Source organism: Ruegeria sp. F5 (assembly GCF_056533845.1).
Genome location: NZ_JBQFOU010000004.1, coordinates 1 through 54,172, shown reverse-complemented (window position 1 = coordinate 54,172; position 54,172 = coordinate 1). Strand labels below are relative to the sequence as shown.

The 54,172-nt window shown below is 60.7% G+C and carries 62 protein-coding genes, 1 tRNA gene and 1 pseudogene (1 of these 64 cut by a window edge); 29 read left to right on the top strand and 35 right to left on the bottom strand.

Features of this window, described 5'->3' with window-relative positions:
• The 4 genes from ACR0K1_RS07550 to ribD all read left to right on the top strand — a co-directional run.
• Positions 1-262 carry the 3' portion of a hypothetical protein gene (locus ACR0K1_RS07550; protein ID WP_480849606.1) on the top strand. The gene continues 143 nt to the left of window position 1, outside the view, so only the last 262 of its 405 coding nucleotides appear in the window; the start codon falls outside the window, past its left edge; its stop codon occupies positions 260-262.
• 21 nt (positions 263-283) lie between these two features.
• Positions 284-697 carry a secondary thiamine-phosphate synthase enzyme YjbQ gene (locus ACR0K1_RS07545; RefSeq protein WP_480849604.1) on the top strand — a complete coding sequence of 138 codons (414 nt, stop codon included), beginning with the start codon at positions 284-286 and terminating at the stop codon, positions 695-697.
• 120 nt (positions 698-817) lie between these two features.
• Positions 818-1,288 (top strand): transcriptional regulator NrdR, encoded by a 471-nt coding sequence (nrdR, locus tag ACR0K1_RS07540; protein ID WP_039525240.1) that lies wholly within the window; start codon positions 818-820, stop codon positions 1,286-1,288.
• The gene (gene ribD / locus ACR0K1_RS07535) at positions 1,285-2,382 is read left to right on the top strand and encodes a bifunctional diaminohydroxyphosphoribosylaminopyrimidine deaminase/5-amino-6-(5-phosphoribosylamino)uracil reductase RibD (RefSeq protein WP_480849602.1); all 1,098 of its coding nucleotides are present in this window, start codon (positions 1,285-1,287) and stop codon (positions 2,380-2,382) included. Before nrdR ends, ribD begins: the two co-directional genes overlap by 4 nt.
• Positions 2,383-2,386: 4 nt before the next feature.
• On the opposite strand, the gene ACR0K1_RS07530 is transcribed toward ribD, so the two are convergent.
• The 3 genes from ACR0K1_RS07530 to ACR0K1_RS07520 form a co-directional block, all read right to left on the bottom strand.
• Positions 2,387-4,381: a capsular polysaccharide biosynthesis protein gene (locus ACR0K1_RS07530; RefSeq protein ID WP_480849599.1), complete on the bottom strand. Its 1,995-nt coding sequence runs from the start codon at positions 4,379-4,381 to the stop codon at positions 2,387-2,389.
• A 3-nt stretch (positions 4,382-4,384) separates the two neighbouring features.
• On the bottom strand, positions 4,385-5,518 hold the full coding sequence (locus ACR0K1_RS07525) for a polysaccharide biosynthesis/export family protein (RefSeq protein ID WP_480849597.1): 1,134 nt from the start codon (positions 5,516-5,518) through the stop codon (positions 4,385-4,387).
• 93 nt (positions 5,519-5,611) lie between these two features.
• A complete protein-coding gene (locus ACR0K1_RS07520; protein WP_480849595.1) occupies positions 5,612-6,910 on the bottom strand; it encodes a capsule biosynthesis protein in 1,299 nt (432 codons plus the stop codon).
• Between the two features lie 135 nt (positions 6,911-7,045).
• Here ACR0K1_RS07520 and ACR0K1_RS07515 point away from each other — a divergent pair, with 135 nt between their 5' ends.
• Positions 7,046-7,633 (top strand): riboflavin synthase, encoded by a 588-nt coding sequence (locus tag ACR0K1_RS07515; RefSeq protein WP_480849593.1) that lies wholly within the window; start codon positions 7,046-7,048, stop codon positions 7,631-7,633.
• A gap of 3 nt (positions 7,634-7,636) precedes the next feature.
• On the opposite strand, the gene ACR0K1_RS07510 is transcribed toward ACR0K1_RS07515, so the two are convergent.
• Positions 7,637-8,692, bottom strand: a complete 1,056-nt coding sequence (locus ACR0K1_RS07510) for a phosphatase PAP2 family protein (protein WP_480849591.1) — start codon at positions 8,690-8,692, stop codon at positions 7,637-7,639.
• Positions 8,693-8,952: 260 nt separating this feature from the next.
• Between ACR0K1_RS07510 and ribB the strand changes: the two genes are divergently transcribed.
• From ribB to ACR0K1_RS07490, 4 genes are read left to right on the top strand one after another with little or no spacing between them, the layout of a single operon-like run.
• Positions 8,953-10,074: a 3,4-dihydroxy-2-butanone-4-phosphate synthase gene (gene ribB, locus ACR0K1_RS07505; protein ID WP_480849589.1), complete on the top strand. Its 1,122-nt coding sequence runs from the start codon at positions 8,953-8,955 to the stop codon at positions 10,072-10,074.
• Between the two features lie 2 nt (positions 10,075-10,076).
• Entirely contained in the window at positions 10,077-10,628 is a 552-nt protein-coding gene (locus tag ACR0K1_RS07500; RefSeq protein ID WP_480849587.1) for a 6,7-dimethyl-8-ribityllumazine synthase, read from the top strand.
• Complete coding sequence (gene nusB / locus ACR0K1_RS07495) at positions 10,625-11,107, top strand: transcription antitermination factor NusB (protein WP_480610020.1); 483 nt, start codon at positions 10,625-10,627, stop codon at positions 11,105-11,107. Before ACR0K1_RS07500 ends, nusB begins: the two co-directional genes overlap by 4 nt.
• A gap of 54 nt (positions 11,108-11,161) precedes the next feature.
• Positions 11,162-11,467, top strand: a complete 306-nt coding sequence (locus ACR0K1_RS07490; RefSeq protein ID WP_480849584.1) for a hypothetical protein — start codon at positions 11,162-11,164, stop codon at positions 11,465-11,467.
• A 226-nt stretch (positions 11,468-11,693) separates the two neighbouring features.
• On the opposite strand, the gene ACR0K1_RS07485 is transcribed toward ACR0K1_RS07490, so the two are convergent.
• Together ACR0K1_RS07485 and ACR0K1_RS07480 are read right to left on the bottom strand one after the other, a co-directional pair.
• Positions 11,694-12,119: an SRPBCC family protein gene (locus ACR0K1_RS07485; RefSeq protein ID WP_480849582.1), complete on the bottom strand. Its 426-nt coding sequence runs from the start codon at positions 12,117-12,119 to the stop codon at positions 11,694-11,696.
• Complete coding sequence (locus ACR0K1_RS07480) at positions 12,116-12,436, bottom strand: ArsR/SmtB family transcription factor (RefSeq protein WP_480849580.1); 321 nt, start codon at positions 12,434-12,436, stop codon at positions 12,116-12,118. Before ACR0K1_RS07480 ends, ACR0K1_RS07485 begins: the two co-directional genes overlap by 4 nt.
• A gap of 114 nt (positions 12,437-12,550) precedes the next feature.
• Here ACR0K1_RS07480 and ACR0K1_RS07475 point away from each other — a divergent pair, with 114 nt between their 5' ends.
• A complete protein-coding gene (locus tag ACR0K1_RS07475; protein WP_480610027.1) occupies positions 12,551-12,982 on the top strand; it encodes an MmcB family DNA repair protein in 432 nt (143 codons plus the stop codon).
• Between the two features lie 6 nt (positions 12,983-12,988).
• Here the strand turns inward: ACR0K1_RS07475 and ACR0K1_RS07470 are convergent, their stop codons facing one another.
• Positions 12,989-13,177 carry a DUF6324 family protein gene (locus ACR0K1_RS07470; protein ID WP_480610029.1) on the bottom strand — a complete coding sequence of 63 codons (189 nt, stop codon included), beginning with the start codon at positions 13,175-13,177 and terminating at the stop codon, positions 12,989-12,991.
• A 77-nt stretch (positions 13,178-13,254) separates the two neighbouring features.
• Here ACR0K1_RS07470 and ACR0K1_RS07465 point away from each other — a divergent pair, with 77 nt between their 5' ends.
• Both ACR0K1_RS07465 and ACR0K1_RS07460 read left to right on the top strand, forming a co-directional pair.
• Complete coding sequence (locus tag ACR0K1_RS07465; protein ID WP_480849577.1) at positions 13,255-13,737, top strand: N-acetyltransferase family protein; 483 nt, start codon at positions 13,255-13,257, stop codon at positions 13,735-13,737.
• Positions 13,738-13,785: 48 nt separating this feature from the next.
• Positions 13,786-13,862: transfer RNA gene (locus ACR0K1_RS07460), tRNA-His, on the top strand.
• 70 nt (positions 13,863-13,932) lie between these two features.
• On the opposite strand, the gene ACR0K1_RS07455 is transcribed toward ACR0K1_RS07460, so the two are convergent.
• The 11 genes from ACR0K1_RS07455 to secG form a co-directional block, all read right to left on the bottom strand.
• Positions 13,933-14,739, bottom strand: a complete 807-nt coding sequence (locus tag ACR0K1_RS07455; RefSeq protein WP_480610031.1) for an ABC transporter permease — start codon at positions 14,737-14,739, stop codon at positions 13,933-13,935.
• On the bottom strand, positions 14,736-15,623 hold the full coding sequence (locus ACR0K1_RS07450; protein WP_480610033.1) for an ABC transporter permease: 888 nt from the start codon (positions 15,621-15,623) through the stop codon (positions 14,736-14,738). The genes ACR0K1_RS07455 and ACR0K1_RS07450 overlap by 4 nt, the downstream gene beginning before the upstream one ends.
• 81 nt (positions 15,624-15,704) lie before the next feature.
• A complete protein-coding gene (locus ACR0K1_RS07445; protein ID WP_480849574.1) occupies positions 15,705-16,454 on the bottom strand; it encodes a transporter substrate-binding domain-containing protein in 750 nt (249 codons plus the stop codon).
• A 31-nt stretch (positions 16,455-16,485) separates the two neighbouring features.
• Complete coding sequence (locus ACR0K1_RS07440; protein ID WP_480610037.1) at positions 16,486-17,262, bottom strand: ABC transporter ATP-binding protein; 777 nt, start codon at positions 17,260-17,262, stop codon at positions 16,486-16,488.
• Positions 17,263-17,393: 131 nt separating this feature from the next.
• Positions 17,394-18,140, bottom strand: coding sequence for a phosphate/phosphite/phosphonate ABC transporter substrate-binding protein (locus ACR0K1_RS07435; RefSeq protein WP_480849572.1), 747 nt, complete (start codon positions 18,138-18,140; stop codon positions 17,394-17,396).
• Positions 18,137-18,574: a tellurite resistance TerB family protein gene (locus tag ACR0K1_RS07430; RefSeq protein WP_480849570.1), complete on the bottom strand. Its 438-nt coding sequence runs from the start codon at positions 18,572-18,574 to the stop codon at positions 18,137-18,139. The genes ACR0K1_RS07435 and ACR0K1_RS07430 overlap by 4 nt, the downstream gene beginning before the upstream one ends.
• Positions 18,575-18,594: 20 nt before the next feature.
• Positions 18,595-19,044: a tellurite resistance TerB family protein gene (locus tag ACR0K1_RS07425; RefSeq protein ID WP_480610043.1), complete on the bottom strand. Its 450-nt coding sequence runs from the start codon at positions 19,042-19,044 to the stop codon at positions 18,595-18,597.
• 41 nt (positions 19,045-19,085) lie between these two features.
• A complete protein-coding gene (locus ACR0K1_RS07420; protein ID WP_480849567.1) occupies positions 19,086-19,379 on the bottom strand; it encodes a DUF1330 domain-containing protein in 294 nt (97 codons plus the stop codon).
• Positions 19,380-19,445: 66 nt separating this feature from the next.
• On the bottom strand, positions 19,446-20,222 hold the full coding sequence (locus tag ACR0K1_RS07415; RefSeq protein WP_480849565.1) for an isocitrate lyase/PEP mutase family protein: 777 nt from the start codon (positions 20,220-20,222) through the stop codon (positions 19,446-19,448).
• A gap of 102 nt (positions 20,223-20,324) precedes the next feature.
• The gene (locus ACR0K1_RS07410; RefSeq protein ID WP_480849563.1) at positions 20,325-21,968 is read right to left on the bottom strand and encodes a CTP synthase; all 1,644 of its coding nucleotides are present in this window, start codon (positions 21,966-21,968) and stop codon (positions 20,325-20,327) included.
• A 160-nt stretch (positions 21,969-22,128) separates the two neighbouring features.
• Entirely contained in the window at positions 22,129-22,497 is a 369-nt protein-coding gene (secG, locus tag ACR0K1_RS07405) for a preprotein translocase subunit SecG (protein ID WP_480849561.1), read from the bottom strand.
• A gap of 150 nt (positions 22,498-22,647) precedes the next feature.
• Here secG and nthA point away from each other — a divergent pair, with 150 nt between their 5' ends.
• From nthA to ACR0K1_RS07380, 5 genes are all read left to right on the top strand, one after another.
• Complete coding sequence (gene nthA / locus ACR0K1_RS07400) at positions 22,648-23,262, top strand: nitrile hydratase subunit alpha (RefSeq protein WP_480849559.1); 615 nt, start codon at positions 22,648-22,650, stop codon at positions 23,260-23,262.
• A complete protein-coding gene (gene nthB / locus ACR0K1_RS07395) occupies positions 23,259-23,936 on the top strand; it encodes a nitrile hydratase subunit beta (protein WP_480849557.1) in 678 nt (225 codons plus the stop codon). The genes nthA and nthB overlap by 4 nt, the downstream gene beginning before the upstream one ends.
• Complete coding sequence (locus ACR0K1_RS07390) at positions 23,933-24,268, top strand: nitrile hydratase accessory protein (protein WP_480849555.1); 336 nt, start codon at positions 23,933-23,935, stop codon at positions 24,266-24,268. The genes nthB and ACR0K1_RS07390 overlap by 4 nt, the downstream gene beginning before the upstream one ends.
• Positions 24,269-24,583: 315 nt before the next feature.
• A complete protein-coding gene (locus ACR0K1_RS07385; RefSeq protein WP_480849553.1) occupies positions 24,584-25,879 on the top strand; it encodes an adenylosuccinate synthase in 1,296 nt (431 codons plus the stop codon).
• On the top strand, positions 25,879-26,115 hold the full coding sequence (locus tag ACR0K1_RS07380) for a DUF2842 domain-containing protein (RefSeq protein WP_480849551.1): 237 nt from the start codon (positions 25,879-25,881) through the stop codon (positions 26,113-26,115). The genes ACR0K1_RS07385 and ACR0K1_RS07380 overlap by 1 nt, the downstream gene beginning before the upstream one ends.
• 80 nt (positions 26,116-26,195) lie before the next feature.
• Here ACR0K1_RS07380 and ACR0K1_RS07375 read toward each other — a convergent pair whose 3' ends face one another.
• Positions 26,196-27,800, bottom strand: a complete 1,605-nt coding sequence (locus ACR0K1_RS07375; protein WP_480849549.1) for a prolipoprotein diacylglyceryl transferase — start codon at positions 27,798-27,800, stop codon at positions 26,196-26,198.
• A gap of 102 nt (positions 27,801-27,902) precedes the next feature.
• Here ACR0K1_RS07375 and ACR0K1_RS07370 point away from each other — a divergent pair, with 102 nt between their 5' ends.
• Entirely contained in the window at positions 27,903-28,631 is a 729-nt protein-coding gene (locus tag ACR0K1_RS07370) for a thiamine diphosphokinase (protein ID WP_480849547.1), read from the top strand.
• Here ACR0K1_RS07370 and ACR0K1_RS07365 read toward each other — a convergent pair.
• Genes ACR0K1_RS07365 through ACR0K1_RS07350 form a run of 4 tightly spaced genes read right to left on the bottom strand, consistent with a single transcriptional unit; the run spans position 28,576 to position 32,043 of the window.
• A complete protein-coding gene (locus ACR0K1_RS07365) occupies positions 28,576-29,490 on the bottom strand; it encodes a DMT family transporter (protein ID WP_480849544.1) in 915 nt (304 codons plus the stop codon). The genes ACR0K1_RS07370 and ACR0K1_RS07365 overlap by 56 nt on opposite strands.
• Positions 29,491-29,528: 38 nt before the next feature.
• The gene (locus tag ACR0K1_RS07360) at positions 29,529-29,945 is read right to left on the bottom strand and encodes a GFA family protein (RefSeq protein ID WP_480849542.1); all 417 of its coding nucleotides are present in this window, start codon (positions 29,943-29,945) and stop codon (positions 29,529-29,531) included.
• A gap of 21 nt (positions 29,946-29,966) precedes the next feature.
• On the bottom strand, positions 29,967-31,340 hold the full coding sequence (locus ACR0K1_RS07355; RefSeq protein ID WP_480849540.1) for an L-serine ammonia-lyase: 1,374 nt from the start codon (positions 31,338-31,340) through the stop codon (positions 29,967-29,969).
• 1 nt (position 31,341) lies between these two features.
• On the bottom strand, positions 31,342-32,043 hold the full coding sequence (locus ACR0K1_RS07350) for a glutathione S-transferase family protein (protein ID WP_480849538.1): 702 nt from the start codon (positions 32,041-32,043) through the stop codon (positions 31,342-31,344).
• A gap of 168 nt (positions 32,044-32,211) precedes the next feature.
• Here ACR0K1_RS07350 and rpiA point away from each other — a divergent pair, with 168 nt between their 5' ends.
• From rpiA to ACR0K1_RS07320, 6 genes are all read left to right on the top strand, one after another.
• Positions 32,212-33,000 carry a ribose-5-phosphate isomerase RpiA gene (rpiA, locus tag ACR0K1_RS07345; RefSeq protein ID WP_480849536.1) on the top strand — a complete coding sequence of 263 codons (789 nt, stop codon included), beginning with the start codon at positions 32,212-32,214 and terminating at the stop codon, positions 32,998-33,000.
• Positions 33,001-33,121: 121 nt separating this feature from the next.
• Positions 33,122-34,480 carry a glutathione-disulfide reductase gene (gene gor / locus ACR0K1_RS07340; protein ID WP_480849534.1) on the top strand — a complete coding sequence of 453 codons (1,359 nt, stop codon included), beginning with the start codon at positions 33,122-33,124 and terminating at the stop codon, positions 34,478-34,480.
• Positions 34,481-34,552: 72 nt separating this feature from the next.
• On the top strand, positions 34,553-35,695 hold the full coding sequence (gene hflK / locus ACR0K1_RS07335; RefSeq protein WP_480850072.1) for an FtsH protease activity modulator HflK: 1,143 nt from the start codon (positions 34,553-34,555) through the stop codon (positions 35,693-35,695).
• On the top strand, positions 35,695-36,591 hold the full coding sequence (hflC, locus tag ACR0K1_RS07330) for a protease modulator HflC (protein WP_480610074.1): 897 nt from the start codon (positions 35,695-35,697) through the stop codon (positions 36,589-36,591). Before hflK ends, hflC begins: the two co-directional genes overlap by 1 nt.
• Positions 36,591-36,785 (top strand): DUF2065 domain-containing protein, encoded by a 195-nt coding sequence (locus ACR0K1_RS07325; RefSeq protein ID WP_480849531.1) that lies wholly within the window; start codon positions 36,591-36,593, stop codon positions 36,783-36,785. The genes hflC and ACR0K1_RS07325 overlap by 1 nt, the downstream gene beginning before the upstream one ends.
• A gap of 181 nt (positions 36,786-36,966) precedes the next feature.
• A complete protein-coding gene (locus ACR0K1_RS07320; RefSeq protein ID WP_480850070.1) occupies positions 36,967-38,406 on the top strand; it encodes a Do family serine endopeptidase in 1,440 nt (479 codons plus the stop codon).
• A 92-nt stretch (positions 38,407-38,498) separates the two neighbouring features.
• On the opposite strand, the gene ACR0K1_RS07315 is transcribed toward ACR0K1_RS07320, so the two are convergent.
• The 8 genes from ACR0K1_RS07315 to ACR0K1_RS07280 all read right to left on the bottom strand — a co-directional run bounded on the left by ACR0K1_RS07315 (position 38,499) and on the right by ACR0K1_RS07280 (position 47,634).
• Entirely contained in the window at positions 38,499-38,903 is a 405-nt protein-coding gene (locus ACR0K1_RS07315) for an OsmC family protein (RefSeq protein ID WP_480610078.1), read from the bottom strand.
• A 107-nt stretch (positions 38,904-39,010) separates the two neighbouring features.
• Positions 39,011-42,028 carry a trypsin-like peptidase domain-containing protein gene (locus tag ACR0K1_RS07310; protein WP_480849529.1) on the bottom strand — a complete coding sequence of 1,006 codons (3,018 nt, stop codon included), beginning with the start codon at positions 42,026-42,028 and terminating at the stop codon, positions 39,011-39,013.
• Between the two features lie 88 nt (positions 42,029-42,116).
• Complete coding sequence (locus tag ACR0K1_RS07305; RefSeq protein WP_480849527.1) at positions 42,117-43,136, bottom strand: hypothetical protein; 1,020 nt, start codon at positions 43,134-43,136, stop codon at positions 42,117-42,119.
• Between the two features lie 257 nt (positions 43,137-43,393).
• Entirely contained in the window at positions 43,394-44,062 is a 669-nt protein-coding gene (locus ACR0K1_RS07300) for a Crp/Fnr family transcriptional regulator (protein WP_480610084.1), read from the bottom strand.
• Between the two features lie 126 nt (positions 44,063-44,188).
• Positions 44,189-44,794 (bottom strand): inner membrane-spanning protein YciB, encoded by a 606-nt coding sequence (locus ACR0K1_RS07295; RefSeq protein ID WP_480849524.1) that lies wholly within the window; start codon positions 44,792-44,794, stop codon positions 44,189-44,191.
• 17 nt (positions 44,795-44,811) lie between these two features.
• Entirely contained in the window at positions 44,812-45,714 is a 903-nt protein-coding gene (locus ACR0K1_RS07290) for an EamA family transporter (RefSeq protein WP_480849522.1), read from the bottom strand.
• 86 nt (positions 45,715-45,800) lie between these two features.
• Positions 45,801-46,940: a signal recognition particle-docking protein FtsY gene (ftsY, locus tag ACR0K1_RS07285; protein WP_480849520.1), complete on the bottom strand. Its 1,140-nt coding sequence runs from the start codon at positions 46,938-46,940 to the stop codon at positions 45,801-45,803.
• Positions 46,941-46,998: 58 nt separating this feature from the next.
• The gene (locus ACR0K1_RS07280; protein WP_480849518.1) at positions 46,999-47,634 is read right to left on the bottom strand and encodes a lysoplasmalogenase family protein; all 636 of its coding nucleotides are present in this window, start codon (positions 47,632-47,634) and stop codon (positions 46,999-47,001) included.
• A gap of 143 nt (positions 47,635-47,777) precedes the next feature.
• Here ACR0K1_RS07280 and ACR0K1_RS07275 point away from each other — a divergent pair, with 143 nt between their 5' ends.
• Positions 47,778-48,173, top strand: coding sequence for a hypothetical protein (locus tag ACR0K1_RS07275; protein WP_480849516.1), 396 nt, complete (start codon positions 47,778-47,780; stop codon positions 48,171-48,173).
• 4 nt (positions 48,174-48,177) lie between these two features.
• Here the strand turns inward: ACR0K1_RS07275 and ACR0K1_RS07270 are convergent, their stop codons facing one another.
• Complete coding sequence (locus ACR0K1_RS07270) at positions 48,178-48,819, bottom strand: glutathione S-transferase family protein (RefSeq protein WP_480849514.1); 642 nt, start codon at positions 48,817-48,819, stop codon at positions 48,178-48,180.
• A gap of 3 nt (positions 48,820-48,822) precedes the next feature.
• Positions 48,823-50,307 (bottom strand): exodeoxyribonuclease VII large subunit, encoded by a 1,485-nt coding sequence (gene xseA, locus ACR0K1_RS07265; protein ID WP_480849512.1) that lies wholly within the window; start codon positions 50,305-50,307, stop codon positions 48,823-48,825.
• Between the two features lie 76 nt (positions 50,308-50,383).
• On the opposite strand from xseA, the gene purD reads away from it, so the two are divergent.
• Positions 50,384-51,646 carry a phosphoribosylamine--glycine ligase gene (purD, locus tag ACR0K1_RS07260; protein WP_480849510.1) on the top strand — a complete coding sequence of 421 codons (1,263 nt, stop codon included), beginning with the start codon at positions 50,384-50,386 and terminating at the stop codon, positions 51,644-51,646.
• Between the two features lie 81 nt (positions 51,647-51,727).
• Here the strand turns inward: purD and ACR0K1_RS07255 are convergent, their stop codons facing one another.
• Entirely contained in the window at positions 51,728-52,612 is an 885-nt protein-coding gene (locus ACR0K1_RS07255) for an FG-GAP repeat domain-containing protein (protein WP_480849508.1), read from the bottom strand.
• Positions 52,612-52,935 (bottom strand): 2Fe-2S iron-sulfur cluster-binding protein, encoded by a 324-nt coding sequence (locus ACR0K1_RS07250; RefSeq protein WP_480849506.1) that lies wholly within the window; start codon positions 52,933-52,935, stop codon positions 52,612-52,614. The genes ACR0K1_RS07255 and ACR0K1_RS07250 overlap by 1 nt, the downstream gene beginning before the upstream one ends.
• A 127-nt stretch (positions 52,936-53,062) precedes the next feature.
• Between ACR0K1_RS07250 and ACR0K1_RS07245 the strand changes: the two genes are divergently transcribed.
• The 3 genes and pseudogenes from ACR0K1_RS07245 to ACR0K1_RS07235 form a co-directional block, all read left to right on the top strand.
• A complete protein-coding gene (locus ACR0K1_RS07245) occupies positions 53,063-53,434 on the top strand; it encodes an OB-fold nucleic acid binding domain-containing protein (RefSeq protein WP_480849504.1) in 372 nt (123 codons plus the stop codon).
• A gap of 183 nt (positions 53,435-53,617) precedes the next feature.
• The gene (locus ACR0K1_RS07240) at positions 53,618-54,043 is read left to right on the top strand and encodes a hypothetical protein (protein WP_480849502.1); all 426 of its coding nucleotides are present in this window, start codon (positions 53,618-53,620) and stop codon (positions 54,041-54,043) included.
• Positions 54,044-54,070: 27 nt separating this feature from the next.
• Positions 54,071-54,172 (top strand): annotated as a pseudogene (locus ACR0K1_RS07235) (IS5/IS1182 family transposase); the annotation flags it as partial.

Below are 54,172 nucleotides of genomic sequence, written 5' to 3'. Positions count from 1 at the left end.
TGTAGACGGGTATTGGTGTGCCGCATCGGATTATGCCCGCCGAACACTGGGGGCCGGGTGGCAGCAACCGATCTATGTGGTGCGCGGTTACGGACCAAGCGAGGCGACCGGGCGCAGAACCGCAGTTCAGTTTTCGCTGCAGAAACCAAGCGGTGTCACACCACCTCAGTCCGGCATCGTTACAAGCAGCTTCGTTCCGGGTACAAGTGTGTCGGTGCAGGGGGCGAATGCCAGATGCAGCGTTAACATTCTGAATGACTGACACACTGACGAACCGGGATGAATGCAGACCGAATTTACCATCCGGACACAAGGGCCGGGCCTTTATGAGTTCACGTCCGAGGTGCACCGCTGGCTGAGGCAGGCAGCGGGGGACGGGGTGTTGACGCTGTTTGTGCGCCACACTTCTTGTTCCCTGCTGATACAGGAAAACGCGGACCCTGAAGTGCAGACCGATTTGCGCGCCTTTTTCGAAAGGCTCGTTCCCCCGTCGGATCATCCCAGCATGGCGTATTTGCGCCACACCTATGAAGGGCCCGACGATATGCCTGCGCATATCAAGGCGGCCCTTCTACCTGTTTCGCTGACCATTCCAGTCTCGCAGGGGCGACCGGTTCTGGGCACGTGGCAGGGGATTTACCTGTTCGAACATCGCTCGGCCCCGCATCAGCGCCGTGTCGCGGCCCATCTGAGCTGACCCATTATTTAGCGGCTGAAAATTCCGACTACCCAAACTCTAGCGGCTGCCCTATAGTTGTGGATAAGTAAGCCAAAGCGCTTACAAAAAGAGGCCGAACAAGGGACGAGGAGACGGCGGATGCGCTGCCCGTTTTGCGGAAACATCGACACTCAGGTCAAGGATTCACGCCCGGCAGAGGATCACGTTGCGATCCGCAGGCGCCGGTTTTGCCCCGCTTGCGGGGGCCGGTTCACCACCTATGAACGGGTGCAGCTGCGCGATCTGGTTGTTATCAAAACCAACGGAAAACGCGAGGATTTCGACCGGGACAAGCTGGAACGGTCCATTCGCATATCGATGCAGAAACGTCCCATTGATCCGGACCGGATCGATCAGATGATCTCGGGCATCGTGCGCCGTCTGGAAAGCATGGGCGACACGGATATACCGTCCAACAAGATCGGTGAGATCGTCATGGAAGCTCTGGCGCGGATCGATACCGTCGCCTATGTTCGCTTTGCGAGTGTGTACAAGAATTTCCAGGCGGCCGATGATTTCGAGGAGTTTGTCCACGAACTGCGCCCGCCGCAGCCTTCGACGGACGAGTGAGCGAAACAGATAAGCGATATATGGCGCTGGCCCTGTCCCTGGGGCGGCGCGGACAAGGCGTGTGCTGGCCCAACCCAGCGGTGGGCTGCGTCGTCGTCAAGGAGCGGCGGATCGTAGGTCGGGGCTGGACCCAACCCGGTGGCCGACCGCACGCCGAGGCTGTGGCTTTGGCGCAGGCCGGGCAGGCGGCGCGGGGCGCTACGGCTTATGTCTCGCTGGAACCCTGCGCGCATCACGGTAAAACGCCCCCCTGTGCCGAAGCGCTGATCGCTGCGGGCGTGGCGCGTGTCGTATCAGCTATCGAGGACAGCGACCCGCGTGTGGCGGGGCAAGGATTTGCCATGCTGCGCGAGGCTGGCATTGAGGTCGAAACCGGCGTTCTGGCGGATCAGGCAGCGCAGGATCACGCCGGGTTCTTTCTGAAAACCGAACAGGGGCGTCCTTTCGTGACGCTGAAACTGGCCAGCAGTTTCGATGGCCGCATCGCCACGTCGACCGGGCACAGCCAATGGATCACGGGCCCAGAGGCGCGGCGTTTCGTGCACGCGATGCGGGCGCGCCACGATGCGGTGATGGTGGGCGCAGGCACCGCGCGGGCAGATGATCCGTCGCTGACCGTGCGGGATCTGGGCATTGCGCAGCAGCCCGTGCGGGTTGTGGTGTCGCGTCATATGGACATTCCGTTGATGGGGCAACTTGCGCGCACCGCGTCAAAAACGCCGGTCTGGCTGTGCCACGGCCCCCATCCCGACGCCGAACGCGCCCGCGCGTGGGAGGGGTTGGGCGCTCGTCTGCTGCCCTGCGCCCTGCGGGATCACCATATCGACGCAGCAGATTTGTTGCAGCAACTGGGGCAGGCCGGACTGACGCGCGTGTTCTGCGAGGGCGGGGCCGCCTTGGCCGCGTCCCTGTTGGCGGACGATCTGGTGGATGAGCTTGTGGGCTTCACCGCCGGTCTGACCATCGGGGCCGAGGGGCTTTCGGCCATTGGGTCGCTGGGGTTCGAAAAACTGGACGAAGCCCCGCGCTTCGAACTGGTCGAAACGACGGCAATTGGTGGCGACGTGATGCATCGCTGGAGACGCATGAGTTAGCAGGTCAGCGCCAAAGATGCGCGTGCGTGGCAAAAGCCCCCTGCAGTTTTGACAGCAGGCGATTCATCGGACCGGACCGGGCGGTGTCACCTGCGGCCAGCCGATCCACCGCAACCTCGACCGGGCAGGGCAGGCCTGTGACCGGGTCCAGATAGCGCGGGTAATCGATCAGCGCGGCATGGACCAGACCCATCAATTTGGGCCGCGCCCCCCTGCGGGCCGGAACCGCACCCAGATCCGTGGTCAGACCCCACCCCGCATAGAAGGGCGCACCCATAGTGGTGACGCTGACGCCGCGCAACAGGGCCTCAAACCCCAGCAGCGAGGTCATTGTCCAGACCTCATTCACATGCGGCAACAGGGCCGCCGGGTCGCAGTTTTCGGCGATGACATCTGCCAATCCGTCAACCTCGATCCCGCCCACGCGCAGGCCTGCTTCAACGTCGGGATGGGGCTTGTAGATCACAATCGCATTCGGGTTCGCCTCGCGCACCATCCCGAGCAGTTCCAGATTGGTCCGAACGCCGCTTGTACCCAGCAGGATCGAGGCGTCGTCTTCAACCTGCCCCGGAACCAGAATGCGGTGCCCCTGGGGCAGGTCCGGGGGTTTGGCTCCGGTGTTGTACTTGCTCAACCCCGCGGCCAGCAGCTTTGCGACCAGCCGTTCTGCGCGCCGTTCCTGATCGGGGCGCAGGGTTTCGCGCTTTGCGATCAGCTCTTCCAACTGGCTGGGATGGGTCGGGTCATAGTAGATGCCCAGATCATCGGTGACGAGCGACAGGGGCGGGATAAGATTGGCCCCCAGCCCCCGGGAGCGCAGAAATCCATCCTCAACCCGGATGGCATCTTCGGCACCGCGCGATTGGCTGGCCCAGACCATGTGGGGGCGGTCCGGGGTGGACGATGCGGTGAATTGAAGTTTCTTGTGCCGGCCAAACATCCTCTGCAGATGCTTGCGTTTCCACAGGCGCATCCCTGATGCGGTCCAGCCATTTCGATCCTGCCGCCATGCCCGCGTCTGCGCCTCGAGCGTATCCAGTACGGTTTCCAATTCGCAAAGCTGATCGCGGTAGGGATCGTACCACGTGGGGTAAAGGATCATAGCCGCAGCGAATAACTGCGCCCGGGTCAGGTTGCGCTGGCGGTGCTGCATCGGGGTTTCATCCTGCGTCAGGCCCCAGCCCGCATAAAACGGTTGCCCGAACACGCGGGGTTTGTGCCCGGCCAGTATCGCCTCGAATCCCAGTTGCGAGGACAGGGTATAAACCGCCACCGCGCCTTCCAGTAGCGGCCACGGGCTGATCGGGTCGTGCAGAAACGACACCCGGTCCGTCACGTCCTGTTCGGTGAAATACCCGCCCCGGTGCCCGGCCAGCGTTTCGGGATGCGCCTTGATCAACACGCGCGCGCCTGGATTTTCCTCTTGCGCGATCACCAGCATTTCGCGGAACCGCGCGTGATCGCCGCCGCTGGCGGTCACGGCGGCGTCGCCCTGCGTCTGATCGGCGACCAGAACATAGCCAGGCTCCGGCGGTGGGATGGTCAGATCAAAGGCCGAATACTTACTGAGGTGCAGTTCCTGCAGCCGTTCGATAGCGCCACGCGCACGGTCTAAAAGGGCGGTATCGTCCAGCGGATGGGTGGCCAGCAGGGTTTCCAAATCGGACGGTGTGCTCGGATCGAAATGCAGCCCGGATCGGTCCAGCAGCAATCCCAGCGGGGCCTCGCCGCTGCGCCCCGGATGCAGGGACCGCAGGAACGCATCCTCGACCCGCAGAACCTTAGCGCCTCGCTTTTCGGCGATGTTCAGTCCGCGATGGGCGGTGGGGCTATTGCCCCAGACGCTCACAAGCTCATCGGTTTGGGGCAGGCCCAGCCGGATATCATACCCGGCCAGCGACAGGATGCGCCGAATGCGCTGGTTTGTCAGAAAACCGCCGTTATAGACGAACAAACGGTTGCGCTCGGTCCCGGATACGCTGTCGTGATCCGGGGTCATGCATCAGTTTCCGGTCAGGGTGGCCACATTCGCAATCGGGGTCAGCCCACCTGCGATGAGCGAAATCGACTTGCTCCACTGCGCATAGGGCGCTTCGGTCACATAGATCGTGTCATCGTCGCGGATCACGAAGTCGCGCGCGATGAACAGCCCGTTGGGGGAGGTCAGATTCAGCAGATAGATCATCCGCTGTTCACCTTGCAGATCAGCCCGGCCCATGACATTGCGGGCGATGTCCTGACGCTCGTCCCGCAGGATGAAGATGCCCGTTGGGTCGGACGACACCGTCACCAGACCGCCGACCTGTGCCAAAGCTTCAAGCGCCGATAGGTCCTGGCTTTCAAAAGCAACACGCGACTGCCCGCCGGTTGCGCCAAGTGCGATGTAGGATCGGCTGTCCTCTTCCACCAGAATGCGGTCGCCGCCACGCAGCGCGACATCCAGTTTGGGATTGCGGAACAGGTCTTCGTACCAGACCGTGCCCTTCTGATCGCCACGGATCAGGGTCACCAGCGCGATGTCCGAGGCAACGGAAACCCCGCCCGACTGGGACAGCATTCCCAGCAAAGAGCGGGTTGGGCGCTCAATCGGATAGATGCCCGGAGCTGCAACCGTGCCAGTGATCGAGACGGTCGATCCGTCGCCCGCAACGCGGCGCACCTCGACCTGCGGGTCTGGGGTTTGTTCCTGCAACTTTTCCGTGATCAGAACGCGCAACTCTTCCGGCGTATTCCCGGCGGCGCGCATCCGACCGGCGTAGGGGACGAAGATAAACCCTTCGCTGTCGACCTGAACTTCGTTCAGTGCCGTGGCGGCACCGGTTTCACCGGCCAGCAGGCCGTCATCGACGTTTTCCCAGATGGTCAGGCCCAGAACGTCGCCTGGGCGTACCGTGTCAGCGGTCAGCCTCTGGGCGCTGCTGAACGAGGGCGAGAATCCGAATTGCGGAACCGCCGAGGTCGCGCGGGTAACGCGGTCATCCACCTCGACCACAAAGGCGTTGCCGCCGTTTTCAACCGAACCGGCCAGGATTTCGCTTTTGTTGGGCCCCGATTTCGGAAGCTGGCACGCGGCCAGAAGGGCAACAGCGGCGACAAGGGAAAGTCCCCGTATCCATCGGATTGGAACGCATTGCACTGCCAGATATCCTCGGTCGTTTTTTGTTTTAGTTTTCTGTTTGCGGCAAGTTACCGGTTTTGGCCTGTAACTTCCAGCGATGGATACCGGCAATCACCCAACGATTTTCAACTGTGGCGTCATAGCCGCGTTGTCCTCAATAGCTGTCTGATAGGGATCGCTGTGCCGCAAAACCATATCGGTCACATGCCGCAGCAATTGCCGCCGACCCCGATGGGAATAAAACCCCCCGGAAATCTGGCTGGTTTCCAGCAGGAACCGGCGATAGCAGTGATAGGCATCGTTGTCGGGCGGTTTCGGGTTGGCAAAGAACGATGCCATGGGCTGCCGCGAGACAAATTCGGGTTTGTCATAGACCGATCTGCCGAAAATACGCAGCGGAATCCCGCGCCACAGAACCTGCTGGCCGGCAGTTGAGTTGATGGTCACGGCTGAGCGCGCCTCGTTCAGCAGCCCGGCCAGCTTGCCGCCGGGAACGTAATGGACCCGTTCCGCAATGCCGTGCCGGCGCGCGAAACTGCGCACAAGGCGGCGCAGGGGTTCGCGGTGATTTTCCAGCGGGTGTTCTTTGATGACCAGCCGGTGATGCTGCGGGGCTCCTTCGGCAAATCCAGCGATGACCTGCTGCAGAAATTGGCTCATGCATGAATAGTCGGAATGGGACTGGACCGAGCTGTCATGGCCCAGCTGCAGCAGCGCCAAATGGTAGGGGAATCCACCCCAACGCACCCGTGCCGTGGACCAGCTGCGCGATATGCGGTGAACAGGCATCAGGGCCAGCCTTTTGAAATAAAGCCGAAATTCCCGCGACACAGGCAATTCCCGATGGGGGCGGAAGTTGCGATACCGATGGTTCAGGAACATTACGAACCAGTGGTACAGCGCGCCGTAGAAGATGTGGTGCCGCATGTCCCCCCAATGGGACGGCGGCAGCGGTGTTTCCGCATCGGAATGGGACAGCGCCTGCCTCATCTGATCGACATCCATGGACATGAGGCGTGAGTTTCCGTTCGACCCACCCCGTTCGTATGTCACCCACCAGGGGCGCAGATATCCTTCTTCGAACACATGCACGGTGATGTTCCGGGTTTTGGCAATCTCGACCGCCCGCGCATGGATCGGGCGTGTATCGCCGTAAAGCACAATATCCGTGATGCCCTTTTCGGTGATCAAAGCGTTAAGGGTGTCCGGCCAGTCGTCAGGAGTGCCCCGAAATGCGATGTAGCTGTTGCGGTGAAACCAGAACGCCTGATCGCCAGCATTAAAGCCAACGCGCCACACCTGCGCCCCCGAGGTGCGCAGCATCCGCCCCAGCGCGCTGAAAAAAGGCCCATGCGGACCCTGAAGAAACAGGAAGACCCGATTTTGCGTGCCTGTGTGCGTGTGGTGCATCTGTACTGCTGTATACGTTTTTGTAGTCAAAACTATGCCTGTTCTGACCCAATCCGGCAAGCAAGGGCTTGCCGGGGCGGGCGCTTGGGCTTACCTCGGCGGTGATGTTGATGCTAGGCGCTGAGGGTTAACGGGATGTTTACAGGGATCGTCACAGACGTAGGCACTGTCACCGAGTTGGAACAGCAGGGCGACCTGCGGGCGCGGATCAGGACGGCCTATGAAACCGCCTCGATCGATATCGGGGCGTCCATTGCCAGCGACGGGGTGTGTCTGACCGTGATCGCGCTGGGCGATGACTGGTACGACGTTCAGATCAGCGCCGAGACCGTGTCCAAGACCAATCTGGATACGTGGACCGTGGGCAGCCGTGTCAATCTGGAGCGGGCGCTGAAGGTTGGCGACGAACTGGGCGGCCACATCGTCTCGGGTCACGTCGATGGCGTGGCCGAGGTGGTTGCGGTCGAAGACGAAGGCGACAGCACCCGTGTCACCCTGCGTGCACCCAAAGACCTGGCCCGCTTCATTGCGCCCAAAGGATCGGTTGCGCTGAATGGTACCTCGTTGACCGTCAACGATGTTGAGGGGTGCGATTTCGGCATCAACTTCATCCCTCACACCAAAGAGGTCACGACATGGGGCGATGTGGCGACGGGCGACCGCGTCAACCTCGAGATCGATACGCTGGCCCGCTACGTCGCCCGTCTGGCCGAGATGTCCTGACCCTCAGGTCGCGGGGCCAAATCGCGCGGTGAGCTTCTTGGCCAGCCACCAGATCACAAGCGCCAGAATGATCGAGGCGTAGCCGTCAACGGCGTAGTGCCACGCAAGGTGGACCGAGCCCACAACGATTAAGGCCGTGAATGCGGTGAGGGCCCAACCAGCCCAGCGTGAGTAGGCAAAGCCGTAGAGGGCCAAAAGGACACTGGTCGCCACATGCATGCTGGGCATGGCAGAGATGCCGCGCACGGAGCCTCCGTTGAAATACCCATCCAGAAGGACCTGATGCCATTCCAACGCGCCAATCGGGCTGATTTTGTGTGACTCGTGAAGCAATTCCATCTGCTGAACGAAGGTGTCACCGAACCCGAAGGTTTCATAGTATACAGGCCCGACAGACGCGAAAACGGTTGCCAGAAGGTTGCCGCCGATGGACCAGCACAGGGCAAAAGAGACCAGGAATATTGCACTTCTGGTCGGGTCGCGACGATCCAGACATGCCAGGCAAACCGCCATGTAAATTAGCAGAAACCACCCATGATAGGCCCAGCTGACTGCGGTTGTGACATAGGGCGATCCCAGAATGGGATACAGCAGCACCCAGACGTCGTACCCGCCGTGAATATCCCGGTCCATCTGGGCAAAGAACGCATCCCAGGAATAGGGGTTAAGCAGCGGTATCGCTTCCTTGAGATAGGTGAAAGTGATGATCAGGACCAGGACGCAGAACACCCCGGCTAAGGCATCCGAGACCTGAGTGCCGTTTGACATAATCGACCGGATATCGGCGATCATCCATTGAATGGGCCGTTTGGGTTTGACCTTGAACACGGCAACACCCAGCCGCCACAGCAGGAAATTGGCGGCGATGAACATGGACAAGGTTTTGAACGCCACCAGAATCTTCGGCGCTGTCGAGGACCAGAAAGACGTGCCCAGATAGACGCTGACCCCGATTCCGCAGAGCAAATGCAACAGGACGATGGACAGCAGCAGCCGGTTCCGTCTGATCACCCCTGACGCATAAGGGGCCGAGGTCGTTACACCTGAAGAATATGCCATTTGCGCGAGTCTCTTGGGTGGGTCAAAGCTCAGGGACCTGATTGGTTTGAATCTGGGGCTATCCGAGGGCTTGAATGCGGCGATTTGTGGACAAAACGAATTAAGCGAACCGGTATGTTCGGCGAGGGTGGACAATCGCGATGCAAAACCTTCGCGATCCGTCCGGTCTGCCAGACAAATTCTTCCCGGTTGCGGGCTGGCGTTTGCACCCACAGTGGTTTATCCCGCTGTGAAATTATGCTCCTGCGAAAGGCTGCTCCATGAGCTTCGAAACCCCAGGTCCTGTCGAGGCCCAGCTGCGCAACGCGATCAGCCCGATTGAAGAGATCATCGAAGACGCGCGCAAAGGCCGGATGTACATTCTGGTCGACCATGAGGATCGCGAAAACGAAGGCGATCTTGTAATTGCGGCCGAGTTTGCCGATGCCGAGGCGATCAACTTCATGGCCACCCACGGGCGCGGGCTGATCTGCCTGCCGATGACGGCTGAGCGGATCGACATGCTGGGCCTGCCGATGATGGCCGTGAACAATTCGTCGCGTCACGAAACCGCGTTCACCGTGTCCATCGAAGCGCGCGAGGGCGTCAGCACCGGGATCTCTGCTGCCGACCGCGCGCTGACGGTGGCGACCGCGATCAACGAGCAGAACACGATGGCGCACATCGCTACGCCGGGGCACGTTTTCCCGCTGCGCGCCAAACGGGGCGGGGTTCTGGTGCGTGCAGGCCATACCGAGGCTGCCGTGGATATCTCGCGCCTTGCAGGTCTGAACCCGGCGGGGGTGATCTGCGAGATCATGAAGCCCGACGGTACGATGGCGCGGCTGCCCGATTTGGTGGAATTCGCCAAAGAGCACGACATGAAGATCGGAACGATCAGCGACCTGATTGCTTACCGGTCGCGCAATGACAATCTGGTGGTTGAGACCTCGCGCGAAACCGTCACCTCGGAATATGGCGGCGATTGGGAGATGCGGATTTTCACCGATCAGACCCATGGCATCGAACATGTGGTCATGATCAAGGGCGATATCACCACGCCCGAGCCTGTCCTGACCCGCACCCACGCTTTGCACGAAGCCCCCGATATTCTGGGCCTTGGCCCCAAGTCGTCGCGCGAATTGCCCCGCGCGATGGAAAAAATCGCCGAAGAAGGGCGCGGTGTTGTCTGCCTGTTCCGCCAGCCGCGCAACTCGCTTTATGCGGTCGAGGAAGAGGGCCCGCGCACCATCAAGCAAACCGGTCTGGGCGCGCAGATCCTGTCCAAGCTGGGTATTCAGGAGCTTGTGCTGCTGACCGACTCACCTGAAACCGTATATCTGGGACTCGACGCCTTTGGCCTGTCCATCGTCGGCACCCGGTCCATTCTCAAGGAAGACTGATCGTGGCTGAACAAGACAAACACGGCATCCTGCCGACGCCCGAATTCGACAAGCCGGTGAAGCTGCTGATCGTGGCAGCCCCGTTCTACCGCGCGATTGCCGACAATCTGATTGCCGGTGCCAGGGCCGAGGTCGAAGCGGCAGGCGGCACCTGTGAAGTGGTCGAAGTTCCAGGTGCGCTGGAAATTCCTACGGCCATCGCCATGGCGGACCGTCAGTGCAATTTCGACGGATACGTCGCGCTGGGCTGCGTTATCCGGGGTGAAACGACGCATTACGAAACGGTGTGCAACGACTCAAGCCGTGCCATCCAGTTGATGGGCCTGCAGGGCCTTTGCATCGGCAACGGCATCCTGACGGTCGAGAATGACGAACAGGCCGAAGTCCGTGCGAACCCGGAAAAGATGAATAAAGGCGGCGGAGCGGCCGCTGCGGCCTTGCATCTGATCGCGCTGAGCCGTAAGTGGGGCTCTTCGCAAAAGGGCGTGGGCTTCAAGCCTCCGTCCGAGTCCATCCTGGTGGCGGGCGACAGCAACGGACCCACGACAGCATGACCCAGACAGACGCGCCGAAACCGGCCAACCAGAAACGCCTGATGAAATCCGCCGCCCGGCTATATGCCGTGCAGGCGCTGTTCCAGATGGAGCAATCGGGCCAGACGACCGAAGCGGTTGTGGCCGAGTTTCTGGATCACCGGTTTGGGGCTGTCTACGAGGGCGAAGAGATGCTGGACGGCGATATCCGCCTGTTCCGCAAACTCGTCGAAGACGCCGTGAACTATCAGGCCCCGATTGACCAGATGACCGACCGCGCTCTGGTCGCGAAATGGCCCATCGCACGCATTGACCCGACCCTGCGTGCTGCCTTCCGCGCCGCAGGGGCCGAACTGACCCAAAGCGACACGCCGCCCAAGGTTGTGATCACCGAATTCGTCGACGTGGCGCGCGCCTTCTTCCCCGAGGGCAAAGAGCCCAAATTCGTCAACGCCGTGCTGGACCACATGGCGCGCGAGGCCCAGCCCGAGGCATTCTGACGCCTTTACCGCAGGGGGGCGTGCGCTAGCATATTAAAGCGCAAGGAGGTCCCCATGCCCAAACTCGTCCGGCTCTATATCACTCAGGTTGCCTGGGGTTTCGTCATCTCGGCTGTGTTTGTGGGCGTGCTGCTGGCGCTGAACGTGGCCAACCTGCGCGGTTTGATTACGGGTTCGGATGTGGGGCTGATCGCGTTGGTGATGATCTGGTTCATGAACGGGATCGTCTTCGCCGGGGTCCAGTTTGCCTATAAAATCATGAGCATGGCCGAAAAGCCCGGCGGACCGCGTCGCGGCTCGCCCGTTGTGCACAGCTTCAAGCCCGCGCTTGCCAAACAGGACGCGCGCGCCGAGCGCTGAGTTTTCAAGGAAAAATGTGGCGGGACCACCAGTCAACCGTGCGGTGTGATTCCCGAGGACCTGTATGTACAGGTGGGCGCCAGGTAATCAGGCCAGGACCTGAACAGAGCCAGCCCCCTCGGAATTGCTTAAGGCCACCAGAATGCTACCAATCACAAGAAGGGCAGAACCCGCCACGGGCCTAAGTAGGGTGTGCGGCGGGTTTGCACAAGGGGTTCATTGGGGGTCAGGCATCAACTGTTTCGTGCAGGGCTTTGCGCATCTTGCCAAAGTGCTCATCCCAGCCATCATCCAGCGCCAGGATCATGCCAAAGGCCTCGGCCCCCTGCGGCAGGCCTTCGTGCAGCAATCCCAGACGCGTACCGCCAGGGACCGGTTCCAGTGTCCATTTCACAGTGCTGACGGCGTTGCCCATAGGCTTTACGGTGAATGTATATTCCAGATATTCCGGTGGGCGCGCTTCAAGCACTTCGCCCCAGATCAGCAGATCGCCGCTTGTTGTTCCAAACATCTCGAGCTTTTGGCCCTTGGCCAGCGGGCGCTCGGGCTTGTGGAACCACTCGGCCAGCCGTTCCGGCTCGGTCAGATAGGCCCACACGGTCTCGGGCTCGGCCCTGAGAAAAATTGTTTTTTGCAAAACGGCATTGGTCATTTCTTTTTCCTTTCAACAGCTTCCTTAAGAGAGTTAAGGCGATCATCCCAGAACTGGTCGAAGTAACGAAGCCAGCCCAGTACCGGGGCCATCCCCTGTGGTTCAAGTCGGTTTATGCGTTCTCTGCCGCGCGCCTCGACCGTGATCAGGCCGCCATCGGACAGCACGGTCAGGTGCTTTTTCACAGCCGCGCGGGTCATGTCGAACCGGTCGGTAAGTTGCCCGATTGTCATGTCCTGCGCTGCAAGCAACTGCACGATGTCCCGGCGGGTGGGGTCGGCCAGGGCGCGAAACGCATTCTGGGTTTGGTTCTGCATGTGTAACCTCAAATGAGATACCATTTGGTATCATATAAATGAAGTACCATATGGTATCATGTCAAGCTATTTGAGGCGCTTTACATTTGTTCACGAATTGTTCACATTTCACATATGACATTGGATTTGCAGCCGGGACAAAAACTTGCGCGTGGCGTGGCACGTCATCTGAGCGCGCATGGCTTTGTGTCTGTTGAGGAATTTGTGCCCGCACGCGGTCTGCGGGTGGATGTCATGGGGCTGGGTCCAAAGGGGGAACTTTGGGTGATCGAATGCAAATCCAGCCGGGCCGATTACCAGTCGGATTCCAAGTGGCAGGGCTATCTGGAATGGTGTGACCGATTCTTCTGGGCCGTCGATACCGAGTTTCCGACCGACCTGTTGCCGGACGAAACCGGCCTGATCATCGCTGACGCTTACGATGCCGAGATCATCCGCATGGCCCCGGAAGACAAGGTTGCTCCGGCGCGGCGCAAGAAGATGATCCAGAAATTTGCAACCGATGCCGCACGCAGGCTTCAGGCGCTGCGGGATCCAAGGATCTGAGGCAGGTTAGCCTTTGACAGCCCGAGCCGCGTGGGCTGCGGCGCGAATCTCGTCTGCGATTTCCTCGGCTTCCTCAGGGTCGAAATCCATCGGAACTTCGACGCCGTCGGCCTCGATGAACAGCCGCACCATGCCCTGATCGGTCGGACCGATCTGCAGGTTCGCTTGAATATCGCGTTCGGTGTTAATGCCCATATGCGCCTCCGGGACTGAGCGTTTGTGCTAGCGCGGGGACGGTTGAGAATCAAGCCGCCATTGTGGACAGATAAGCCATGGAAGACGTTGTTCTGAGACCTTTTCACCCTGACGACGCCCCCTGGCTGGTCGAACAGCACGGTACGCTCTACGCGCGGGACGAGGGGTTTGACGACAGTTTTGCCCCGCTTGTGGCGCGTGTTCTGGACGATTTCATCGCGGGTCACGACCCCTCGCGCGAACGGGGCTGGATAGCCGAGCGGGCAGGGCAACGGCTGGGCAGCATCTTTTGCGTCGCCTTGGATGAACAGACCGCAAAGCTGCGGCTGTTTCTGCTGGTGCCCGAGGCGCGCGCATTGGGGCTGGGCAAACGGATGCTGGACACGCTGACCGCGTTTGCCCGCACTGCCGGATACCGGGACATTTCACTCTGGACGCATGAAAGCCACAAGGCGGCCTGTGCGTTATATCGGGCAAATGGCTGGCAGTTGCTGGACAGCAAACCGGTGCATTCCTTTGGGGTCGATCTTGTCGAACAAAGCTGGAAAATTCGGCTTTAATCCCCTTGCATTCCGTGGGCGCGTTCGGTACATCGCCCCCTACCGAGTGCCGCCTTAGCTCAGTTGGTTAGAGCGCTGGATTGTGGATCCAGAGGTCCCCTGTTCAAGCCAGGGAGGCGGTACCATCTCTCCCAAATCGATCTTCGGTAGAACGCAGAATCTTGTGCTTTGATTGCGCGCCGGACGCGCTGAAACTCAGCGCGCCAGGTTCAGTCGGAACTTCATCTTGGCCTGTTTTGCGACCGGCAAATGCCGGTTCAGCCGCTTGTTGATCACGCCAAAGGTCCAGACGATCACCAGCGTCAGCATGATGAAATAAAACGCCAGAATCGGGTAGGGGACAAACGGGTTGAACGTCTTGTCGGCGAAATAGCTGGCATAATACAGCGCGTCGCCCCGTTGCTGCCAGGCCGGGAAGGCCGAGAAAAAAACAAGCGTGGTGGACTGGAACACAAAGATCGCCTCGTTCGTGTAGGCGGGCCAGGCCAGCCGCAGCATGGTGGGCCAGATGATGCGCCGGAAGCGGGACCAACCGGACATGCCATAGGCGTCGGCGGCCTCGATATCGCCCTTGGGGATCGAGCGCAGCGCGCCATAGAAGATCTCACCCGAATAGGCAGCCGTGTTCAGGAACAGGACGATCAGCGCCCCCAGCCAGGCCGAGGTCAGGGCGTCGAACATCGGGTAGGGCTTCTTCAGCGAAAGGAAGAAGAAATAGGCAAAGAAGAACTGGATAAACAGCGGCGAGCCCCGGAACAGAAAGATGAACCACTCGGCTGGTTTGCGCAGCCATTTGTTCGGGGACGCCTTGCCAACGGCCAGCGCGGTCGCCAGGAAGAAGCCGGTCATCATTGCCATGAGACCGAAATAGATGTTCCAGATCATGCCCGAGCCGATCAGCGTGAAATGCTCGCACAGGGTGAAGTCGGTTTTGGGCAGCAGACGCTCACCGATCCCGATGGAGCGCAGGCCATAGTCCTGAATGGTCTGGAGGCAACTCATGCCGTGGTCTCCTTGCGCAGCAGCTCACCGCCGGATGTGGCCTGTCCGTGGGACAGTTTGCGCATCAGGCGTTCGAGACCGATTTCCGAAACACGGGTCATGCCAAGGTAGAAGACCAGCAGGAACAGGAAGTACCACATGCGCCAGTCGCCATGCGGGTAGTCGGTAAAGCGGGACGTCTTGGTGCCGCCCAGTTCGCGGGCCCAATAGACGATATCCTCGATCCCCAGCAGGAACAGCAGCGGCGTGGCCTTGATCAGGACCATCCACAGGTTGCTGAGGCCGGGCAGGGCATAGACCCACATCTGCGGCACCAGAACGCGCCAGAAAGTCTGCCGGCGGGTCATGCCGTAGGCCTCGGCCGTTTCCAGCTGCGCATGGGGGACGGCGCGCATGCCTCCGAACAGAACGTTGGCCGCGAAGGCCCCGAAAACAATCGAGAAAGTGACGATCGCAAGGAAGAACCCGTAGGTCTCATGCACCCATTCGGGTGCGCTGCCCAGCGGCAGCTTGGCGGCCTGACAGACGATAAAGTCATTCCCCTGTCGGACCGGATCCGTCCATTCCGGGCACATGACCTGATGGCGTGTCCATTCAAAGGCCTGATCCAGCGCGATCACGAAAAACAGGAAGAAAGCGATGTCCGGCACGCCGCGCACGATGGCGATGTATCCCTTGCCCAGCCAGCTCAGAGGCGGGAAATGCGACCGGGCGGCCATTGCGCCTGCAAACCCGAAACTCAGCGCGACGGGGGCGGTGATGGCCAGCAGCCCGAGGACTTTGAGAAAGGACAGGTAGAACGACCAGTGGACGCCGTTGGTCAGATAGCAGGAAAACCATCGGAACGTTCCAAGCGTGTCAGGGTCAGCGCAATAGGAAAACATGGGGCGTCTTTCGAACGTCGGTCCCGGCCAAAAGCCGGGGTGGGGCCGGCGCGTTGGCTGCGCCGACCCCGTTAGTGCGGATTAGTTGGTAACGACTGTGCCGTCGGCGTTGAAGGTGCCGATGCCTTCGCCGAACCATTTGACCAGTATCTCGTTCAGGCTGCCGTCGGCCTTCATCGAGGTGATCGCCTCGTCGAACTTGCCGCGCAGTTCACTGTCGCTTTCGCGAATGCCCATGCCGATGCCACCGCCCAGCGGGACGTCATCACCGACAAAGACCAGTTCGCCGCCCGATTCCTCGACGATCGGAACAAGGAAGTCCTTGTCGGCAAGAACCGCATCCGCTTCGCCGTTGCGCACGGCGGCGATGGTTTCTTCCGGCGTCGCGAATTCTACCAGAGTCGCACCGCTTTCAGCCACGTGACCGGCCTGAATGGTTGCGGTCTGGGCTGCAACGATCCCGCTTGTCACATCAACGCCGTCCGAGGCCGCGACATAGGCCGATGCGGCCGGCGGGAAATAGTTCTGGGTAAAGTCGATAACCTCGTCGCGCTCATCGGTGATGGACATGCCCGCGATGATGGTGTCGTAGTTGCCCGAAACCAGGTTCGGAATGATCGAATCCCAGTCGTTCTTGACCCACTCGCAGTCCAGGCTGGCGCGCTTGCACAGCTCATCGCCCAGTTCACGCTCGAAACCGTCGATTTCACCGGCATCGTTGATGAAGTTGTACGGAGGGTAGGCGCCCTCGGTGCCCATGCGCACGGTGTCGGCCATGGCCATACCGGCGGTTAGTGCCAGTGCTGTGGTGGTCAGAATCAGGTTTTTCATGTGTACTCCCCTTATTGGTTCTGTCCTGAAGTTATGCCGCCTTTGTGGCGGATAGAAAGCCCCTAAGTCGCTGGGATTCAGGGGACGTGAAGATGTCTTCGGGTGTGCCTTCTTCTTCGATCAGGCCCTGATGCAGGAACACGACATGGCTTGAGATATCGGCCGCCATTTTCATGTCATGGGTCACGATGATCATGGTGCGGCCTTCGGCGGCCAGATCCTTGATCACCCTGATCACTTCCTGTTCCAGTTCCGGGTCCAGGGCCGAGGTCGGCTCGTCGAACAACAGCGCTTCGGGTTCCATGCACAGACCGCGGGCAATCGCCGCGCGCTGTTGCTGACCGCCGGACAATTGCGCTGGGTAAACGTCGCACTTGTCGCCAATTCCCACTTTTTCCAGATACTTACGGGCGCTGTCTTCAACTTCGGCCCTGTCGCGGCCAAGCACGGTGACGGGGGCCTCCATCACGTTTTGCAGGATGGTCATGTGGGCCCACAGGTTGAACTGCTGAAACACCATCGACAGGTTGGTGCGGATGCGCAGAACCTGTTTGGCGTCGGCGGGGCGGCGATGATGGCCCGCACCGGTCCAATGCACCGGTTCGCCTTTGAACAGAATCTCGCCCTCCTGACTGTCTTCCAGAAGGTTGCAGCAGCGCAGCAGCGTCGATTTCCCCGAGCCGGATGAGCCGATCAGTGACACGACGTCGCCCCGATGGGCGGTGATATCCACCCCTTTCAGCACTTCGAGACGTCCGAAGCTTTTGTGAAGGTTCTTAATCTCGATAACGGGAGCGGTGTCTGTCACGGGCGGTCCGGTTGTTGGTGCTGTTGGTGCGGTACTAGGGCTGAAAATTCAGCGCAATGCAATGCGCAAAAGGTAGAATCGGGCGATGAAAGGCTCAAATTGACCAGACGTCGTCGTCAAAATGGTCAGTGCTACGGGTCGGGCGCTTGTGGCGGCAGTGGGGTCGGAACGGCCAGATATCGGTCGGCTGGTATGTCGATCAGCCCCCGGATGTGCAGCGCCGTGTGATCCGTATCGGACAGGTCGCCAATGGCTGCGCGGACCGCCTTGGCAACCCGAGCCGCGTCCTGACCGGGGGCGGTGATGTAGGGCAGCGTCGGCGTCGGCTCGGTGCTGGCGACCTCGCGCAGTTCGTGGCCCAGATCGGTCAACTCTTTCAGCATCTTCCAAGTCAGCGCATCCAGCGAGGCAAAATCGGCGCGCTTTTCGGCCACTGCCTGTGCAGACAATGCATGCCCGCCGGTTTCCAGGGCGGTCTTTGGTGTCAGCCCCAGCTTCGACAGATGCGTGACCGGCGCGGCCCACCCGGATTGCGACAGCGCTTCGTTATACGCAAAAACGCCTTGGGCAAGATCGGGCAGGTCCCGTTCATCCGCGCGCCGGGCCACGAAGACCGAGCAATAATACCCCGGCGGGCATCGCTCTAGCCCGTAATCCGGCGTGCCAACCAGTTGCACCTTGCCGTGCAGATGGGTTCGGAAGGGCATGCCGCAGGTTTGCGCGAAAACAAGATCAGGGCTCTGCCAGATATCCCAGACGTTTCCGTCGCGCGTCAGGTTCGGCGGGCCAAAGCCCAGATGCGTGCGAATCGATGTCCAGAACCGGTCATTTGCGGGCTGTATGGCGGGCATGTCGTACATGCCCAGCATCGCGATCACGATTTTGCAGCCTTTTGCCGGGCCAGAGCCGAATCCACGTCGCTGACGCCCAGCAGGCTGACCACCAGCCGCAGCAGCGAATCCTCTTCTCCGGTCCGCTGCCCGTCAGCCAAAGCCACCGACCACATCGCCTGTACGACGGCCAGCCGGTCGTCATAGGCCACGGCTTCCTTGATGGCGCGGGTGAAGCGGACGGTATCGGGCGCCTCGGCTTCAAGATCCTCGGCCTTGGCGCGCAGTCCTGCAGCCTCGAAAGGAGACAGGCCGTAGCGTTCGGCTGAGATTTTGTCGATTCGCGCCATCTCGGTATCGGCGTAGTCGTTGTCAGAGCGGGCAATGCGCACCAGAAGGGCCGTCAGGGCCAGTCGGGCATCGTCATCGGCAAGCGGGTCGGGCTGAGGCTGCGTGAGCCGGGACAGGAAATCGCTGAACATGACTGAGATATAGACCCGGCTTAGCTGGCTTCCAAGCGGCTTTGCACCCGTTCGCGTGCCGCCTGACTGTCGTTGTAACTCAGCCCCATCGCGGCGCGGGCTTCCTCGACGATCTTGATTTCGCCTTCGTTCGAGTGGCCGTCGGCCAGCACGACCTCCCACAAGGCATCCAGCGCGGCCAGACGTTCCTTAAGATCGGTGGTCTCGCGGATCAGCTTGCCGAACGTATCGGTTTCGGGGGCGGCGGCGTGCAGCTTTTCACAGGTGGCCCGCACCTTGGCGGCCTCGATCGCGTTGTGCTGGTACAAACGCGCGAGGATTCGGTCGATCAGGCTGATCTCTTCCAGCTTGTAATCCCGATCCGCCTGCGCCACGCGCACCATCAAAGCACCCAGTGCCAGTTCGGCGTCCGGGTCGGGCAGGTGATCATGTTGCGGCGGGCGAAACGCCTGAAGGAATTTTTTCAGCATGAGCCTAGGTTAGTCCTTATTTTCAACAGCGCCAAGCAAGGCTACCCGTCATAGCCCTGGATGATCACAAGATCGCCCATCGAGACGGGCGTGCGGATATCCTTGGCCTTTTGATAACCTTCGCTTTCGTAACAGGCGAGGGCGTCTTCGTAGCTGGGAAACTCGATCACCACCGTCCGCGATCTGGATGCGCCTTCCTTGATCTGGTGCGTACCGCCGCGCAACAGGAACTTTGCGCCGTATGCGGCAAAAGGTTCGGCGTTGGCAGCGATGTAGTTCTTATACGCGTCCATATCGTCGATATCGACATGGGCAACCCAGTATCCTTTGGTCACGGGGTGTTCTCCTGCTCGGTCACACGGGCAGGTTGATCAGATTTCGCGCGAATTGCAATCCCGCGATCAGCCTGCCCAACCGATGGCGGCCATGGCCTGTTCGCTCAGCCATTGCACCATCTGCCTGTAGGGAACCGGACCATAGCTGACACGGGCCACGCCAAGCTCTGCCAGACGCGGGGTTTCGGGGGTGCCGGGCAGGGCGATGATGTTCACCGGCAGGTCCGTTTCCGCGCAGAGGCTTCCGATCATCGCCTCATCCCTCAGGCCCGGCGCGAAAAATCCGCTGGCCCCGGCATCGGCATAGGCCTTGGCGCGGGCGATTGCGTCATCCAGCATGGTTTCATTATGGGTCTCGGGCGCGGCTTTCAGGAAGATATCGGTGCGGGCGTTGATAAAGGCCGGGATACCCGCCGCATCGCAGCCTTCGCGCATTGCGGCGACCCGGGCGGCCTGCGTTTCGATATCGTAAAAGTCCTTGGTGCCGACGATCTGGTCCTCGAAGTTGAACCCGACGACACCGGTTTGCAGCGCCTGCTGGACGTTGTTGGCGATGCCCAGCAAATCTTCCGCATAGCCGCCTTCAAAATCCAGCGTGACGGGCACATCGACGGCATCCACGATCCGCTTTGCGTTCGCCAGCGCGATTTCCATCGGGATATTCTGACCATCGGCATAGCCTTGCGCCATCGCGACGGGCGCGCTGCCGGTCGCAATCGCCTGCGCCCCGCCATCGGCCACTGCGGCAGCACTGCCGGCGTCCCAGATATTGAACAGGACAACCGGATCGCCCTTCTTGTGCAGGGCTGCAAACTGTTCCGCCTGGGTTGCTTGATTGGTCATGGCCGGTCTCCTGTCGCTGCTATGGCGGCAGTTAACCGTGCAAATCGCCGGCGCGTAAAGAGGTTTCGCGCCGACTGGTACAATACCGGTATCGGTCCGTGATCAGACCAGGCGCGAAGTGTCTTTCGCTGCGCGCACGAACTCGCGGAACAGGGGGTGCGGCTCGAACGGTTTGGATTTCAGTTCGGGGTGGTACTGAACCCCGATGAACCACGGGTGATCCGACCATTCGACAATCTCGGGCAACCGGCCATCCGGCGACATGCCCGAGAAATTCAGACCCGCCTTTTCCAGCTTGTCGCGATATTTGATATCGACCTCGTACCGGTGACGGTGGCGTTCCTCGATCTGGGTGCCGCCATAGACGTCAGCGACCTTTGACCCCTCGGCCAGAACCGCGTTGTACGCGCCCAAACGCATGGTGCCGCCCTTGTCGTCACCGACCCTGCGTTCAACCTTGTGGTTGCCCTGAACCCATTCCTTGAGGTGGTAAACCACCGGTTCAAAACGCTTTTTCCCGGCTTCGTGGTCAAACTCCTCGGACCCGGCCTCGGCAATACCAGCGGCGTTCCGGGCGGCTTCGATCACGGCCATCTGCATACCCAGACAGATGCCCAGATAGGGCACCTTATGCTCGCGCGCATATTGAGCGGCCTTGATCTTGCCCTCGGTGCCGCGCTCGCCAAACCCGCCGGGAACGAGGATGGCGTGGAAGCCTTCCAGATAAGGGGCGGCGTCTTCGGTGTCGAATACCTCGGCATCGACCCATTCGATTTTGACCTTGACCCGGTTGGCCATGCCGCCATGGGTCAACGCCTCGGCAATCGACTTATAAGCGTCTTCCAACTGGGTGTATTTGCCGACGATGGCCACCTTCACTTCGCCTTCGGCGTTGTGGATGCGGTCGCTTACATCTTCCCATTTGGCCAGATCGGGCTTGGGGGCCGGGCTGATCTGGAACGCGTCCAGAACCGCCTGATCCAGACCTTCCTTGTGATACGCCAGCGGGGCATCGTAGATGGTGCTGAGGTCCTGCGCAGCGATCACGCTGTCGGGGCGCACGTTACAGAACAGCGCCAGCTTTTCACGTTCCTTCGCAGGGATCGGACCCTCGGACCGGCAGACCAGAATGTCGGGGGCCAAACCGATCGAGCGCAGCTCCTTGACCGAGTGCTGGGTCGGCTTGGTTTTTAGCTCACCGCTGGCCTTGATGTAGGGCAGCAGCGTCAGATGCATGAACAGGCACTGACCGCGCGGCTTGTCCTGGCTAAACTGACGGATCGCTTCAAAGAAGGGCAGGCCCTCGATATCGCCGACGGTGCCGCCGATCTCACACAGCATGAAATCGACCTCATCCTCACCAATGGCGATGAAATCCTTGATCTCGTTGGTGACGTGCGGGATCACCTGAATGGTCTTGCCCAGGTAGTCACCGCGGCGTTCCTTCTCCAGCACGTTGGAATAAATCCGCCCCGAACTGACCGAGTCGGTCTTGCGCGCAGCGACACCGGTGAAACGTTCATAGTGACCAAGGTCCAGATCGGTCTCGGCCCCGTCATCGGTGACGAAAACCTCGCCATGTTCGAACGGCGACATCGTGCCGGGATCGACGTTCAGATAGGGGTCCAGCTTGCGCAGACGCACCGAGTATCCCCGGGCCTGCAACAGCGCGCCCAAAGCCGCCGAGGCCAGTCCCTTGCCCAAGGACGAAACCACACCACCAGTGATGAAAATAAATCGCGCCATAGTTTTTCGGCTGCTCCCGTGAGACGTCATAATCAGCTGCCCGGCGGCTTGAAAAAACCGCTGCATCACGGGACTTCACGTATAAAGGATTCGCGCCAAAAGCGCAAGAGAACCGCAAGATGCTGTTGCAGTTCTCTTTCAGGTTTCTAGGTTTTGTGTATCAGTCGGCCTGCGGGATCAGCGGCGCGTTGTCGCCCTGTGCCGGTGGCAGAAGATCATCCGCCGACGGAACCGAAGCGGGCGCGCTTTCCTCGGTCGCGGCCGGGGCCGGAACGCCCAGACGGTCGATCACCGAACTGCCCGAGGACTTCTGAGCCGCCAGAATCGTCAGCGTGACGGAGGTGACGATAAAGCAGGCCGCCAGAACCCATGTGACCTTGCCCAAAGCGGTCGCCGCCGCACGGCCGGTCATGGCCCCGCCACCGCCGCCGCCCATGCCAAGGCCGCCACCTTCGGACCGCTGCATCAAAACGACGGCGATCAGGCCCAAAGCCAGAAGAAGATGGATGATGAGAACGACGTTTTCCATGGGTGTCCCGTACAGCGTGGCGTGTATCGCGTGGTACTTATGCAAGTTTGGTTCCGGGGGCAAGGGAGGAGTTGGCATCACAAACGCTGATATGGCAGATCACGGCAAAGGGACTGGACAGGGCGGGACCCGGTGACGCAGGCTGCGCTCATGCCTCATGACAATCACGACGACCCGCACGCCCTGTTGCCACCCGAACCCGCGCTTCGCGTCAAAGCGCTCGAGACGATTCTGACCCGCAAAGGGCTGATCGATCCGGCGGCTCTGGATGAGATTATCGACACCTATCAGAACAAGATTGGGCCGCAGAATGGCGCCCGCGTGGTTGCCAGGGCGTGGAGCGATCCTGATTTCAAAGCCGCGCTGCTTGCCGACGCCACGCCGGTGGTTGCCGATCTTGGGTACTATGGCAGGCAGGGCGAACATATGGTGGTCGTTGAAAACACCCCGGACCAGCACAACATGGTCGTGTGTACCTTATGCAGTTGCTACCCGTGGCCGCTACTGGGTATTCCGCCGGGCTGGTACAAATCCGACGCCTACCGCGCCCGTGCCGTGCGCGAGCCGCGCAAGGTGCTGGCCGAGTTCGGTGTGACCTTGCCTCAGGCCACCTCGGTCCGCGTCTGGGATTCGACCGCCGAGATGCGCTACCTCGTCCTGCCAATGCGCCCTGAGGGTACAGAGGGCCTGAGCGAGGATGAACTGGCCGCGCTGGTCACCCGCGACAGCATGATCGGCACCGGTTTACCCGGAGTACAATCATGACTCGGGTCCATGACATTGGCGGACGATTTGGTGACGGTCCGATCAATCCCGAAGCCGAGGATGATCCCGTCTTTGCCGAAGACTGGCACGCGCGGGCGTTGGCGGTTACGGTAGCCGCGGATTCTTTGAGGCAGTGGAACATCGATGTTAAACGACACGCGCGCGAGCGGCTGTCGCCTAAGGATTACGCCCGGTTTTCCTACTACGAAAAGTGGATTTCGGGCCTCGCCAACCTGCTGGTCGAAAACGGCGTTCTGACCCGTGATGATCTTCGCGGAGCACAGACGGGCACCCCACACCCGCTGGCAGATCGCGTTCTCAAAGCCGAGGCGGTGGCAAGCGCATTGGCCAGAGGAGGACCGGCAAACCGGCCCTCAAATATTGCCGCGAAGTTCGAGGTCGGGCAACAGGTCCGTACAACCCGCGCGCCGGGCAACCGGCTTGTCGATGGCGGGCACACCCGCCTGCCGGTTTACGCATCAGGGGCAAGGGGGCGCATCCTCAGACTGCATGGGACACATGTATTACCCGATTCCAACGCCCATGGTTTGGGTGAGGCCCCCGAGCCGCTTTACGCAGTTGCATTTCCGGCCTCAGAATTGTGGGCGAATCCGGAGCACCCAAAGGACGAGGTGGTGCTGGATCTGTGGCAAAGCTATCTGGAGCCGCTATGACCAACTGCCAATCCCACAACGCCCCCGAGCCCGCCTTTGCCGAACCCTGGCACGCGCAGGTTTTCGCAGTGACCGTTGCCCTGAACGAAGCGGGGCGTTTCGGGTGGGCAGACTGGGCTGACCGCTTCTCTGCCACGTTGAAGCGCCACGGTCTGGGAAAAGAGCTGGATGGCGGGGAAGACTATTTCCGGGCCTGGCTTGAAACACTGGAAGGTCTGCTGGCCGAGAAAGGTGAAGCCAAGACCGAGGAAGTGAATGGCCTGCAAGCGGATTGGGAGCAGGCTTATCTGACAACCCCCCACGGCCAACCTGTGCGCTTACCCGAACCGTAGCAGGGGGCGCTGCCCCCGCCGCCCGTTCCGGGCGACTCCCCCGGGATATTTTTGGCCAGATGAAGAAACGGATCCTTAACCATTTTGTTTGATGAAGAACGGGCGGTACAGGCGGAGACGCCGATGACCGCGCCAGGTGAAGCTCTCCGGCGTATTGGTCGGAGAGCGGATCCCTTCTTCATCTGGCTAAAAATATCCCCGCCGGAGGCATCGCGCGGTAGCGCGATTTCCCGCTGCGGCGAAATATCGGTTTCCCTGCCGTCTGAGCCTCGCTATACGAGCCGGGTTTGAATACTCAGCGTAAAAGGACCGGATATGGCCAACGTGGTTGTTGTCGGCGCCCAATGGGGTGACGAGGGAAAAGGCAAGATCGTCGACTGGCTCAGCGAGCGGGCGGATGTGATCGCGCGTTTTCAGGGCGGGCATAATGCCGGACATACGCTGGTGGTTGACGGTGAGGTTTACAAGCTGCACGCATTGCCATCCGGTGTCGTCCGCGGCGGTAAGCTGAGCGTCATCGGCAATGGCGTGGTTCTGGACCCCTGGCACTTGATAAAAGAGATCGCCAAGATCCGGGCTCAGGGTGTCGATATCTCGCCCGAGACGCTGATGATCGCAGAAAACACACCGCTGATTTTGCCGATCCACGGAGAGTTGGACCGCGCGCGGGAAGAGGCTGCCAGCAAGGGCACCAAGATCGGCACCACCGGGCGCGGCATCGGCCCGGCTTATGAGGACAAAGTTGGTCGCCGCTCGGTTCGCGTGGCGGATTTGGCGGATGAAGCCACGCTTGAAGCGCGCGTGGACCGTGCTTTGCAGCATCACGACCCGTTGCGCAAAGGGCTGGGGATCGCTCCGGTTGACCGGGACGCGCTGGTCGCGCAGTTGACGGATATCGCTGCGGAAATTCTTCCTTTTGCAGCCCCGGTCTGGAAGGTGCTGAACGAAAAGCGCAAGGCGGGTAAGCGTATTCTGTTCGAAGGGGCGCAGGGCGCGCTGCTGGATATTGATTTTGGCACTTATCCCTTTGTGACCTCGTCCAACGTGATCGCGGGGCAGGCGGCTACCGGTGTCGGAATTGGGCCGGGCTCGATTGATTTCGTGCTGGGCATTGTCAAAGCCTACACCACGCGCGTTGGCGAAGGGCCGTTCCCGACCGAACTGGACGATGCGGATGGTCAGCGGCTGGGTGAGCGTGGGCATGAGTTCGGGACAACCACGGGCCGCAAGCGGCGCTGCGGCTGGTTCGATGCCTGTCTCGTGCGCCAGACCTGTGCGACCAGCGGGGTCAACGGGATTTCACTGACCAAGCTGGATGTTCTGGACGGGTTCGAGACGCTGAAAATCTGCACCGGCTATGAGCTGGATGGGGAGCGCCTGGACTATCTGCCGACGGCGGCCGATCAGCAGGCGCGTTGCACGCCGGTTTACGAAGAGCTGCCGGGTTGGAGCGAATCCACCGAAGGCGCGCGCAGCTGGGCGGATCTTCCTGCAAATGCCATCAAATACGTGCGCCGGGTCGAAGAACTGATCGAATGCCCGGTCGCCCTTTTGTCCACCAGCCCGGAGCGGGACGACACCATTCTGGTGACTGACCCGTTTGCCGACTGATGAGCGGCGATCAGAAACCGGGCCTCAGCTACAAGGCGCGCCGCCGCTGGTCGCTGGTGATCTTGCTGGTCGGGCTGCCGCTTTACATCGTTGCGGTGGTCACAGTCATAAATTGGCTGGACCGCCCGCAAATTTGGCTGGAACTGCTGGTTTACATCGGCCTTGGCATTCTGTGGGTACTTCCGTTCAAGTTCGTGTTCCGGGGCGTCGGCAAGGAAGACCCGGACCAGTCCTGAGGACAGGATGCTGACGGCTAAGTGCCAAGAGAAAAGGGCCGGGGATGAAACCGGCCCTTTCTTTGTCTCTCTCTCAGCTTTTAGCCGACGGCGCGTTCGTCATCGGGGCGAAACCCGATCAGGCTTGAGGCGGCAAAGCGCCCTCCGCCCGCTTTTTCGATTTTGCCGTCACGCAGCAGCTGCCCAAATGTGCGCAGGCTTTCTTCGCGATTGAATTCGTCCTGCTTCAGCGAGCGAACCTTGTTCATCAGCTGCGGGCGCGAGAATTTTTCCTGACCCTCGATGAAGGACAGATAAGCGGCTGCAGCTTCCAGCAGATCAGGCAGCGACTGCGCGCCCTGATCCTGCGCGAACTGTGCAAAGCCGCTTTCTTCCGAGGCGGCCTCATCATGCTCGGCGGTAACGCGGCGCGGTGTTACCGGGCCGGTCTGGGCATCCCGATCATCGATGCGCTGTTCCGCGACCAGTTTCAACGGGGCCGCGTTGTCGGATTCGGGACGCATGCTGGTCACTTGAATTTCCGGGCGGCGGGGGCTTACCACCGACGCCAGATCGCCGCGATAATCCTGATCCGCCGATTTCGCATCCGTGTCTGCGTTGCCTTCGGCCTCGGTCGCGGCGACGGCAGTGCGCAGATGTGAATAGGTGTCGCGCGTGCCGCTGGTGGACGGATCGTCCATCTGCGCGTCGGCCTCGTCCATCAGGCGGGATACGTCCAGATCAGACGCTACTTCATCGGTTTTTGACTCAGCCAGTTGATCGGACAGTTCGGTTTCAATCTCGTCGATCTCGCTCAGCAGGCTGCTTTCATCCTCGGCAGTCAGCGCTGCGGGACCGGTATCTTCGGCGATTTCATCCGGAGCGGCCTCGGCGGGCAGGTCGGTGGTTTCCTCAGCCTCGTCCACGCTCAGGATGTTGGTGATTTCGTCCTCTTCATCGACCTGTTCGGCGGCATCGTCCAGATCCGAGAACAGCGCATCCTCAGGGGTGGTCTCTTCCGATGCGTCTTCCTCCAGTTCGGGGGCTGAAACGGGGGCAAGATCTTCTGCAGGTTCAGTGACGGACGCGAAATCTTCTTCAGGGGCTACAGCTTCGGGCAGAGGCGCAGGTTCTTTCTGCTGTTCAGGCTCAAAGTCCTGCGCGCTGAGCGCGCCGGCCTCAAAGGCCAATGCAACCGCGTCGACCGGTTCGGGCGTGTCGCCCAGAAGGCCGGTATCCTCTTCCTCGGAATAGCCGCTCGCGCTATCTGTCGAGTGCGAGACGACAGCCCGAATACGCTGCAGCTTGGCGGCAATGCTGTCGGCTGCCGGAGGGGGGGTATCTTCGACAGGCTCAGCTTCTACGTAAAGGGGGGCGGACATATCCGCCTGCGGTTCGGGGGTCGGGGCCGCAGGCTGTGCCACATTTTCGGTCGCTTGGGTCTGAGGGGCTTCGGTTGCGCGCAGCAGCAGGCCGGATTCGCTCTGGCGTGCTTCGACCTGCTGGTTCTGGTCGCGGCGGGCGATACGGGTCAGCATTTCGGCATCTGGCTGAGGCGGCTCGGAGCCGAAGTAGCGATCTTCGGCAGCGAGATCGCGGAAATACTCGGCAATGGCTTTCATCGTCTCAAAGGAATCGTCGAATCCTTCCAAGGTGCAGGAGAAGGTTCCATAGGAAACGGTCAATACCTTGTTATTCTGTACCATCAGACGCACGTCCTCTACAAACTACGAGAGCCAACTTGCCCGGAACAGGGCGCACGCATCGGCTCAGAACTTTCTGCATGAACCTATCATTTTGTGGTCTGAATGTGTCCAAATCCGGGAAAAATGATCAATCTTAGAAAAAATAAGCCAATTGTGCGGTCATCCGGCCCAATTGGGCTGTTTGGAGGGGGGCAAATCGGGTCTGACGACCTGAATCTGGTGCTGAATCGCGTCAGTTCGGTGGTTGCGGCTGACGGTGGCGCGGCTGTTTTGGTCGATTCGGGGCGGATTCCGGACGCGGTTATCGGCGATTTCGATTCGCTGGATCGGGATGTGCGGGACAAGATCCCCGAAGACAGGCTGTTTCCGATCCATGAGCAGGACAGCACGGATTTTGACAAGGCGCTGCGCAGCGTTCAGGCCCCTTTGGTGTTGGGGGCAGGGTTTCTGGGGCAGCGTCTGGACCACCAATTGGCGGTTCTGAATACGCTGGTCACACGGTGCGCGCATCCCTGCGTCCTGCTGGGAGCGCATGAGGTTGTGTTTCACGCACCGCCGTCGATTGCGATTAATCTTTCAGCCGGTGATGTGGTTTCTCTGTTCCCACTCGCCAAGGTGACCGGGCGCAGCCGGGGGTTGGAATGGCCGATAGATGATCTGATTCTGGAACCTGACGGGAGGGTGGGCACGTCCAACCGGGCTTTGGGCGCGGTTGAACTGTATGCGGACGGACCCGGATTGCTGGTGATGGTGCCCCGGGATGCGCTGGACGAGGTTATGCGCGCTTTTCTGTCGGGGCGGACCGGGCGCTGGCCCTCTCACGCAGAATGACGTAGAGCCCGGCGGCGATGGTGATCAGGATACCCAGCGCCGCCAGCCCGTCCGGCAAGTCGTGGAAGATGATCCAGCCAAACAGGGTGGCGATCGGGATTTCCAGGTATTGCATCGGGGCCAGCGTGGCCGATGGCGCGTAGCGCAGCGACCACGTCATCAGCAAATGCGCGACGGTGCCCAGAATGCCGATCGTCAGCATCAGCCAATGCGCGTTGCCTTGCGGCAGGATCACCGAAAGCTCCCAGATACCGGCCTGTGTGCCAAACGCCATCATCGGCAGCAGCAAGGCCGTTGCAAAGACGCCCGAGACGGCCTGCAGGGAAACAGGATCGGTCTCTTTGGCGATCTGGCGCGTGACCAGCATGAACAGGGCGAAGTCCACCGCAACGATCAGAGGAAACAGCGCAGGCCAGCCAACTTCGGCAAAGCTGGGCTGGATCACTAGCAGAGTGCCGATGAACCCCACGATACAGGCCAGCAACCGGCGGGTGCCGACCTCTTCGCCCAGCACATAGCGGCCCAGCAGCAGCATGATGAAGGGCATCACAAAGGCGATGGCAATCGCATCGGCCAGGGGCAGGAACTGCAAAGCGCTGAACATCGCGGTGATGCCGATGATGTGCAGAAGGGTGCGGATCACGGCCAGCCGCAGGATACGCCCACGCATGCGCCAGGGGCGTCCGGTCAGCGTGACCAGCGGGATCAGGATCAGCGCCTGAACCGCAAAGCGCACCAGAACCAGCAGGCCCAGCGGCGTGGTCTCGCCCAGCAGTTTGGCCACAGCGTCGGCCAGCGGTGCGAGCACGCAAAAGCCAAGCATCAGAACGATGCCGAAAACCGGGCGATCATGGGTCATGGGCGCGACGCTAGCGGCTTGGCGTCGCGCTGAAAAGGTCAGGTTTCGGGAAGCGGCTGAACCTTGGTGTAATCCGGGCCGATACAGGCGGGCAGATCGTCATCAAGGTGCAGCCAGTTCAGCTTTTCCTCATGCGCTACGTGCAGGGTCGGCTGCAACGCTTCCGGATTTTCCAGCAGCGCCACATACAGGTGCAGCACATCCGACATCTTGGCCGAGCGGAACGAAATCGGCGTGCCGCAATTGGGGCAGAAACTGCGCTCGACACCGGGGGAGGAGTTGAAGCGTTTGGGTTCCTCGCCGGTCCATCGCCACTGGCCGTCGCGCACGCTGAAATAGGTGGTCATCGGGGCGGCGCATTGACGGCGGCAGCTGTCGCAATGGCAGGTGACGCAGGACAGGGCCGGAGGATCTATTTCGAACCGGACTTTCCCGCATAAACAATGTCCGCGCATATCACCTCCTCCTTCGTGGCGTCAGCAGTTCGGTATGTTCACGGCCAGACCGCCCAGCGAGGTCTCCTTGTACCTCTCGTGCATGTCGTGACCGGTCTGGCGCATGGTTTCGATCACCGCGTCCAGAGGCACAAAGTGCTGCCCGTCGCCGCGCAGCGCCAGTGACGCAGCCGAGACCGCCTTGATCGCGCCCAGCCCGTTGCGTTCGATACAGGGCACCTGCACAAGGCCGGCTACGGGATCGCAGGTCATGCCCAGATGGTGCTCCAACGCGATCTCGGCTGCGTTCTCGACCTGCTCGGGTGTGCCGCCCATCACCGCGCAAAGCCCGGCAGCGGCCATGGCCGAGGCGCTGCCGACCTCGGCCTGACAGCCCGCTTCGGCACCCGAGATCGAGGCGTTGTACTTGACCAGCCCGCCAATGGCGGCGGCGGTCAGCAGGAAATCCTCGATATGGCTTTCGGATGCGCCGGGAACATGGTCGAGGTAATAGCGCAGCACCGCAGGCAGCACCCCCGCCGCGCCGTTGGTGGGCGCGGTGACGACCTGACCGCCAGCGGCGTTTTCCTCGTTCACTGCCATGGCGTAAACGCTCATCCAATCGTTGATGGTGTGCGGCGCGGTCAGGTTCATGCCGCGCTCGGCAATCAGCGCATCGTAGATGCCCTTGGCCCGGCGGCGCACTTTCAGGCCCCCGGGCAGGATGCCGTCGGTGGTCAGGCCGCGTTCGATACAGGCGTTCATTACCTGCCACAGCCGGGCCGAGCCCTTGGCAAAGCTCACCGGACAGCCCCGCGCGATTTCATTGTCGCGCTTCATCGCCGCGATGCTCTTGCCGCTGGACTTTGCCATTTCCAGCATCTCGACCGCGGATTTGAAGGGGAAGGGAACGGGGTCGCCTTCTTCGGTCGCTTTGCCTTCGGCCAGTTCCTCTTCGGTCAGAACAAAGCCGCCGCCGATAGAATAGAAAACCTGCCGCAGGATGACATCGCCCTGCGCGTCGGTGGCCATCAGGATCATCCCGTTGGCATGGCCGGGCAGGTTGTGCTCGTAGTCAAAGACCAGATCCGCCTTGGGGTCGAATTTCAGGGTCGGTAAACCATCGGGCGTGACCGTGTGCGTTTCCGCGATTGCGGCCAGCGCGGCCTCGGCCTTGTCATTGTCGTAGGTGTCCGGAACGAAACCGGCGAGGCCCAGAATGGTCGCCCGGTCGGTCGCGTGACCCACGCCGGTGAAGGCCAGCGAGCCGTGAAGCGATCCGCGCACACCTACGAAATCAAAGGGCGAGGCGCGCATCATATCCAAAAACCGAGCGGCGGCGACCATCGGACCCATAGTGTGCGACGAAGACGGGCCGATGCCCACTTTGAACATATCGAAGACAGAGAGGAACATATCAGATAGCTGAGCCTTCTGGAGGGTTGGCGTAAGTTGGTGACGTAAACGGTGTAACACCCAGACCTTCGGCGGCGATAGCGGCACGCGTCGCAGGCCGGGCTTCAAGCTGTTGCAGAATGTTCTGCAAATACGGCGTGTCGGCCATTTGATACCACGACCGGTCCACCTGTGCAGGATAGAGCGCCATCCACCGCATCATGCACGCGATGTAATAAGTCAGGACCGAGGGCTGATCGGCGTGTAACCACGCTGGTGCCCGTTTCGCCTCGGCATCCAGCAGTTTCAGATGGGTGCGCAGCCGGGGGCGAATGCCGTCTCGCAGGGTGTCCGCATGCGATGCATCGATGTATTTCTCGGCATAAAACAGGATGCGCAGGTCCGCGTGCAGCGTGTTCGAGGCAAAGAACAGCCATTTCAGAAACGGTCCGCGTTCGGGGCTGTCGGGGGCAGGGGCAAGCCGCCCATGGGTATCGGCCAGCCACAACAGGATCGCGGCGGTCTCGAAGATCGGACCTTGCGGCGTTTCCAGAACCGGGATCAGACCGTTGGGGTTCAACGCCCGGTATTCAGCCCCATTCTGCTCATCCCGCGCTCGGTCAACAAGGGCGGTTTCGTAGGGCAGTCCCATGTCCTCGAGCACCAGCCGGATCACCAGCGAGGCGTTGTCGGGGGCATAGTGAAGGCGAAGGGGCGCGGTCATGATATGTATCTATATCGCCCCCGCTGATCAGGAAGCACCGATTGCGACGTTTCCTATAAGAAACGCGCATTTCGCCGACATGTTTTTGACGGGCATTTGTGCGGTTTGGGTCTCGCAGTCGATCCGTGCTTTTCGTATAACGCGGGCGGGATACCAAGGAATGCTGCCATGACCGGAGAACTCTCGCCCATCGATACGGCAAAATACGTTGCCGCGTGCCGCGCTGCCGAAATGGTTGAGGACGGAATGCGGGTTGGTTTGGGCACCGGCTCGACCGCCGCGTGGCTGGTGCGGCGTCTGGGGGAACGGGTGCAGGATGAAGGGTTGCGGATCAAGGGCGTTCCGACCTCAACCCGGACCGCCCAACTGGCGCGCGAAGTGGGGATCGAGGTTGTCTCGCTGGATCAGGCCGGTTGGCTGGACATGACCATTGACGGCGCAGATGAGTTTGATGGCGAGCTGAACCTGATCAAGGGCGGCGGCGGCGCGCATCTGCAGGAAAAGATCGTGGCCACGGCCAGCGATCAGATGATCGTCATCGCCGACGCGGGCAAAGAGGTCGAAACGCTGGGTGCGTTTCCCCTGCCGGTCGAGGTGATCCCGTTTGGCTGGCAGACCACGCGCACCCTGATCGAAGAGGCGCTGGATACGATGGATGTCCTTGGCACTTCAGCCGCCTTGCGCATGAACGGCGAGGCGCCCTTTGTGACGGATGAGGGGAACCACATTCTGGACCTGCACCTGCAACGCATCGGCAATGCGCGGCATCTGGCGCTGGTGCTGAACCAGGTTCCGGGCGTGGTGGAAAACGGGCTGTTCATCGATATTTGCGACAAGGTGGTCATCGGGCACGGCGACGGCCGGGTCGAGCTGCGCGACATCAACGAAGGCACGATCGAACTGGACCAGCTTGTCAGCGGAACCAAAGAGAACCTGTTTTCGGATCTGGCGGATTGAGGTCCGTCTGGCGTTGTTCCCAACCACCCGAGGAAAAGCAGGATTTTCAGGGGTCAGGGGTTGGCACATCGGTTTTCACGCCCAGATATCCAAGGAATTTTGCTGAATGAAGGAACCCGGCATGAGCTTTGATTATGATCTTTTCGTCATCGGTGGCGGCTCGGGCGGGGTCCGGGCGGCGCGCGTGGCGGCGGGTGAAACCGGGGCCAAGGTGGCGCTGGCGGAAGAGGATCGCTATGGCGGCACCTGCGTTATCCGCGGATGTGTCCCGAAGAAGCTGATGGTATTCGCCAGCGAGTTTTCAGGCATGGTCGGCGACGCGCAGGCTTATGGCTGGGACATTCAGCCGGGTGCGCTCGACTGGAACACATTCCACGGCAAGCTGGTTGCGGAACTGGACCGGCTGGAAGGCATCTACCGCAACATCCTGAAGAACAACGGCGTCGAAAGCTTCGACCAGCGCGCCCGCGTGGTCGATCCTCATACGGTGGAACTGGCTGATGGCACGCGCAAAACGGCCAAGCATATCCTGATCGCCACCGGCGGCCACCCGGTTGTGCCTGAGTTTCCGGGGTCGGAACTGGCAATCACCTCGAACGAGATTTTCCATCTGGAGAAGCTGCCGGAAAGCATCCTGATCGTCGGCGGCGGCTATATCGCCAGCGAGTTTGCCGGGATCATGAACGGGATGGGGGTGAAGACCACTCAGTACTATCGCGGGGCGCAAATCCTGCGCGGCTTCGACGAAGAGGCGCGCGGCCTGATCAGCGAAGAGATGTGCCAGAACGGCATCGATCTGCATCTGGGCACCAATGTGCTTGAGATGAAACAGCAGGGCGACAAGATCTGGGTCAAGGCCACCAACGGGTCCGAGCAACTGTTCGACGTGGTGATGTACGCCACAGGCCGTGCGCCGAATGCCGATGATCTGGGGCTGGAGGACTTGGGTGTCGAACGGGGCCGCAAGGGTGAGATCATCGTCGATGAATACAGCCAGACCGCCGTGCCCTCGATCTATGCTATCGGCGACGTGACCGACCGCGTCAACCTGACCCCGGTTGCGATCCGCGAAGGCATGGCCTTCGTCGAGACCGTGTTCAAAGGCAACCCGACCCCGGTGGATCACGAATTGATCCCGACCGCGATCTTCACCCAGCCCGAATTCGGCACTGTAGGGTTGAGCGAGGAAGAGGCCTCCGCGCAGGAGCCGATCGAGGTTTACGCAACTTCGTTCAAGCCGATGCAAAAGGCGTTTGCCGGTGGCACGCAGCGCGTTCTGATGAAGCTTCTCGTCAGTCAGGCGACCCGCAAGGTGCTGGGCTGCCACATCGTTGCCCCCGGCGCGGGCGAGATGATCCAGCTTGCCGGCATCGCCGTCAAGATGGGCGCGACGAAGGAAGATTTCGACCGCACGGTTGCGGTTCATCCGGTCATGGCCGAAGAACTGGTAACACTGCGGCAACCTGTGCGTACGGCTTGATTTGCAACCGCGCGCACACACGTTACAAGGGAACCCGTGATCACACGGTCCAACACAAGGGAAAAGACACATATGGCGGGCAACAGCGGTGGCCCCTGGGGGGGCGGAGGCTCATCCGGCGGCGGAGGAAATCGGGGTAACAACGGGGACGGGCGCAAGCCACCCCAGGACGACGGCCCGCAGATCCCCGAGATCGACGAGCTGATGAAAAAGGGTCAAGAGCAGCTGCGCGTCCTGATGGGCGGTCGCGGCGGCGGTGGCCGTGGTGGCAGCGGTTCGGGCGGCGGCGGTGGTCCGGCGTTCACCAAGGGCACGGTTGCGATTGGTCTGGTCGCCGCAGCAGTGCTGTGGGGGCTGGCCAGCTTCTACACCGTCAAACCCGAAGAACAGTCGGTTGAGCTGTTTCTGGGTGAGTTCTCGGCCGTTGGTAATCCCGGTCTGAACTTCGCGCCGTGGCCGTTTGTAACGGCTGAAGTTATACCGGTCACCCGCGAACAAAACGAAGATATGGGCGGTGCGCGCGGCAGCGACGATGGTCTGATGCTGACCGGGGACGAAAATGTGGTCGATATCGACTACCAGGTCGTCTGGAACATCAACGATCCGGCCAAATATCTGTTTAACCTGCGCGATCCGCGTCAAACGATCCGCGCCGTGTCGGAATCGGCGATGCGCGAGATTATTGCACAAAGCGAGTTGGCCCCGATCCTGAACCGGGATCGCGGTATCATTGCCGAACGTCTGCAGGAGCTGATTCAGCTGACGATGGACAGCTATGATTCCGGCGTGAACATCGTCCGTGTGAACTTTGACAAGGCCGACCCGCCGCAGGACGTGATCGCCGCCTTCCGCGACGTTCAGGCCGCTGCGCAGGAACGTGACCGTCTGCAGAACGTGGCCGACGCCTACGCAAACCGTGTGTTGGCCGAAGCGCGCGGTGAAGCCGCGCAGGTTCTGGAAGAGGCCGAGGCCTATCGCGCTCAGCAGATCAACAGTGCTCAGGGTGAGGCGAGCCGCTTCAGCGCGGTTCTCGAGGAATACTCCAAAGCGCCAGACGTGACCCGCAAGCGCCTCTATCTGGAACGGATGGAGCAGGTTCTGGGCGACGTGGACAAGATCATTCTGGATGAAAACTCCACCGGCTCGGGGCAGGGCGTTGTGCCCTACCTGCCGCTGAACGAACTGCGCCGCAACCAGGCCGAGGAGAGCAACTGATGCGTAAGGCAACATTTATTCTGCCGATCATCGTGATTGCGGTTGTCGGCCTTTTGTCCTCGATCTTCATCGTGGACGAGCGTGAACGCGCGCTGGTGCTGCAGTTTGGCCGCGTTGTAGCGGTGAAGGAAGAGCCCGGTCTGGCGTTCAAGATTCCGCTGATTCAGGAAGTGGTGCGCTATGACGACCGTATCCTGTCGATCGACGTGCAGCCGCTGGAGGTCACCCCTCTGGACGATCGTCGTCTGGTGGTCGATGCCTTTGCACGCTACCGGATTTCCGATCTGGAGCAGTTCCGTCAGGCCGTTGGTGTCGGTGGCATCCCGGTGGCCGAAGATCGTCTGGACCGCATCCTGCGCGCCGAAACGCGTGAGGTTCTGGGTTCGGTCTCGTCTCGCGATATCCTCAGTTCCGACCGGGCCGCCCTGATGCTGCGCATCCGCAACAGCGCGATTGCCGAAGCGCGGGCGCTGGGCGTCAGCGTCATCGACGTACGTTTGAAGGCGACCGACCTGCCGCAGGCGAACCTTGAAGCGACATTCGACCGGATGAAGGCCGAACGGGAACGTGAGGCGACCGACGAACGCGCCCGTGGTAACGAGGCTGCGCAGCGTGTTCGCGCGCAGGCCGACCGGACCGTGGTCGAACTGGTCTCGGACGCCAATCGCGAGGCCGAGATTATTCGCGGTGAGGCCGACGCCGAACGCAACGCGATCTTTGCCGAAGCCTATGGCGCGGACCCTGAATTCTTTGAGTTCTACCGCTCTCTGACCGCATATGAAAATGCCCTGCAGGGCAGCAACAGTTCGTTGATCCTGAGCCCGGATTCCGAGTTCTTCAACTATCTCGCCTCGCCGAGCGGACGGCGGGCACCGGCTGCTGCGGCATCTGAGTAATGGGAATGATCCTTCTGGCCTTCGGGCTGGTGCTGATTGTCGAGGGGCTGGCCTATGCGCTGGCCCCTTCGCTTATTGAACGCATGCTCGAAGCGCTGCGCGCCCTGCCGGAATCGGCCCGGCGGCTGATGGGGTTGCTGTGTGTGGTCAGCGGGCTGGTCCTGCTTTGGGGCGCTTACCAGTTGGGATTTTGACACAAGGACCTCACTTGCCGGTGATTTCCGCGCGATCCCGAGTTGCTCACGTTGTCAAACTGACTACATTGGATATCAAGGAAGGCTGCCGGTGGGCAGCCCGGAAGGTTTGTCGACGAGGAGACCCCAAGTGCAGGCGAAAGCGCGCAGTGTGTCCGTCCGGTGGGACGAGTTAAGTGTTATGATGCGGTTGATGTGGCTGGCCTTTGCCGGGTCGCTGCTTGTTCTTGCGCAGACCATCGCGGCGCAGGCGCGGGGCGAAAGCCTTGCTCCGCTGGCCGAACAGATCAGCCCGGCGGTGGTGAACATCACCACCAGCACGCTGATCGAGGGGCAGAGCGGGCCGCAGGGCATCGTGCCCGAAGGCTCTCCGTTCGAGGATTTCTTCCGCGAATTTCAGGACCGCAACGGCGATGACGACAGCCGCCCGCGCCGCAGCAACGCGCTGGGGTCGGGCTTTGTGATCTCGGAAGACGGGTTCATCGTCACCAACAATCACGTCATCGCGGAAGCTGATGAAATTCTTATCGAATTTTTCCCCGGCGACGGACAGCCCGCCAAAGAACTGCCTGCCAAGGTGATCGGGACCGACGAAAAAACCGATATCGCCCTGCTCAAGGTCGAAGCGACAGGCCCGCTGCAATATGTTCAGTTCGGCGACAGCGACACGGCGCGGGTTGGGGATTGGGTGATCGCCATGGGCAACCCGCTGGGGCAGGGCTTTTCGGTCTCTGCCGGGATCGTCTCGGCCCGGAACCGGGCGCTGAGCGGGTCTTATGACGACTACATCCAGACCGACGCGGCGATCAACCGGGGCAACTCGGGCGGGCCGCTGTTCAACATGGACGGGCAGGTGATTGGTGTGAATACAGCGATCCTGTCGCCCAATGGCGGCTCGATTGGCATCGGGTTCTCGATGGCCTCGAACGTGGTGATCAAGGTTGTCGATCAGCTGCGCGAGTTCGGAGAAACCCGCCGCGGCTGGCTGGGCGTACGCATTCAGGACGTGACCGAGGACATGGCCGAGGCAATGGGCCTGGACAAACCCGGTGGTGCGCTGATCAGCGATGTGCCGGATGGTCCCGCGAAGGAGGCGGGCCTGAAAGCCGGTGACGTGATCCTGAGCTTTGACGGGGTCGAGGTGGAAGACACGCGCGGCCTTGTGCGCCAGGTGGGTGAAACCACTGTTGGCAAGTCGGTGCGGGTCGTCGTGCATCGGGATGGCGGCACGCAGACCGTGCTGGTCACGTTGGGCCGCCGTGAAGATGCCGAACGCGCTGATACTGGTGACGAGGAAACACCTGATGCCGAAACGGACGAAAACGCTGACATTCTTGGCCTGACAATCTCGCCGCTGACGGACACGCTGCGTGAAGACATGGGGCTGGACGCCGATGCGGATGGTCTGGTTGTGTCCGAGGTCGACGAAGCGTCCGAGGCGTTTGCCAAAGGCCTGCGGGCGGGTGATCTGATCACCGAAGCCGGGCAGCAAAAGGTCGAAACCATCGCCGATCTTGAAGCACGGATGGAGGAGGCCCGCGAGGCAGGCCGCAAATCCCTGCTGCTGCTGGTGCGCCGTGGCGGCGACCCGCGCTTTGTCGCGCTGAGCCTTGAGGAATAAGCTGAACGCGCCTCAGGTTTACCTAATAACCGGCACTTAAGTAGTAAGCACCCTCGCACAAAATGCGGGGGTGCTGTCGTTTTAGATACAGGCTAACCAGCCGTCGAGATGGTGACAGGCACGCCCCGCGTCAGCGAGTTGCTTACCATGCAACTAGATTTGGCGCGCTCGACAATGACCGACGCGTCAGAGCCATCCTTGGTCGTGCAATGAACGGTCATTTGCGCCGCAACTGCGACCAAAGGCTCACCGGCCAACTCAAGCGAAACATCCACCGATATCTCTGAGATTCCGACACCCAGTTCGTCGGCTACATAGCGCAGGTCGTTGCAAAAACACCCGCCCAGCGACAGGGCAAGCAGTTGGGCACCGTTGAAACCAAGCCCCTGTCCGCCCGCCTTTCCCAGAGGTCTGTCGGCAACGATCGTATGCCCGCCAGCCCAACCGACCGCCGCTTCGGTGCCGGGCAAGTTTCGCAAACTTACGTTAACTTGCATCTGATTAACCTTTCCAGACTATTTGTCGGCCCTAAAATGGACAGTGATATCCCTGATAACCGGGGGCTCCATCATTGGGAAACAGACCAAGCTTTGCCGCGAACACCTCACTCGGACGCGTTCAGAATCCGCCGAAGCGTGCCCTCCGGGTCCTTACGGAAACTGTCTGCGACCTTGCGAATGCACCCGTCGTCGCCAGTGGTATCCGCAGTGGTCGTGGTCGACTTGCCAGAACCCGCCGCCTCGGTCGCGTCCCCCAGACTGAGCCGAACCATGACAGGGCGATGATCCGACACCCGCGTCACGAAGTCGGGAAAGGCGCGGTCGGCGGCGATGATCATGAAATCCTCGCTGTCGATATTCGCGCTCATGTCCGCCGAGGCAAAGATCGAGTCGATCAGCGAAAGGTAGGGCCGCTTGAGATAGGTAAAGGCCCCATCGCGTTCATCCGCTGCGCTCAGCGCCTGAAAATCGGCGTCCAGCAAACCCTGAAACTGGCCGGTTCCAAGCTCGGCATTGATGTCGCCGCCGATCAGAACATCCGTCTCGCCAAATTCGCTCATGGCCATGTTGATGACCTTGGCCAGCATGTTTGCCGCCATCTTGCGCCTTTTTGCCCCCTCGGATTTGGCCTTGAGGTGCAGCGGGACCAGCAGAAAGTCGAACGGGTCATTGGATGCTGAGGTGGTCGAGGTAAACCGGAACAGCCCCGGGTAGCGGTTAAAGATCTTGCCGTCCACCGCTTCGAACTCCTGCGCATCTGGATCGCGGCTGTCGAGTTTCAGCAGCCGGTGCGCCTCGACCGGCCAGTCCAGACTTTCACCCGACACGGTCAGAGTGTTCCAGATGACGGTTGTGGTCTGCCTGCCGGTGCTGGCCCCGGGTTCCGAAGCGAGATAGTCGAATTCCATCTCGAACTTACGTTTCAGTTCCGCAACCAGCGCTTCGGTCGCTTCCGGCGACACTTCCTCGAGCGCCCAGATATCCAGGTTGAGGTCCGCGATGACCCGGGCGACGTCGCTGAGTTTATGCTCGTAGTCCCTGTTGAACCATTCGACATTCCAGAAGGCGACATCGACGTCCTGATCCGCCCCGCGATAGGTATCCACCACGCGCTCGAACGCGGTTTCGCCGCTTGGTTTCCGGCCCAGCGTGCCGAAATACCCTGTCCGCGAGTCGCTGCCGCCCATGTGGCGCAACACCTCGCGCGCGGATTGCGGGTCCGGCCCGGTGCGGGCGCGGATGTCCAGATCGATGGCGATGGCGGAAATCTTGATGCCTTCGTTGATGCGGTCGCCGTCGTAACCTGCCTTGTTCATGTCTCGACGAAGGTCGGCATCTACGTCCTCGAACGCGTGATGCAGGGCAAACAATCGCCAGTCGTCGCGCAGGACCGGCGCGCCAGAGCTGCCATACATCGTGTCCGCCGTGTAGTGGACCAGCACCTCGCGCGAGCCGAGGCCGGTGAAAATATCATTCTTGCGCAGTGAAGCCCGTTTCGGCCTGCCATCCGGGTGGTGGATGATATGGGCGGGATAGCGGTCCTGCGCGATAAACGACCCGCGCCAAAGCTGTATGCTGTTGAATTGCTGGCCGGGATTGCCTTCGACCCAGACAAAGCAATAGTCCAGATCCTCGGGCGGGCTGGTGATGAACAGCCTGCTGGGGTTCAGCCGGAACCGGGTCGAGGGTAACAGCTCTCCGTCCGCGCCTTCCTCGTATCCGAACTCCACCTCGGCTTCCGAGGCGACCTCGGGGCTGTTGATCACGTGGGAATTGGTCAGCAGGATGTTGGGCGCGATCAGAAAGCCGGTGCCCCGCCAACTGCCGGTTCGCCCATCCCAGGACCTGCCATGGGTGCTGATCCGGGCGACGGCCTTGCCGACCTCGGCCCCTTTCGACAGAAAGCCGTAGGGCACGCTGTCATCCTCTTCGATGATCGCCTCGAACCGGGTGCTGGCGGTGAACCCTTCGGCAAACATTTCCAGATTGGGGATGCCGAGGGTCTTGCCGGCAACCTCGGGCACGCCGATGCGGGATCGGGCCGCTTTGGGCATGGTCGATATCTCACCCGGCTGGCTTGAACCACCACCCCCGCCATAGACGGCTGAGGTTTCGAACCCGTCGCTGCGCTTGACCACCTGTTTCAGCACCTGATCGAATTTGGCGGCAACCCGGCCAAATCCGGGGCTTTTGGCGTGAATCTCATCCGCCCAGTCGGTTCTGTGCGTCAGGGTTCGGCGCACGTCAATCAGATGAACGTTCGGGTCCTCATCCGCGACCTCGGCGAGGGTCTCATAGAGCGCGTCGATCAGGATACGGATAATCTCGCGCCGGGTTTTGGGATTGTCGATGCCCTTGTCTTTGAAAGCGCTGCCCAACCATTTGTCCCGATTGGTGAAAACCCAGATCGGGCGGCGATTGTCATTCCTGCTGTTTGGAAACGGGAAGGCATAATCGTAACCGTGGATCAGAATGGGAAGGGTCTTAAACTGGTCGTCGGACCGGACGTTGCGCACAACCTTGCGATAGCTTTCGCGCAGGCCGTCCGTTACCCGTTTCAACTCGGCCCGGTTGATCAGCTTTTCGGGCCGGTCCGACCGTGTGCCGTTATGCAGCAGCGAAAGCAGCACAGGTTTCCCGTTCTTCGCGCCGATCACATCGTTGCCAGCGGCCGACAGCAGAAATGCCTGAACATGGTGGGCCTGATCGCGCAGGCCCTGCATGTATTCCGCCGTATCATTGTCGATCATGTTCTCGACCGTGTCGCCGGCGGCCCCGAGGCTCCAGATCAGGTAATCGTCGCCCAGATGGTCAATCACGTCGTCCAGAAGCAGAGGAAACTGAAACCAGCTGTCGCCTTCGCTGACAAGAACGGGCCGGGTATCGCCCGCCTTGATCGCATCGTTGAAATCCCGTTGCCTGCGGCGTCGGCTGCGCGAGTTCAGGCTGGACAGGCTGGCCTCGAACCGGGGGATATCATAGACGGTTTCGGGATTTGGGCGAATGTTGAAGGAAAACGCGCTCTCGCCCGGTTCCATGATGACGTAGTTTTCAAGAACGTGATCAGGGGTATCCAGATTTTCCCACAGATCCATGAATCTGGCGTAAGAAATCTTCTGCATGGCCAATCCTCGGGAATAAAGAACTTAACGAATAAGTCTGACCTTATCACAGATTAACCTGCAAAGCACCTTGGGGTCGGTTTTGGGTTCAAATGGGCAGCGGGGTAATACCGCCCGCAAATGCCGCCAGGATCGGCGCGATCAGGGCAAATCCCGCGCGCAGCAGGTCGCTGGTCCCCTCGGACAACCCGTGCGACGAGCGCCATGCGCTAACATCAAACTCACTTTCGGGGTCGTCAATCCGGTTTGCGGCAAGGGCCAGCCTGTTGATCCGGGTGTCCAGAATGACCGCGACCGGAAGGAAAAAGCTGAGCATCAGCAGGCAGAAATAGGTGCCCGTAAACAATGCAGACGAGGTGACAAGCGATGTATACGCGGCCTTGTGCGCGTCCGCGATCAAGGGCAATGGCCAGTGCATCCAGCTTGTGGCAAAGAACATGCCAAAAGTCAGGATCAGGCTGGAGATATACAATTGCTGCCGCATCTGACGCAGGTTTTTGGCCAGCTCGGCGGCCGTTTCCTCGACATCGCTGCGGTCACTCGAGGTCAGGCAAAGGATCATACCGACAATCAGCGATCCGACCGCAAGCCCGGCAAAGGCATTCACGATGTCCATAACACGCAAGAACATGGCAAAGACGGGCTTGTCACCGCAGTTTCCCAGCAGCCACGCATTTTCGGGCGTTTTGCAGCCGGGCAGGGTACCCTGTGACAGGGCGGTTTCAAACACGGCTTTTCCCACCTGATGGTAAATCTTGGGGGCCTGAGCGGTCGCGTATTGCTGGATCGTCGGCACGATGGCCATAACAAAGATCGCCAGAACGGTCAGGATCGCGGCGGTTTTGGTTTTGCGGTCGATCGGGCGCGACAGGGTGCGGGCCAGCAATGCCACGGGCAGCAGAGACAAGGCGACAAAGAACCACGAGGCCGCCAGAAACCGGAAACGGCCGGTCGATTCCAGCCATGGACGGTCGTCCAGCAGGATGGCGACGGGCACATCAAGGTCTGCCGCGATCATGTGCTTCAGGATAAGCTCATGTACCCCGAAGACGATGATCGGCAGCAGCGCTATTGCAAAATAACGCAGTTTTACATGACGTTTAGCCAAACCGGACCTCTTGCCTTGCTGAGACGCGCAAGCGTAAGTCTAACACGGAAATGGCGCGTCAGTATCGGGGTTGCTGTGTCCCCGGCGATTGATGCCTGTCGCAAACAAAAAAATGAGCCATACGCCCGTGGGCATATGGCTCAGATACAGGGAGAGATCAGTGGACAGATATCGGGGATGATTCTCTGACCTCTTACAGTAACAGGAATCACTTTAGACCCCGGGCGGGTGCCCGTCTGTGAAGCAAGTCACAAGGATCAGATCAGGTCGGATTCCGCGAGTTCCCGCAAGGCCTCGAAATCCTGGATCAGCAAGCCGCCGCGAGATGCCTCGACCACCTCGTCGCGTTTCCAGGTTGAAATCGTCTTGGACACCGCCTCGCGCGTGGCGCCCACGAACTCGGCCAGTTCGCTTTGCGACAGAGTGATCCGGTCACGCGGGTTGTCTTGAAGTCCCGACAGGTGCAACAGCTTGCGGGCCAGCCGGATCGGCATCGGCAGAAAGACCTGCTCGTTCAGTTGCGAGCCCATCCAGCGCATGCGCAGGCCTGCCAGACGGACCATATCGACCGCAAGGTCCGGATGCTGGCGGATCTGGTTCATCACGTCCCGGCGGCGCACACGCAAAACCCGTGAAGGTTCCGCTGCGGCGATGGTTGCGGTGCGTGGGCCGCTGTCGAACAGCGCAATTTCGCCAAACACCTCGCCAGGGCGCATCAGGGTCAGGGTCAGTTTTCGGCCGCTCATGGCCAGAAACGAAACCTCGAGCGTGCCTTCAAGAATGGCATAAAGCGCGTCGCCTTCGTCGCCCTGTTCGAACAGGGTTTCCCCCTTGGTCAGTGAAATTTCGGATGCTTGTGCAGACAGCATTGCCCGCAGCCCTTCAGATGCGTCGGACAAAAAGCCGCTGTTTGGGAAGGCCGTCATACGTTACGGGTCTCCGGGTGTAAATTGTGAGTGGTGAGTTAACCTTTCACAGCTTGGGGGCTAAGCCAAGGATTTTGTCAGGTTTTCGCCGGTTGGGCCGATCCCTGCGTTAACACAATGTCGGGCCTATTGATGGTCGGGATCGTCCATATAGCTCTGCAGCAGGTTGAACTGCAGCATCAGAAACACCATCAGGGCGATGGGAAAGCCGAAGGTTTCGATCTTGACCCAAAGATCGGTGGACAGCGTGCGCCAGACCAGTTCGTTGGCCACCGCCAGAACGGCGAAACAGCCGCACAGGCGTCGGGTCAGGATCATCCAGCCTTCGTGGCGCATGGGCAGCATCTCGTCCAGAACATAGGCCAGATAGGATTTGCCCTGTAGCAGGCCAATGCCAAGGATGACCGAGAAGAAGCCGTAGACAAGCGTTGTTTTCATCTTGAAGAACCGCTCGTCATTGAACCAGGCGGTCAGGCCGCCGAAGAAGATCACCATGATCGCCGTGAAAATCTGCATCCGGCTGAGCTTGCCCGTCAGGAGCCAAAGCACGCCCATCGCGCCCAGCATCAGCGGCACGAAGATGATGGTGGCGACGATAAAGCCAGAATACTCGGTGCCGCCGATCAGAAAACTGTCGTCGCGCAGGCGCAGATAGATGAGGAAAAAGGCCAGCGGCGGGCCCAGTTCCAATGCCTGCTTCAGAAACGGGTTGATCTCTTTTTTGTCTGTCATGGCCTGCGTCCTGCTGCTTACCCGCCCATTTCAACTATTACGGCGCCGAGTGCAATCAATGCCATCAGGGCAATGCGTCTTGGGCCGACGGTTTCTTTCAGAACCAGCCAGCCGATCAGCGCGGCAAAGACCGTCGAGGTTTCGCGCAACACCGCAGCCTCGCCAACTTTGTCGAGGCGGGTGGCAAGCATGATGGCTCCGAAGGACATGGGTGCGATGATGCCGCCTGCAAGGCCCCGCAGCATCAGCGGGCCAAGCGCCGGGCGGTGGATCATGGCGCGGTATCTGAGGGCGGCGTAGATGGGCATGGCTGCCCCGTCGATCATGAAGAACCACGCCAGAAAGGTGAACGGGTCGGCTGTCGCGCGGATGCCGTAGGCGTCATAGGTGGTGTAAAGCGCGACGAACAGGCCGGTGGCCAGTGCCAGCGCAAGGGCAATGCCCAGCGTCTCGCGGTTGGTTTCCAAGTACCGCAGGTTATAGGCGGCGAGGCCGAAGATGCCTGCCATCAATGTCGCCACACCCAGCCATTGAACGGCTGAGAAGGTCTCTCCAAACAGCAGGTAGGCTCCGATAACGGTGAACAGAGGGCCGGTGCCGCGTACGACCGGGTAGACCACGGTGTAGGAGCCCTTGGTATAGGCGGCGGCCTGCAGGACCTTATAGCCGATGTGAATCAGCCAGACGGTCGCGAAGATGGGCCACATATAGGGTTCGGGCCAGGGGACCACGAAGAACGCGAAGGGGGCAGCCATCAGGCAATAGCACGCGTCGATGGCCCCGCGTGACATCCACGGGTCGTGCCGGCCCTTTTGCAACGCGCCGAAGACGGCGTGCAGAAAGGCGGCCATCAGCGCGAGGGCGAGGGCAAGGTGATGGCCGGATTCAGTGCCTTCGAGGGAGATCAGCCAGTCACTCAATACTCAGGTCTTTCGTGGGTGGAGAGGCCGGGGGTTTTCCACCCCCGGACCCCCGGAGGATATTTTCAGACAGATGAAGGTCCGGATCAGCTTTGCAGGCCGGTTAGGGCGGCGGCGAATTCTTCGGGGTCGAAGGGGGCAAGGTCGTCGATTTGCTCGCCGACGCCGATGGCGTGGATCGGCAGGCCGAATTTGTCGGCCAGTGCCACCAGCACGCCGCCTTTGGCGGTGCCGTCGAGCTTTGTCATCACGAGGCCGGAGACATCGGCGAGGTTGCGGAAGGTTTCGACCTGGCTCAGCGCGTTCTGGCCAGTCGTGGCGTCCAGCACCAGCAGGGTGTTGTGCGGAGCGGTCTCGTCGACCTTGCGGATGACGCGGACGATCTTGGCCAGTTCCTCCATCAGGTCGGCGCGGTTTTGCAGGCGGCCTGCTGTGTCGATCATCAGCAGGTCAGCGCCATCGTTCTGCGCCTTGGTCAGAGCATCGAATGCCAGCGAGGCAGGGTCGGAACCTTCGGGGGCGGTCAGGACGGGCACGCCTGCGCGGTCGCCCCAGACCTGCAGTTGTTCGACGGCGGCGGCGCGGAAGGTATCTCCTGCAGCGATGACCACCTTTTTGCCTGCGGCTTTGAACTGGCTGGCGAGTTTGCCGATGGTGGTGGTTTTGCCGGATCCGTTGACGCCCACGACCAGCACGACCTGCGGGCGTTTGGGATAAAGCGGCATGGGTTTGGCGACGGGTTCCATCACGCGGGCGACTTCCTGAGCCAGCAGCTGTTTGATTTCACCGGTCGAGAGTTTGCGGCCAAAGCGCCCCTCGGCCATGTTGGCGGTGACGCGCAGAGCGGTGTCGACGCCCATGTCAGACGCGATCAGAAGCTCTTCGAGCTGCTCCAGCATATCGTCATCCAGTGTGCGCCGAATTTCGGTGCGGTTTTCACCACGGCTGAACAGGCGGCCCAGCAGGCCTTTGGATTCGGGTACTTCCGGCGGTGGTGGTGCCGGAATGGGGTCGGCGGGCAGAGGCGTTGGCGTTTCAACCGGTTGCGGGGCGGGGGCCGGTTCGGGAAGCTCGGGAACCGGCTGTGGCTTGGGCTCAGGCTCGGGGATCAGCGGATCGGGTGCGGCGGTTTCCTCGCCCCCATCCTCGACAATCGCGTCGAGCCCCTGTTCGAGCCGCGATGAGGATTTGAACAGCTTGTCCTTGAGCTTTGAGAAAAACGCCATTTTCGGTCTCCGCAGGTGGTCCCCTCACCTAATGCGGATTGGCGGCAGTTGCAAAGGGTCACGAAAAGGCGAACAGAAAACCGGCCTGCGCCCCCCAATAGAGCGGCCAGATCAAGTAGGGTGTGAGGTTCAGGGCAGGATGGTTGGACGGCAGCAGGAATTTCTCGGTCGCCAGGATCAGGTCCGAGGCGATGAACGCGATTGCCGCCGGCAGCGCCCATCGCAACAGGCCTGTATCGGGCAAGGCGAGGACGGTGATCCCCATGCCGAGGATGATCGGAATATAGGCCAGCACCGGCCCTTTCAGATCGCCCGCGCGCGAGGCGAGCAACGTGGCCATGACAATCCCGAGGATCACCAGGGACCAGACAATGGCAGGCTGGTCCAGAATCAGGGACGGGTCGCTGACAGGTTGGGTCAGAAACAGCGCGATATAGGCCAGATGCCCTAATGCGAAGGCTGCGACCCCGGCCATGAAAGTGCCGTCAGTCTCACGCGATAATAGCGCGTCCCCTGCCGCGCACAGGGCCAGTGCGACGACCAGCAACCAGGGTGAGGCCTGCATCAGCGCGATCACGGCCAGCAACGCGACAGACGCCGTTTTCAACATGGTTCGCAACCTGCTTGCCGGGCGGGCAGACATTGGCAGGTAAGCCAAAGCGCCGACGAATGCTGTCCAGAAAACTACCGTCATATCCCGCTCCGATGCCATGCCCATCCTGATGCGGGCAGTCTGGCAATGGGGGGCAAACGGATGCAAGCAGTGACGTAGGGGCATCGTGGCCGCGCGGGAAAGCTTGAATGGTCACGCGCTGCGGTATCTGCCAGAGTAAGGCCATGTTCAGACGTCTTTTGATTCTTCTGGCTTTGGTCGGTCAGGCTGCCGCCGCGCAGTCGCCTTTGTCCGGATCGGAGTTTGATGAATACACGCAGGGAAAGACCCTGTTTTATGAGTTCGGCGGGCAGGTCTATGGGGTCGAACGCTATCTGCCCAATCGCCGCGTCATCTGGTCGTTTCTGGATGGGAATTGCAAAGAAGGCGTCTGGTATCAGCGCGAAGACATGATCTGCTTTGTCTATGAGGATCGGCTGGACCCTCAGTGCTGGGTGTTCACGCGGTCGGGTGGCGGGCTTGTTGCGCGGCCTGACGGAGCGCCTGAAGCGCAGGAATTGTATGAGATCGAGGACATCGATCAGGAGATGGTTTGTCTTGGACCTGAGGTCGGGGTTTGAAGGCTCAGGTCACCCGTAGTTCGTCGTAGCTGATCATCACATGCTTTTGGTAAGCGGGGCGCTGGGTCAGGGCGTCGTAGTACCTGCGAAGATTGCCAAGGGGTCTGCGGCGGATGTCGATATCGTAGTAGCGATAAAGGACATGGCCCAGTTGGATATCGGCTAGGGTCAGATCGTCGCCTGCCAGAAACCTGTTGTGGGCAAGCTTTTCATCCGCGATTTCCATTTTGTTTTGGAGGGTTACAAGCGCGTCCTGAATGGCGGCTTCGTCCCGCTGTGACGGCGCAGTTCGAACAGCATGCCAGAAGACCGGTCCGGTAAAGGCCATGGCGATGTTCAGCTTGGCCCATTCGGCCCATTTATCGACCTCGGCCCGCCGGATCGGATCGCCGGGCCAGAACGTATTAGTGCCGTATCGCGCGGCGAGATAGCGCAGGATCGCGCCGGTCTCCCACAGGGGCGGGTTGTCGCCGTCCTGCAGAACCGGGATCGTTCGGTTTGGGTTCATGGCTTTAAAGGCGTCGGTGTCGAGCCCGCCGAACCTGTGGCCCAGATCAAGGCGCCGGTACGTGAGGCCAAGCTCGCCAATGCACCACATCAACGCCTGAACATTGGATGAGGTTTTGCGGCCCCAGACAGTCAGCATGGTTCAGAACAAAGAGCCCTGATCGGGCGCGTCAGGCTTGGGTTTCCGGGGCAGGGCCTTGGCCGACGCGCCGGTTTTCAGGCGGCCATCGGCGAATTCAATTTCCAGAACCGGATGCCCTGCGGCCATGGCTTTGGTGGTAATGACCTCTCCTTCGGCGCGTACGACTGCATAGCCCCGGTCCAGCGTCGCCTTGTAGCTGAGGGTTTCGTGCAGGCGGTCGGTGGCCTCAAGCTGTTGCCGCAGACGGTCCAGCCGCGAGGTTTGCGCGGTGTTCAGACGGTCGGTCAGGCGGGAGATGCTCTGGCTCTGCTGTTTGATTTCGCGCTGAATCGGGCGCAAGGACAGCCGCGAGGACAGGTTGCGCAGTGCCTCCTGCCGGGCGGTGACGAGGTTGCGCAGGGTTGAGGGGCGCAGATGGGCGGAAAGCTTCACCATTTGCAGACGGCGGTTTTGAACTCCACGATCCAGTGCCGGTGTCAGGCGGTCTGCAATAAGATCAAGCCGTTGGCGGGGGCTTTCCAGCAAACTGTCGGGCCGTGGCAAGGCGCGGGACAGGTCGCGCAGGCGCTGAGATCGGCGTTGCACGGCGTCGGCGGCGGCACGGGACAGGCGCGCGCCCTGTTCGCCGGTCCAGGCCAGCAGTTCCATTCGCACCGGCACCGCCAGTTCCGCCGCAGCGGTGGGCGTCGGCGCGCGGCGGTCCGAGACGAAGTCGATCAGGGTCGTGTCCGTCTCGTGCCCGACGGCTGAAATCAAGGGGATGGCTGATGCCGCCGCAGCGCGGGCCACGCTTTCTTCGTTAAACCCCCAAAGGTCTTCGATGGACCCGCCGCCCCGCGCGACGATAATCAGATCTGGCCGTGGCAGGGCACCACCCGGCGTCAGCGCGTTGAAACCTTCGATGGCGCGTGTCACCTCGGGGGCGCAATTCGCGCCCTGAACGGCAACTGGCCAGATCAGCACCTTGCGGGGAAACCGGTCGCGCAGGCGATGCAGGATGTCGCGGATCACGGCGCCTGACGGAGACGTCACGACGCCGATGATCTGCGGTAGGTAGGGCAGGGGTTTCTTGCGCTCGGGTGCGAACAGGCCCTCGGATTCAAGCTGTTTCTTGCGTTTTTCAAGCAATGCCATCAGCGCGCCTTGCCCGGCGACGGCGACCTCGTCGACATTCAGGTTGTATTTGGACTGCGCGCCGAATGCGGTCAGGCGCCCGGTGACCACGACCTCGAGCCCTTCTTCCGGCACCACCGACAAGCCCGCGATCTGACCCTTCCATGTGGTGCAGGCCAGAACGTTCCGATCATCCTTGATGTCGTAATACAGATGGCCCGACCGCGCCTTGAACACGCGCCCGACCTCGCCCCGCACACGGATTCGCCCGAATGTGCCTTCCAGCGTGCGTTTCACCTCGCCCGAGATGTCCGAGACGGTGTATTCAGGGGTATTTTGGCCCGGGATCGGGTCGTCAAGCAGGTCGGACATTTCAGCGCCTTGTATCAAATGCCCGGCCAGCTTAGAACGCGCGGCAAGCGAGGCCAAGCAGATCGGAGACGACCCCATGAACATCCTTATTCTCGGCAGTGGCGGGCGCGAGCACAGCCTGGCCTGGGCGGTGATGCAGAACCCCAAATGCGACCGTCTGATCGTGGCGCCGGGAAATGCAGGGATTGCACAGATCGCCGACTGCGCGTCTTTGGATATCGAAAACGGCGGGGCGGTGGTCAGCTTTGCCGAGGAAAACGCAATCGACTTTGTGATCGTCGGCCCCGAAGCGCCCCTGGCGGCAGGCGTGGCAGATCGGCTGCGCGAGGCGGGCGTGCTGGTCTTTGGCCCCTCGGCCGAGGCAGCGCGGTTGGAAGCGTCAAAAAGCTTTACCAAGGAAATCTGTGACGCTTCGGGCGCGCCGACAGCGGCCTATGCGCGGTTTACCGAAGCGGAACCGGCCAAGGCCTATATCCGCGAACAGGGCGCGCCGATTGTCGTCAAGGCTGACGGTCTGGCTGCAGGCAAGGGCGTGATCGTGGCGATGGACGAGCAAACCGCCTTGGACGCTATTGATGACATGTTCGGCGGCGCGTTTGGTGGGGCCGGGGCCGAGGTCGTGATCGAAGAGTTCATGGATGGCGAGGAAGCCTCGCTTTTCGTGTTGTGCGATGGTGAAGACATCCTGTCCGTCGGCACCGCGCAGGACCACAAGCGGGTGGGAGAGGGCGACACCGGCCTGAACACCGGGGGCATGGGGGCTTATTCCCCGGCACCGGTGCTGAGCGCCGAGATCGAAGCCCGCGCGATGGACGAAATCGTGCGCCCGACCATTGCCGAGATGAATGGGCGGGGGATGCCATTTCAGGGCGTTCTTTATGCCGGCCTCATGATCAAGGACGGGCAGCCGAGGCTGGTGGAATACAATGTCCGTTTTGGCGATCCGGAATGTCAGGTGCTGATGATGCGCCTGGGCGCGCAGGCGATGGACCTGATGCACGCCGCCGCCGAGGGCCGCTTGGGCGAAATGCGCGTGAACTGGGCGGATGACCATGCCATGACGGTTGTGATGGCTGCGAAAGGGTATCCGGGCTCGTACGAGAAAGGCTCTGTTATCAGGGGGCTGGAGGGGATTCCTGAAGACAGCAGCAACATGGTGTTTCATGCCGGGACCAAAGCGGCTGATGGTCAGGTTCAGGCGTCGGGGGGACGGGTTCTGAACGTGACAGCGCGGGGCGCGACGCTGCAGGATGCGCGCGACCGGGCTTATGCGATGGTGGATGGCGTCGACTGGCCCGAAGGGTTTTTTCGTCGCGATATCGGCTGGCGGGCGCTTTGATCGGCTGATCGGGTCAGGGGGCTTTGCCCCCTCGGCCTGTGGCCTCACCCCCAGGATATTTATGGACAGATGAAGTGCGGATCAGCAGTTGAGGGCGCTGGTCAGGCTGTCGGGGCCGTTGAACGGGCCGAGATCGGTTTTGGTCCAGCCGTTTTGGTACGAGACGCTGATGATGCGGGTCCAGTTGCCGTTCACGAGGATCATCTCGGGAGTGTCACCGCACGTTCGGATGCCGCCGGAGATGAAATCCTCGCCGATCTTGTGGTTGGTCAAATCGGAGAGGGAGGCGATTTCGGTTAGGTTGCCGTTTTCTGTTAAGGCTCCATCGATGAACCGCCAGATGCGCAGGGTTTTTGCAAGATGCGGGCGGTCGATATAGGCGATCTCGATATTGCCGTCGCCGTCCAGGTCGGCTGCGCCGATTGGGGCGAGCCAGCGGTTCTTTGTTCCGATGTAGGGTGTCGCGGCAATGAGTTTGAGCTTGTAGTCGCCCCGGTCGGCATAAATCGCGAGTTGCGCGCCTTTTTCAGCGTGACTGCGAACAGTGATGATTTCCGCGCTTTGGTCCCCATCCAGATCGACAAGCCTCGGGGCGATATCTTCGAAGACGTGAAACTCGTCCAAATGGACGAGTTTTGTTCCACAAGAGTCTGTGTATGGCGCACTGGAGTATACGTTGAGCCCGGTGTACTCGATGGTATCCCCGAGAACGCCATGTGGGTAGCGGCTGGTTTCTTGGCTGTACCATGCTGCCGAAATGAACTGTCCTGGGCAGGCGACGAACTGGTCGCCGGTGCAGCCGGGTGTGACGACGTATGAGCCGTTCGCAATTCCCCGATGGTGGGGTGGGATTCTGCAGGCTTCAGCCACGGTCAGCCAGCCGAGCCATATGCCCAACACCAGGCCCGCGCCGCGTGCCCAACGTTGCCACAGGCAAGCGGACAGGCGCGGCGCTTTCGCAAGCATCAGATCTGTTTTTCCGGCATTTGAACGACCAGCCCTTCCAGCTCATCCGTAACCTTGATCTGGCAGGTCAGGCGCGAATGGTTGGGGTCGGGCTCATAGGCAAAGTCCAGCATGTCCTCTTCCATGTCGTCCTTGGCCGGGATTTTCTCGACCCAGTCGGGGTGGACATAGACGTGGCAGGTCGAACACGCGCAGGCGCCGCCGCAATCGGCTTCGATGCCGGGGATGTTGTTGTCACGGGCCCCTTCCATGACGGTCAGTCCGTTGGCGACCTCGACAGTGTGTTCGGTACCGCCGTGCTCGACATAGGTGATCTTTGCCATTGCTTGCGTCTTCCTTTTGCGATGTTCGAAATGGTGTTTAGTCAAGGCATTGGGGTCTGACCAGCCTCATTTGCGACTCATCGCGCCGCCTCTGGACTTTCTTACGGTTTGTTCTATTTTTGTTCTCATGCTTGTTGCCCCTGTTCGCCCCGCAGTTTCAAACCGGGACTGGCCACACCCGCCTGCCTGTCTGCCCGCCAACCGGCTGGATAATCCGCCCGAGGGCGCGCGGGTGACGGTGGCCGGGCTGGTGATCCTGCGGCAGAGGCCGGGGACGGCCAAGGGGGTGATCTTCGTTACGCTTGAGGATGAGACCGGCATCGTCAACGTCGTGGTCTGGCGCAAAATCTATGAGCAGTTCCGCCGCGCGGTGATTTCGGGGCGGTTGCTGCGCGTGACGGGGCGGATGCAGAAGGCCGACGCGGTCATCCACGTGATCGCGGAAGAGATCGAGGATATCTCGGGGATGCTGGATGTGCTGGTGCGGGGGGAGGGGTAGGTGGATAAATTTGCTGCAGTTTCGTTGTGACGTGTCACGCTGTTATTTTACAATTGTATGAAAAAAGACTAAACTTAACCTCTTTAAGGTTGCAACGCATCGCGGTGCCCAAATTACTCTTTACCTATTTTCGGAAACTTTACTGTCAGGATAATAATTAAAATTTAGATTTGGAGATCGGAGTTGGATGCCAAAACCGCAAAGAAGCTGCTTAAAAATCTAAGAGAGCCATTAATGCAGATATGGGCTGTAATATTGATGGGCCCAGCTTTGTACATTTTAGCGCTCTGGTGGATAGGAGTTTTTGACCCTACTTCAGAATTCACCAGCCCTAGAGTCATCGCGGCAACAGTTGGGCTTGGAGGGGCGCTTTTGACGACATCAATTAGCGCTATTGGCTTGGGCCTTAAACACTCAATTGACGCGCGTTCATTAGCGATTCAGAGAGATGCAGAGGCGCGACTTCGAAAAGAGACGGCACTGCAGGCTGTAGAATTGATGACCTCCGAAACACAAAATGATCGGAAAGATCGAGAAAGGTCACAAGGTGCGCTCTTTGCGTTACAAGACCTAGGGTCAGGACCCATTGATTTCTGTATGTCGGCGTGATTCACCGGTCGAAAATCGAGCGGTGATATGAGCGATCCATATTGGTTGGATGATGCGCAGATGGCGCGTTTGGAGCCTTACTTTCCGAAGTCCCATGGCAAACCACGTGTAGATGATCGGCGTGTGCTG

Bases quoted from the DNA above. Each gene is read 5' to 3' on its own strand.
- ACR0K1_RS07430 (WP_480849570.1), bottom strand. From the start codon at position 18,574: ATGTTCAGCGATTTCCTGTCCCGGCTCACGCAGCCTCAGCCCGACCCG.
- ACR0K1_RS07310 (WP_480849529.1), bottom strand. From the start codon at position 42,028: ATGCAGAAGATTTCTTACGCCAGATTCATGGATCTGTGGGAAAATCTG.
- ACR0K1_RS07470 (WP_480610029.1), bottom strand. From the start codon at position 13,177: ATGGGCATTAACACCGAACGCGATATTCAAGCGAACCTGCAGATCGGT.
- ACR0K1_RS07465 (WP_480849577.1), top strand. From the start codon at position 13,255: ATGGAAGACGTTGTTCTGAGACCTTTTCACCCTGACGACGCCCCCTGG.
- ACR0K1_RS07300 (WP_480610084.1), bottom strand. From the start codon at position 44,062: ATGACGGCCTTCCCAAACAGCGGCTTTTTGTCCGACGCATCTGAAGGG.
- ACR0K1_RS07380 (WP_480849551.1), top strand. From the start codon at position 25,879: ATGAGCGGCGATCAGAAACCGGGCCTCAGCTACAAGGCGCGCCGCCGC.
- ACR0K1_RS07390 (WP_480849555.1), top strand. From the start codon at position 23,933: ATGACCAACTGCCAATCCCACAACGCCCCCGAGCCCGCCTTTGCCGAA.
- hflK (WP_480850072.1), top strand. From the start codon at position 34,553: ATGGCGGGCAACAGCGGTGGCCCCTGGGGGGGCGGAGGCTCATCCGGC.
- ACR0K1_RS07325 (WP_480849531.1), top strand. From the start codon at position 36,591: ATGGGAATGATCCTTCTGGCCTTCGGGCTGGTGCTGATTGTCGAGGGG.
- nrdR (WP_039525240.1), top strand. From the start codon at position 818: ATGCGCTGCCCGTTTTGCGGAAACATCGACACTCAGGTCAAGGATTCA.
- ACR0K1_RS07450 (WP_480610033.1), bottom strand. From the start codon at position 15,623: ATGTTTTCCTATTGCGCTGACCCTGACACGCTTGGAACGTTCCGATGG.
- ACR0K1_RS07295 (WP_480849524.1), bottom strand. From the start codon at position 44,794: ATGACAGACAAAAAAGAGATCAACCCGTTTCTGAAGCAGGCATTGGAA.
- ACR0K1_RS07475 (WP_480610027.1), top strand. From the start codon at position 12,551: ATGACATTGGATTTGCAGCCGGGACAAAAACTTGCGCGTGGCGTGGCA.
- ACR0K1_RS07510 (WP_480849591.1), bottom strand. From the start codon at position 8,692: ATGGCATATTCTTCAGGTGTAACGACCTCGGCCCCTTATGCGTCAGGG.
- ACR0K1_RS07410 (WP_480849563.1), bottom strand. From the start codon at position 21,968: ATGGCGCGATTTATTTTCATCACTGGTGGTGTGGTTTCGTCCTTGGGC.
- ribB (WP_480849589.1), top strand. From the start codon at position 8,953: ATGAGCTTCGAAACCCCAGGTCCTGTCGAGGCCCAGCTGCGCAACGCG.
- nthA (WP_480849559.1), top strand. From the start codon at position 22,648: ATGCCTCATGACAATCACGACGACCCGCACGCCCTGTTGCCACCCGAA.
- ACR0K1_RS07425 (WP_480610043.1), bottom strand. From the start codon at position 19,044: ATGCTGAAAAAATTCCTTCAGGCGTTTCGCCCGCCGCAACATGATCAC.
- nusB (WP_480610020.1), top strand. From the start codon at position 10,625: ATGACCCAGACAGACGCGCCGAAACCGGCCAACCAGAAACGCCTGATG.
- ACR0K1_RS07445 (WP_480849574.1), bottom strand. From the start codon at position 16,454: ATGAAAAACCTGATTCTGACCACCACAGCACTGGCACTAACCGCCGGT.
- ACR0K1_RS07250 (WP_480849506.1), bottom strand. From the start codon at position 52,935: ATGGCAAAGATCACCTATGTCGAGCACGGCGGTACCGAACACACTGTC.
- ACR0K1_RS07360 (WP_480849542.1), bottom strand. From the start codon at position 29,945: ATGCGCGGACATTGTTTATGCGGGAAAGTCCGGTTCGAAATAGATCCT.
- ACR0K1_RS07320 (WP_480850070.1), top strand. From the start codon at position 36,967: ATGATGCGGTTGATGTGGCTGGCCTTTGCCGGGTCGCTGCTTGTTCTT.
- ACR0K1_RS07280 (WP_480849518.1), bottom strand. From the start codon at position 47,634: ATGACGGTAGTTTTCTGGACAGCATTCGTCGGCGCTTTGGCTTACCTG.
- xseA (WP_480849512.1), bottom strand. From the start codon at position 50,307: ATGTCCGACCTGCTTGACGACCCGATCCCGGGCCAAAATACCCCTGAA.
- purD (WP_480849510.1), top strand. From the start codon at position 50,384: ATGAACATCCTTATTCTCGGCAGTGGCGGGCGCGAGCACAGCCTGGCC.
- gor (WP_480849534.1), top strand. From the start codon at position 33,122: ATGAGCTTTGATTATGATCTTTTCGTCATCGGTGGCGGCTCGGGCGGG.
- ACR0K1_RS07415 (WP_480849565.1), bottom strand. From the start codon at position 20,222: ATGACCAATCAAGCAACCCAGGCGGAACAGTTTGCAGCCCTGCACAAG.
- ACR0K1_RS07385 (WP_480849553.1), top strand. From the start codon at position 24,584: ATGGCCAACGTGGTTGTTGTCGGCGCCCAATGGGGTGACGAGGGAAAA.
- ACR0K1_RS07520 (WP_480849595.1), bottom strand. From the start codon at position 6,910: ATGCACCACACGCACACAGGCACGCAAAATCGGGTCTTCCTGTTTCTT.
- ACR0K1_RS07490 (WP_480849584.1), top strand. From the start codon at position 11,162: ATGCCCAAACTCGTCCGGCTCTATATCACTCAGGTTGCCTGGGGTTTC.
- ACR0K1_RS07270 (WP_480849514.1), bottom strand. From the start codon at position 48,819: ATGCTGACTGTCTGGGGCCGCAAAACCTCATCCAATGTTCAGGCGTTG.
- ACR0K1_RS07315 (WP_480610078.1), bottom strand. From the start codon at position 38,903: ATGCAAGTTAACGTAAGTTTGCGAAACTTGCCCGGCACCGAAGCGGCG.
- ACR0K1_RS07255 (WP_480849508.1), bottom strand. From the start codon at position 52,612: ATGCTTGCGAAAGCGCCGCGCCTGTCCGCTTGCCTGTGGCAACGTTGG.
- hflC (WP_480610074.1), top strand. From the start codon at position 35,695: ATGCGTAAGGCAACATTTATTCTGCCGATCATCGTGATTGCGGTTGTC.
- ACR0K1_RS07375 (WP_480849549.1), bottom strand. From the start codon at position 27,800: ATGGTACAGAATAACAAGGTATTGACCGTTTCCTATGGAACCTTCTCC.
- rpiA (WP_480849536.1), top strand. From the start codon at position 32,212: ATGACCGGAGAACTCTCGCCCATCGATACGGCAAAATACGTTGCCGCG.
- ACR0K1_RS07515 (WP_480849593.1), top strand. From the start codon at position 7,046: ATGTTTACAGGGATCGTCACAGACGTAGGCACTGTCACCGAGTTGGAA.
- ftsY (WP_480849520.1), bottom strand. From the start codon at position 46,940: ATGGCGTTTTTCTCAAAGCTCAAGGACAAGCTGTTCAAATCCTCATCG.
- nthB (WP_480849557.1), top strand. From the start codon at position 23,259: ATGACTCGGGTCCATGACATTGGCGGACGATTTGGTGACGGTCCGATC.
- ACR0K1_RS07370 (WP_480849547.1), top strand. From the start codon at position 27,903: ATGTGTCCAAATCCGGGAAAAATGATCAATCTTAGAAAAAATAAGCCA.
- ACR0K1_RS07530 (WP_480849599.1), bottom strand. From the start codon at position 4,381: ATGACCCCGGATCACGACAGCGTATCCGGGACCGAGCGCAACCGTTTG.
- ACR0K1_RS07545 (WP_480849604.1), top strand. From the start codon at position 284: ATGCAGACCGAATTTACCATCCGGACACAAGGGCCGGGCCTTTATGAG.
- ACR0K1_RS07245 (WP_480849504.1), top strand. From the start codon at position 53,063: ATGCTTGTTGCCCCTGTTCGCCCCGCAGTTTCAAACCGGGACTGGCCA.
- ACR0K1_RS07355 (WP_480849540.1), bottom strand. From the start codon at position 31,340: ATGTTCCTCTCTGTCTTCGATATGTTCAAAGTGGGCATCGGCCCGTCT.
- ACR0K1_RS07455 (WP_480610031.1), bottom strand. From the start codon at position 14,739: ATGAGTTGCCTCCAGACCATTCAGGACTATGGCCTGCGCTCCATCGGG.
- ACR0K1_RS07485 (WP_480849582.1), bottom strand. From the start codon at position 12,119: ATGACCAATGCCGTTTTGCAAAAAACAATTTTTCTCAGGGCCGAGCCC.
- ACR0K1_RS07480 (WP_480849580.1), bottom strand. From the start codon at position 12,436: ATGCAGAACCAAACCCAGAATGCGTTTCGCGCCCTGGCCGACCCCACC.
- ACR0K1_RS07275 (WP_480849516.1), top strand. From the start codon at position 47,778: ATGTTCAGACGTCTTTTGATTCTTCTGGCTTTGGTCGGTCAGGCTGCC.
- ACR0K1_RS07365 (WP_480849544.1), bottom strand. From the start codon at position 29,490: ATGACCCATGATCGCCCGGTTTTCGGCATCGTTCTGATGCTTGGCTTT.
- ACR0K1_RS07350 (WP_480849538.1), bottom strand. From the start codon at position 32,043: ATGACCGCGCCCCTTCGCCTTCACTATGCCCCCGACAACGCCTCGCTG.
- secG (WP_480849561.1), bottom strand. From the start codon at position 22,497: ATGGAAAACGTCGTTCTCATCATCCATCTTCTTCTGGCTTTGGGCCTG.